Genomic DNA, 52,705 nt, shown 5'->3' on the forward strand with positions numbered 1-52,705 from the left:
ACCGTGACGGTCGCGCCTTCGCCAGCAGCAGCTGAGCCAGCGGCTTCCCGACGACGTTGGAGCGGCCGACGACCGCGACATGACGACCGGCGAGCTGGATCCGGTGATGTTCCAGCAGTTCGACCACGGCTTCGGAGGTGGCCGGAACGAAACCGTCCAGCCCCGCCGCGAGCAGGCCGAGCGACAGCGGGCTCACACCGTCGACGTCCTTGGCGGCGACGATCGCCGAACTCACGTCGTCGAGCGTGATACCCGCCGGGAGCGGGGTTTGCAGCATGATCGCGTCGGTCGCGGCATCCGCGCCGCGCGCGGTCAGCTCGGCGCGGATCTCCGCGACACCGGCTTCCGGTCCTAGATCGACCGTGTCGCAAGCGATTCCGAGCCGTTCGGCCGCCTTGCGCAGCGAGTTGACGTACCAGGCGCTCGCCGGGTCGTCGTTCGCCACGATCAGGGCAAGGCGCGGGGCGGCGCCGCCCTCGGTGAGCGCGGCGGCGCGGGCCTTGGTATCGGCATTGACGGCGGCGGCGAGTTCCTTGCCGGACAGCGAAACGGTATCCACGTTGACACAGCCTAACGGGCGCGGCCGGACGAATCCCCCCGCCGCCGGGGTCACAGATAGCAAAGTTTTAGCAACTAGCGAAGTGCGGATCGACGCCGCCCTCACAATTGCCGGAGCGCGGGGCAATTCGCCCGTATGGTGATCCATGCTTGCCCCAGCTAACTGCTAGCACGTACCAACCGTTCATCAGCGGAAAGGTGACGACTGTAGTGACGATCTCGAGGCATCGGAAATTTCTCGCCGTGGCGGCGTTCGCCGCGTTCTCGCTCATCGGTCCGGCCGGCGTCCCCGCGCACGCCGCACCGGACACCAGCGCCCTGTACAACTCCGCCCAGCGCCACTTCGCCAACGGCGACGACGCCGCGGGCCGCGCCGACCTGCGCGATCTGATCGGCGCCGATCCCGCGGACGCCGAAGCGCTGGCCCTGCAGGCGATCTGGTCCGACTACGCCGGTGACCTGCCCGCGCTGCTGGACGCCATGGCCCGGCTGCACGCGGTGGATCCCGGGCTGGCGCGGGGCACCGACAATGTGCTCGGCGCCATCCGCGCGGCGGTGGGCACCCTGCCGAATCCGCTGCCCGCGCTGGCGGGACCGCAGACCGGCATCGTCGTGCTCGGCTACGGTCTGCTGCCGGACGGGGCGCTGCGCCCCGAACTCGTCAGCCGGCTCACCGCGGCGTGGTTGCAGTCGATCGCCGCACCGCTCTCGCCGATCGTGGTCACCGGCGGGAATCCGCAGAACGGCATCACCGAGGCCGAGGCCATGCGCCACTGGCTGGTCGGCCACGGCGTGCCGCCCGCGCGTATCCACGTGGAGGGCAGGGCGGGATCGACCGTGCAGAACGCCCTGTTCAGCACCAGGATGCTGCGCGACGTGGGTGCGACGAGCGCGATCGTGGTCACCTCGCCCAACCACATCCGCCGTGCCGTCGCCGATTTCATCGTCGCCGGCACCCGGGTTGTCGGGGCGACGACCTCGCTCGAACAGCTGGTCTCGCAGCTACCCCCGCCCGGCCGACCGGCTCAGCGCGGCATCTATCTCGACGCCACCCGCACCTTCCAGCTCAGCACGGCACGCTGAACTGTCCGGCGATCGGGACTCCCGCCTGCGGCCGCGGGTCCCGATCGCCTGGAAATCCGTTGGCGGGATCAGCCCTGCGCGCGGCAGGATGGCCGGGTGAGGTCAGCCGGAAGCAGCGACGTGGTGGCCCGGCTCCGGGCCGCGGGCTGTGTGTTCGCCGAAGACGAGGCGCGGCTGCTCACGGCCGCCGCCGAGGAGACGGGTGTGGCGCTCGAATCGCTCGTCGCCCAGCGCGTCGCCGGCAGTCCGCTCGAGCACCTGCTCGGCTGGGCGGAGTTCCGTGGCCTGCGGGTCGGGGTCTGTTCCGGCGTCTTCGTGCCGCGGCAGCGCACCGCGTTCCTCGTCGACCTGGCGGTGGAGCTGATCCACGCCCGGCCGGGGCATCCGGTGGTGGTCGACCTGTGCTGCGGCTCCGGGGCGCTCGGCCTCGCGACGGCGACGACCGCGGCCGCCGAGGGCCGTCCGGTCACGCTGGCCGCCGCCGACATCGATCCGGTCGCGGTCGAGTGCGCCCGCGGAAACCTCACGCCGATCGGCGCGCCGGTCTACCGAGGCGATCTCTTCGAGCCGCTGCCGGAGGAATTGCGCGGTTGCGTCGACATCCTGCTCTGCAACACCCCGTACGTCCCGTCGGACTCGATCGCGCGGATGCCACCCGAAGCCCGCGACCACGAACCGCGCACCGCCCTCGACGGCGGCCCGGACGGCTTGGACGTGTTCCGCAGGGTCGCGGCGGAGGCCGCCGACTGGCTGTCCCCGGGCGGGCAGCTGCTCGTGGAGTCCAGCGAGCAGCAGGCGCCGATCGCCCTCGCCGTGCTGGCCGAACACGACCTCGACGGACGCGTCGCGCAGTCACGAGAGCTGTACGCGACCGTCGTCATCGGCGCCAAGCCCCGTTGACGGCGACGGCAGCTGTCGCCTCTGCGCTCGATCATGGATCAGGGTTCCGTGCTCGGCCCGGGAGGCGCGAGCACCATGCGGTGGCGGACGCGGTGCCTCGGGGATGGCACGACGACGCCGCCTCTCGTTCCGACGTCCATTACGGGTGGTAGCACTTCCAGGTGCGCCCGGGTGGCCGCCGGAGCACCGTGCCTAGTTCTTGCGGCCGGTGAACTCGTCCATCGAGTGGTAGACGCCGACCGTGTCCAGGAACAGGTCGCGCAGCTTGATCGGCAGCAAGCCGGAGATCGCCTTGTTCAGGCGCGAGGTCCACGGCAGCACGACCAGCGGCGTGCCGTTCTTCATCTCGCGCCACGCGGTGTCGACCACCTTGTGCTGTTCCAGGATCGGGGTGAACAGGAAGCCTCTGGCGCCCTCGAACATTCCCGTGTTGATGTAGGTCGGGCAGATCGTGGTGACCTTCACGTGGTCGTGGCCGGCCTGTTCCAGTTCGATGCGCACCGAGTCCGACCAGCCCAGGGCCGCCCACTTGGACGCGGCGTACACGCTCATGCGCGGATTGGACACCAGACCCGCCGAGGACGCGATGGTGAGCACCCGCGCGTCGGTGGCGCCGGCCACCATGGCGGGCAGGAACTCCAGCGTGACGTACATCGGGGCGAGCGAGTTGATCGCCATCGTCTTGTCGATGTCGGCGCGGTCGCCGGTCTCCCAGAAGTAGGTGTTGCCGCGCACGATGCCCGCGTTGTTGACCAGGACGTCGATGCCGCCGACCTGCTCGCGAACGGTCGCCGCCGCCTCGGTGATCGCCTCGGGCGAGGCCACGTCGACCACGTGGTGGTGAATCGCGCTGCCGCGGCCGCTCAACTCGGCGGCGGTGTCCTTCAGCACGGCCTCGTTGATGTCCCACAGCACCACCGCCGCGGCGCCTTCGCGCACCGCGCGCTCGGCGAACAGCTTGCCCAAGCCCATCGCGGCTCCCGTCACCAGGACCCTCTTGCCCGCGACCGTGTCCAGTTTCATCCGTACTGCTTTCTGATCCGTGAGTCGTCCGAGTTACTTCTGCCGAAGCGTTTTCATGACGCCGAAGTACAGCGTCATCGTCTTGGCCCATACCGCTTCGGACATGCCGGGCAGCGGCGCGATCGGCAGCATGCGCTGCACCGCGATGGTCTGCGTGTCGATGTACTTGAGCAGGCCCTCGGGACCGTGCCTGCGGCCGGTGCCGGAGATGCCGAGCCCGCCCGAGGGCGCGTCGGCGCTGCCCCACGCGGCGATGAAGCCCTCGTTGACGTTCACCGAGCCCGCGTTGATCCGCGCCGCCACCGCGCGGCCGCGGCCGATGTCCTTGGTCCAGACGCTGGCGTTGAGGCCGTAGGCGGTGTCGTTGGCCTGTTCGACTGCTTCGTCGTCACTGCTCACGCGGTAGATCGAGACCACGGGGCCGAAGGTCTCCTCCCGGTGGACCGTCATTCCCGGCCCCACCCCGGCCAGCACGGTCGGCTCGTAGAAGTACGGGCCGAGGTCGGGGCGCGCCCGGCCGCCCGCCAGCACCGTGGCGCCCTTGGACACCGCGTCGTTCACGTGCGCGACCACCGTGTCGAGCTGGCGCTGGAAGGTCAGCGAGCCCATGTCGCTGTCGTAGTCCAGACCGCCGCCGAGCCGGATGGCCTCGACGTGCCCGACGAACTCGGCGACGAAACGGTCGTAGACGCTGTCGTGTACGTAGATCCGTTCCATCGACTCGCACAGCTGCCCGGCCGAGGCGAAGCAGGCCCGGATGGCGATTTTGGCGGCGCGCGAGACGTCCGCGTCGGCGAGCACCAGCAGCGGGTTCTTGCCGCCGAGCTCGAGCGAGTACCCGATCAAACGCTCGCCCGCCTGCTGGGCGATCGTCCGTCCGGTCGCGCTGGAGCCGGTGTAGTCGACGTAGTCGGCGCGGGCGATCACCTCGCCGCCGATCACCGAGCCGCGACCGAGCACCGCCTGCCACAGCCCGCGCGGCAGTCCGGCGCGGACGGCGGCGTCGATGGCCCACAGCGCGGTGAGCGCGGTCTGGTTGTCCGGGCGCGCCACCACGGCGTTGCCCGCGATCAGGGCAGGCAGCGCATCGGAGGCGGCCAGCGCCAGCGGGTAGTTCCACGGTGAGATGACCGCGACCACGCCCTTGGGCCGGTGCCGCACGTCGACCTGGGTGAGCACGGGAAGCACTCCGCGCGGCTTGCGGGTGGCCAGCAACCGGGCGGCCACCGACGCGTAGTACCTGGCGTTCACGGCCACGTCGCCGACCTCGTCGAAGGCGTGCGCCCGCGCCTTGCCCGTCTCGGTCTGCACGATGTCCAGGATCGCGTCCTGCTCGGCGAGCACGATGTCGTGGAACCGGCGCAGCACCGCGACCCGCTCCCGGACCGAGCGCCCCGCCCACTCGCGCTGCGCTCGCCGGGCGGTGGCGAAGGCGGTCTCGATGTCCTCGGTGGAGGACTGCGGCAGGTCGGCGATCTTCGCGCCGGTCGCGGGAGCGAACACCTCGACGGCGGGCGCGCCGCCCGCGACGGCGTGCGCCAGCAACGGCTGCACCAGCGACGAGGGCAGCGCGTCGGCGGCGGCCGGCTGCGAGGTGGTCGTCATGGGCGGTCCTCTCGAGGACGGTGGGCCGCGCCGCAGGCGCGCCTCATTAAATGAACAGTGGTGTTAGATTAATGTTCATGTCACACCTCGTGTCAAGCTGTTCGTCGTGGCGCACAGGAATCTCAGGGTCCGCGTTGTGAGGCGGCACGATGTCCGGTGAGTCCACGACCACGCGGCGCGGCCGGCCGCCGCAGACGCAGGAGCAAGCCGAATCGGTCCGCGCCCGGATCGTGCTCGCGACCGCGGAAGTGTTCACCCGAACCGGATCGCGCGGGCTGAGCGTCGCGCAGATCATCGAGCAGGCGGGGTTGGCCCGGCCGACTTTCTACCGCTATTTCGGCAACGCGCAAGAACCGTTGCTCGCCGTGCTCGACACCTCGAACGAGGGGTTGGTCGGCGGCATCCGCACCGCGCTGACCGGCACCGACGAGCCGGTCGAGCTGGGGATCCGGCTGATCGACGCCTATCTGGACTGGGCGCGCGGGCACGGCCCCATGCTGCGGCCGCTGTTCGCGGAGCTGCACGATCCGGGCTCGCCGGTCTCGGCGTACCGGGAGCGCGCGCTCGACGACATCCGCGGCCTGGTGCGCGAGACGTTCGCTGAGCTGGGCCGCCCGGTGCCGAGCCCGCTCGACCTGGACGCCGCGCTGCACTTGTGCGAGTACGTGGTCTACCGGATCTCCGCGGGCACCGCTCCCGGCGCCGAACCGGACGCGGAAACCGTCGCGGCGGCACGCCTGACGATGATCCGGGTGCTGCTCACGACGCTCGGTACGCGGGTCGACGTGGAGTACGCGTTGACGTTGCCCACGATCTTCCCCGCCGAACCGTAGCGCCGCACGTGCGTCAGCGCGGTAGCGGCGTCGCGGGGTGACTGTCGACGACGCGCCGTTCGACCCGATGGATCAGATCGTGCACGCGCGGGTCACGCGCGAGCCTGCTGTCCAGCACCACGTTGATCACGCCGCGCAGCAGCGCGTAGGGCTCCCACTGCGGCGGCGCGATGGTGCGCGCCGCGCGGCGGGCGATGCCGTCGGCGATGGATTCCGCCGCGTCACCCACCGTGATGCGCACGTTGAGCGGCCACGGCAGCAACGCGCCGAGAGCGGCGCCCAGCTCGTCCTTGTCGAGGGTGCCGTGGGTCATCGCGGTGTCGACGATGCCGAAGTACGCCACGCCCGCACTCGCCCCGACCGCGGCCAGCTCCACCCGCAGCGCCCGCCCGAACTGCTCGACCGCGGCTTTGCTCACCATGTAGGGCGAACCGCCCATGCCGGGCGCGAAGGCCGCGGCGGAGGAGACCACCACGACGTGTCCCTTCGCGGCGACGATGTCCTCCAGCGCCGGGTGCACGGTGTTGAACACGCCGGTCACGTTGATTCCGATGACGCGATCGAAGTCCCCGGGATTCATCGTCCGGATGGTCGCGGGCTCGGGCACCACTCCGGCGTTGGCCACGACGACATCGATCCGGCCGAACCGCTCACGCACCCGAGCGACGGCCTCACGCATCCCGATTCGGTCGGAGACGTCCGCGCGCACGACCAGCGCGCGGTCCCCCATGGAACGCCCGACGGCCGCGGCGGCGGCCTCATCGATATCGATCAGCGCCACCGAAGCGCCGGAAGCGTAGAGCTTCTCGGCCAGCGCCCGGCCGATGCCGGTGCCCGCCCCGGTGATCACCACGATCCGGTCACGGACGTCCAACCGGTGTTCGGCGGGCGGGGACAGCAGTTGACGCAGCAGGTCGGCGACCACGGCGCTCACCCGGCCCGCAGCCGGTAGGACTCCGGATCGAACCGTCTTGTGCGCCGCTGATATTCGAAACTCCAGTTCGGGTACAGGCCCGCGTTGCCACCATCGGCGGTCTGGTAGTAGCTGCGGCAACCGCCGGTCAGCCATGCGGTGTCGCGGCTGCGCTCGGTCACCTCGTCCAGGAAGGCCCGCTGCACCTCCTCGCGCACATCGATCCGCCGAATGTTCCGCGCACGCAGGGTGGTCACGGCATCGACGATATAGCGCACCTGCGCCTCGATCATATAGATCGCGGACTGATTGCCCGCCGCACCGAACGGTCCCAGGGTGCAGAAGAAGTTCGGGAAGCCCGCCATGGTCGTGCCGAGGTAGCTGCTCGGCCGCTCGCGGTACCGATCGCCGATCGACTGTCCGCCGATTCCGTGCACCCGGTCGAAAATCGCGGGAGGCACACCGAATCCGGTGCCCCAGATGATCGTGTCCACCGGGTGTTCGGCGCCGTCGGCGGTGACGATGGACCCGGCGCGGATCTCCTGGATGCCTTCGGTCACGACCTCGACGTTCGGTCGGGTCAGTGCCGGATAGTAGGCGTCGGAGAAGATGGCCCGCTTGCACCCGATCACGTAGTCGGGGGTCAGTTTGCGGCGCAGCGCCGGATCGCGCACCTGGCGCAGCAGCTGCAGCCTGCCGAGCGCCTCGTACGGATGCCGGAACCGCTTGTCCACGAAACCGACCAGGCCGAATCCTTCGATGCCGGTGTAGCACAGACCGCGGATCGCCTTGCCCAGGACGGGCATCCGGCGCAGCAGCGCGCGTTCGGCGGGCAGCGTGCGGCGATCCAGCCGCGACACGATCCAGGGCGCCGAGCGCTGGAACACCGTCAGCGTGCCGACCACGGGCTGGATCTCGGGGATGAACTGCACGGCGGAGGCGCCCGTCCCGATCACCGCGACCCGCTCCCCGGCGAGATCGTGCTCGTGATCCCAGTGCAGCGAGTGGAATTGCGTCCCTGCGAAGGTCTCCGCACCCGGCAACCGCGGGATCCGCGCCTCGCTGAACGGCCCGACGGCGGAGACCAGCACATCCGCGGTGAGGTCGCCGCGACTGGTGCGCAACCGCCACCGTGTGGCCGCCTCGTCCCAGCGAGCCTCGGCCACCTCGACGTCGAACCGCATGTGCCGCACCACGTCGCGGCGCGTCGCGACCGACCGAAGGTAATCGAGGATTTCCTGCTGGGTCCCGTAGGTGCGCGACCAGTCGGGATTGGGCGCCCAGGAATACGAGTACAAATGCGAGGGCACGTCGCAAGCACAGCCCGGATAGGTGTTGGCCCGCCAGGTGCCGCCGAGATCACCCGCGCGCTCGAGCAGCACGAAATCGTCGATGCCCGCTTCGCGCAGCGAGACCGCCAGGCCGATCCCGGCTATCCCGGCCCCGATGACCGCGATCGGGACGTGCTCCGGCTTCGCCGCCACTGCCATGTCTTCCTCCCACCGGCGGGCGCCGTTGCCCGCCCAGCTCACAGATCCAGTTCGAGTTCACCGCCACGCGCCCGGGAGACGCAGGTCAGCAAGGCTTCCGCACGCTCGGAATCCAGCAGCGTCCGGTCCCGGTGGTCCACCGCGCCCGCGAGCACCCGCGTCTTGCAGGTGCCGCAGAATCCCTGCTGACAGGAGTAGGCCACGCCGGGCAGCACCCGCCGGATCGCGCTGAGCGCGGACTCGTCGGCAGCGACCTCGACGTCGAAACCACTGCGGTGCAGCCGGATCCGGAACGGCTCGCCGTCGCGCACGGGCAGCGGGGAGAACCGCTCGGTGTGCAGCGAGGCCGTCGGGTCGTGCAGGGCGAGCACCGCACGCGCGGCCTCGGCCAGCGGCGGCGGCCCGCAGACGTACACCGCCGCGCCGGGCGGCGTCTGCTCGAAGATCATCCGCGCGTCGGGTGCGCCGAACTCGTCGTCGGGGCGCACCACGACGTCGCCGCCGGTGTAGCGGGCCAAGTCGTACAGGAACGGCATGCGCGATCTGGCCCGGCCCAGATACATCAGCCGCCAGGGCACTCCGGCACGCTCGGCCGCGGCGACCATCGGCAGGATCGGGGTGATCCCGATGCCGCCCGCGACGAACAGATAGCACGGCGCCGCGACGAAGGGGAACGCGTTGCGCGGACCGCGTACGCACAGCCGGTCACCTACCCGCAGGTCCCGATGGATCTCCGCCGATCCGCCTTCGCCGTCGGGGATGAGGCGCACCGCGATGCGATAGAAGCCGCGATCGGCGGGATCGTTGGTCAGCGAATACTGTCGCTGGCGACCGGACGGCAACAAGACGTCCAGATGCGCGCCCGGCGTCCACGCGGGCAGCGGACCACCCTCCGGATGGCGCAGCCACAAGCTGACCACGCCGTCGGCCTCGTGCCCGATCCGGTCGATCACCACCTCGAAGTCGTAACCGCTGTGCCGCACCGGCCGGGGCGGCGAAAGCAGCCGCGCGGCAGAGCCCTCGGTGAACAGCCGCTTGTAGGCGTCGGCCGCCGAGCCGATCAACCGCAGCGCGGGGCCGGGCTGGAACCGTTCCCCGACGGCGGTCACGCGCCCGCCGCCCTCGCCGCGGGCGACTGCGCGAGGTAGCGCAGCGCGTTGTCCATCGGGCCGAGCTGCGACGGGTGGAAACCCGGCCGCAGATAGCGCGGGATCTCGGTGAAGAACGTGGTGAAGCTCGGCACCACACCCCGCACCGAGGCGCTGGCCAACTGGAGCGGCCAGAACCGTCCTTTGTGCTTCGACGGGTCCTTTTGGAACAGATAACCGCTGGAGACGACGAACAGGACCAGCAAGCCCGCACTCGCGAGGAACGCCTGCCGCGCCTTGCGGGAGTATCCGCCGTCGATATGCATGTACGCGTCGTAGACGACGCTGCGGTGCTCGACCTCCTCGGCGCCGTGCCAGCGGATCAGGTCGAGCATCGCCGGGTGCATGCCCTTGGCTTCGAGCTTGTCGTTGGTCAGCAGCCATTCGCCGATCACCGCGGTGTAGTGCTCCATGCCCGCGAACAGCGCCAGCCGCTCGCACAGCCACTCCCGCTTGGCCCGCCCGCTCAGGCCGTGGTCGCCGAGCACCCGGTCGACCAGCCAGCTCACCCGGTCGACCATCGGGCCGACTTCGAGGCCGAGCCGTTCCAGCTGCTCACGTGCCTTCTCGTGGGAACTGGCGTGCATGGATTCCTGGCCGATGAAGCCGCGGACCTCCTCGCGTAACCGCTCGTCCTCGATCAGCGGCAACGCCTCGGCCAGCGCCTGCGCCATCGCGCGCTCGCCTTCGGGGAGCACCAGGTGCATGACGTTGATGATGTGGGTGGCCATCGCCTCGCCGGGGATGTAGTGCAGCGGCACCGTGGCGAAGTCGAACTCCACGGCTCGCGCGTTGATGGCGTGAGTCTGGTCGGCATATACGGCAGAGCCCATCTCGCACCCCTCGTCGTCGATCGGTGTCTTCGCAATGTATTACTGACATCAGATGCTGTCAACATCACATGATGTCAAATCGGTCGCTATGAGAGGATGACGCCATGGACCAAGCCGACGGAGCGATCCCGGGCATGCGCCGCTGGCGCGGGCAATCCCCCGCCGATCGCGTCGCCGCGCGCCGGGAACAGCTGATCGAGGCGTGCACCGAGCTGATGGCGACCATAGGCGCCGCCGAGACGTCCATGCGGGGAGTCTGCCGCCAGGCCGGGCTGACCGAACGCTACTTCTACGAGAGCTTCCAGAATCTGGACACGCTGCTGACGACGGTGCTGGACAGCGTAGTGCTCGGCGCGCGCGACCGCCTGCTCGACGAGTTGCCCAACGCGCCCATCGAACGTGACGCGATGTTCCGCCACATGGTGGCCGTCTTCACCGACTATTTACTGGAGGACCGCCGCCGCGGGCGGATCATGTTCATCGAATCCCAGGCCACTCCGGTGCTGATGCCGCGCGCCAACGAGCTCATCGGCTTGTTCACCGCGCCGATCGCGCTGACCATCAGCGCGGGCGACTACACCCAGCCCGTCCCCGACGAACACGACTACGCGCTCAACGCCAGCGCCATCTTCGGCGCGCTGGCCTATCTCTATCGCCCCTGGCTGGACGGTGAGATCCCGGTTTCGCGGGAGCGTTTCGACGCGCACGCCGCCGACGTCATCGAGCGGATCGCCACGGCGCGCTCGTCGCTGAGCACCGAGGCCTAGCCGCGGGCGCCCGGCGCCTGCGCCCGCTCGAACCGCATGGCCCGGTCCGCGATCCGGCCGTAACGCAGCGTGACCAGATCGCGCAGATAGTTCATGCGCAGACGCCACGGCGCCCGATCGCCCTGCACCGGAAACAGGTTCGCCGCGCGCCGCACGTACCCGGGAGTGAAGCCACCGAACAGCGACTCGGCGCGGACCGACGGGTCGCGAACCGGCACGCACCGCACGTATCCGTGTTCGTCCATGTATCCCAGCAGCCGCACGACGTACTCCGCGACCAGGTCCGCCTTCAGCGTCCATGAGGCGTTCGGATAGCCGACGACGAAGGCGAAATTCGGCACGTCCGACAGCATCATCGCCTTGTACGCCATACGCTGCGCGGGCGTCACCGGCGAGCCGTCCACGACGAGTTCGACGCCGCCGAAGGCCTGCAGTTGCAAACCCGTCGCGGTGACGACGATGTCGGCGTCCAGGCTCGCGCCGGAAGCCAACCGCAGACCGCGCTCGGTGAAGGTCTCGATCCGATCGGTGACCACCTCCAGCAGGCCGTGGCGGATGGCGCGGAAGAAGTCGCCGTCGGGTGCTAGGCACAACCGCTGATCCCACGGGTCGTACCGGGGCGTGAAATGGGTGTCGATGTCGTAGCCCGGGGGCAGCCAGCGCTGTTGCCAGCCGCGGATACGCTTGCGGGTGCCCGCGGGATCGCGCCTGCTGAGCTGGTACAGCGCGGTGGAGATGGCGATGTTCTCGGCACGGGCGAGCGCGTAGGCGGCACGCGGGGGCAGGAAACGGCGCGCGGTGAGCGCCAAGCGGTCGCGGGCGGGCGCGGAGACGATGTAGCTCGGACTGCGCTGCAGCATGGTCACCCGCGCGCCGGAGGCGGTGAGTGCGGGGGCGAGCGTGACGGCGGTGGCGCCACTGCCGATCACGACCACCCGCTTGCCGGCGAAGTCGAGCCCATCCGGCCAGAACTGCGGGTGCACGATGGGGCCGGCGAACCGCTCGGAGCCGGCGAAGCCGGGCGAGTGTCCCGTGTCGTAGCGGTAGTACCCGGCACAGGAGAACAGGAATCCCGCTGTGAACGTGACAGTTTCGCCGGTATCGCCGCGTTCCGCACGCACCGACCAGAGGTTGTCGGCGCTCGACCATTCGGCGCTCACCACGCGATGACGGAAGCGGATTCGGCGTTCGACGCCGTATTCGGCCGCGGTCTCGCGCAGGTAGGCGAGGATGTCACCGCCCCGGGCGATCGACTCCTCGCCCAGCCACGGCTTGAATCGGTAGCCGAGGGTGTACATGTCGGAGTCGGAGCGGATGCCGGGGTAGCGGAACAGGTCCCACGTCCCTCCCAGGTCCGCTCGGCTCTCCAGGAGCAGGTAGGTCCTCTGGGGAAACGCGCGGCGCAGATGACAGGCCGCGCCGATGCCGGAGAGACCGGCGCCCACGATGAGGACGTCGACATGCTCCACTCCGGTCGCCATAACCTCTTCCTTCGATCGCCCGCGCACGTCCGGGCGCACCGCGGCGACGCGCCCGCCCTGAGCCTATCGGGCCAGGTGGAGGGTTGGAGACACACACCGGGCACAACTCGGCCGAGGTCGGTGATCCCCTGCGCCGCAACGATGTTCGGCCCGCGCGCGAGGGAAACACAGGTCGCGATACCGACCGGTCACGAGGTCCGCGATTCGCAGTGAACTCACTCACATCCACCGAGGGAGCCGCCCTGGCGGCCACTCACGAATTGCCGCCATTCGGCAATAGCCGATAGGTTGCCATTCCCGGAGCGTCGCAATCGCCCCCACCGGGCACCACATCGCATCCGGAACCCGAAAAGCAACGACAACCCGAAACGGGGGGTCACATCGCAATACTGCGAACGCCATAGCCAGCCGATCACCGGTTGGTGATACCTCACGAAACAGATACTTCGCCGAGTGATTTCCGTCTCAGACGCCGCGCTCGCAAGGGATATAGCCATTTGTTGTTACTGTCGGGTAGTGTTCACCGCACCGACGATCAGAGTCGATCCGGAACCGTATATCTCGACGATTTCAGGAGCGCTCGTGTCTCCCCATTCTCGCTTCGAATCCATCGGCGCCTATCTGCCCTCGAATATCCTCACCACCGAGGAGCTGCTGTCCCGGCTCAAAGAACCGCCTTCGTTCGATCTGGAGAAAATCACCGGCGTCCGCGAGCGCCGGGTACGCGACACCCGGCCGGAAAGCCACGAGGACTCGTTCACACTGGCGATGAAGGCCGTCGAAGACTGTCTTTCCAGGTCACAGTATGCACCGGAAGATATCGACGTCGTCATCTCCGCCTCGATCACGAGGAGCAAACAGGCGACCAGGGTATACATGGAGCCGTCGTTCGCCGGTTCGATAAGCCGTCTTATCGGTGCTAAGAACGCAATCACGTTCGATATCGCGAACGCCTGCGCCGGAATGCTCACCGGAACCTACATCCTCGATCGCATGATTCGATCCGGGGCCGTTCGCAACGGGCTCGTCGTCAGCGGCGAGGCAATTACTCCGATCGCCGAAACCGCAGTGGCCGAGATTTCCCAGAAATACGATCCGCAATTCGCCTCGCTGTCCGTCGGCGACTCCGGCTGCGCGATCGTCCTGGACCAGGCCGTCGACGAAAACGACATGATCCACTACATCGAGATGATGACCGCCGCGGAATACGCGCAACTGTGCCTGGGCATGCCGAGCAGTAAAACGCAGGGCATCGCGATGTACACCGACAACCGCAAGATGCACAACGAGGACCGATTCCTGCTCGGCACCAATACCCAGCGGAAATTCCTCGAGGCGCAGGGCAAGACCTTCGCCGACGAGGCGTTCGACTACGTCATCCACCATCAGTTCGGCGCCGCGGCCATACCGTGGATGAACGCCATCGCCGAGCGGGAGTTCGGCAGCCCGATGCCGCCGGACCTGCGCGTCATCGAGAAGTACGGAAACACCTCCACCACTTCGCATTTCATCGTGCTGCACGATCAGCTCAGCGAGCAGAACATCCCCGCCGGATCGAAGTTGCTGCTGGTGCCCGCGGCCTCCGGCATCGTCACCGGATTCCTGTCCACCACCATCTCGTCGCTGAAGGTCTGAGGTCGGTCATGAGCGTACGTATCAAGTCCACCGGCGTCAGCCGGGGCGGCGACACCAACAGCATCGTGGAGCACACCGCTCGCGCGGCCAAGCGCAGTCTCGAACGAGCCTCCGTCCGGCCCGACCAGGTGGGCCTGCTGATCAACGCGGGCATCTTCCGCGATTCGAACACCGTCGAACCGGCCGTGTCGGCGCTGGTGCAGAAAGCGGCGGGCATCGGGCTCGAATACGCCAAGGACGACCCGCGGACCTTCTCGTTCGACCTGATGAACGGTGCGGTCAGCGTGCTCAACGCGATTCAGGTCGCCACCTCGGTGCTGGAGACCGGCAGCGCCGAGCATGTGCTCGTGGTCTCCGGCGACACCCACCCCTCGTTGCTGCGTTCCGTGGGCGACGCCGAGTTCCCGTACGCCACCTGCGGCGCGGCGCTGCTGCTGGAGCACACCGACGAGCCGACCGGCTTCGGCCGGGTGTACACCGCCGCGGGCGAGGGCACACCCGCCGTGGAGGCCTACGTCGACGTCGCCACGATGGGCAACACCGGCCGCGGCGCCATGACGGTGGAGCGTGAGCCCGGCTTCGAGAACCGCCTGCTGGAGGTCGCCGTGGACGCCGCGCGGCAGGCGCTGGCCGACTCCGAACACGCCTCGCTCGACGAGATCGCCCTGATCGCCTCGACGCCGAGTCCGGAGTTCCCGAAGCGGCTGGCCGATGCCCTCGGCATCGACCGGCGATCGGTCCGCGTCCCGGATCTGCGCGATGGCGACCCGCACACCGCGGCGCTCACCGCGGCCTACGACCTGGCCGTGGCGGACGACGCGTTCGCCGAGCACCGCCGGGTGCTGTTCGTCGCGGCGGGCGCCGGGCCCGCGGCGGCGGCGGTGCTCTACCGGTTGCCCGTCTTCGCCGGGGCGCCTGCGTGACGACGGGAACCTACTGGCAGGCCATCGATCGGTTTCGTGCGGTCGTCCGCACCGACCCCAACCGGGTGGCCGTGCGCTACGCGGACGGGGTCGGCCCCGATGGCCTGCCGGCCTACCGGCACCTGACCTACCGCGAGCTGGATGCGTGGTCGGACACGATCGCCCAGCGGCTCGCCGCGTCGGGTGTCGGCACCGGGACGCGGACCATCGTGCTGGTGCTGCCGAGCCCGGAACTGTACGCGATCATGTTCGGATTGCTGAAGCTCGGCGCGGTGGCCGTGGTCATCGACCCCGGCATGGGCGTGCGAAAGATGCTGCGCTGCCTGCGTGCCGTGGACGCCGAGGCGTTCGTCGGCATTCCGCAGGCGCACGCGCTGCGCGTGCTGTTCCGGCGCGGCTTCCGCGGCGTGCGCACGACGGTCACGGTCGGCAGACGCTGGTTCTGGCGCGGCGAGTCGCTGCGGGCATGGGGGCGCGTGCCCACCGGCACGGTCACCCCCGGCCGCCCCTCCACCGAGGACGACCTGCTGTTCATCGCGTTCACCACCGGCAGTACCGGGCCGGCCAAAGCCGTGCGGATGACGCACGGCAACCTGGCCGCGATGGTGGAGCAGGTGCACATGGCCCGCGACGAAGTGGCTCCGGAGGTCTCGCTGATCACCCTTCCGCTGGTCGGCGTGCTGGATCTGCTGCTCGGGTCGCGATGCGTGCTGCCGCCGCTGATCCCGAGCAAGGTCGGGGCGACCGATCCCGCGCACGTGGTGGACGCGATCCAGCGGTTCGGGGTGCGAACCATGTTCGCCTCCCCTGCCGTGCTGATCCCGCTGCTCGACCATCTGCGCCGCCGACCGGCCGAGCTGACCTCGCTGGACAGCGTCTATTCCGGCGGCGCGCCGGTGCCGGACTGGTGCATCGCCGGACTGCGGGACGTGCTCGGCGACGACGCGAAGGTCGTCGCCGGGTACGGGTCCACCGAGGCGCTGCCGATGTCCACCATCGAGTCCAGGGAGCTGCTGGACGGCTTGGTCGAGCGCGCGCACCGGGGGGCGGGAACCTGTGTCGGCCGGCCCTCGTACCAGGTGCGGGCACGGATCGTCGCCATCACCGACGACCCGATACCGACGTGGGCGCGGGCCGAGGAACTCGCGGGCGATCTGGAGCGCACGCGCGGGATCGGTGAACTCGTGGTCGCCGGGCCGAACGTCAGCACCGGGTACTACTGGCCGGAGCGAGCGAACACGCTGGGCAAGATCATCGACGGTGACCGGATCTGGCACCGCACCGGCGATCTCGCGTGGATCGACGACCAGGATCGGATCTGGTTCTGCGGACGCAAGAGTCAGCGCGTGGTCACCGCGCACGGACCGATGTTCACCGTGCAGGTGGAACAGGTCTTCAACACCGTCGCCGGGGTGGCCAGGACGGCGCTGGTCGGGATCGGGGCGCGCGGAGCGCAACGACCGGTGCTCTGCGTCGAGCTGGAACCCGGCGCGACCCCGGAGGGCGTCGAGACCGCACTGCGCGACCGCGGCGCGCGGTTCGACCTCACCAGGACGATCGCCGACTTCCTGGTGCACCCGTCGTTCCCGGTGGACATCCGGCACAACGCCAAGATCGGGCGCGAGCAGCTGGCCGCGTGGGCGGCCACCCGGCTCGGAACGGACAACCGACGATGAAAACGACTGCATTACGGGCGATTCCCGTACTGGGATGGCTGTATCTGGCCTGCGGCGTGCTCGCCGCGGCGACCGGCCGGATTCCGGACAACCGGATCCTGCGCACCGTCTGGTGGACCGACGCGTTCCTCAGCGTCGTCGTGCACGCGGCCCAGATCCCGGCGGCCCTGCGCGCCGCCGAGGGCTCCGGGCGCGGCAGGCTCGAGACGGCGGTCCTGACCCAGATCTTCGGCCTGACCTGGTGGCGAACCCCGCCCGGCAAGGAGGAACGGCAATGAGCAAAGTTCTGGTGACCGGCGCGTCCGGATTCCTGGGCGGCGCGCTGGTGCGCAGGCTGGTGCGCGACGGAGAGCACGACGTATCGATCCTGGTGCGACGCACCAGCGATTTGAGCGACCTCGGCGCGGACGTCGACAAGGTCGAGCTGATCTACGGCGACCTGACCGATCCCGCCTCGCTCGAGCGAGCCACCCGCGGGGTCGGCGTCGTCTTCCACAGCGCGGCACGGGTGGACGAGCGCGGCACCCGGGAACAGTTCTGGAACGAGAACGTCCGGGCCACCGAGCGGCTGCTCGAGGCAGCTCGGCGCGCCGGGGCCGCCCGGTTCGTGTTCATCTCCAGCCCCAGCGCGCTGATGGACTACTACGGCGGCGACCAGCTCGACGTCGACGAATCGGTGCCTTACCCACGGCGCTACCTGAACCTGTACGCCGAGACCAAAGCCGCTGCCGAGCGGGCGGTCCTGGCGGCCGACACCGAGGGATTCCGCACCTGCGCACTGCGCCCGCGCGCGATCTGGGGCGCGGGCGACCGGTCCGGACCCATCGTGCGGCTGCTCGGGCGGGCCGGGGCGGGGACGCTGCCTGACCTGTCGTTCGGTCGCACCGTGTACGCCTCGCTGTGCCACGTGGACAATATCGTCGACGCCTGTGTGAAGGCGGCCGCGTCGGACGCGGTGGGCGGCAGAGCGTATTTCATCGCCGACGCCGAGAAGACCGACGTCTGGGGATTTCTGGGTGAGGTGGCCACTCGGCTGGGGTACCGGCCACCCACCAGGAAACCTCATCCCCGAGTGATCAATGCGGCAGTGCGTGTGATCGAGACGATCTGGCGCATCCCGGCCGTGGCGACCCGCTGGTCGCCGCCGCTGTCGCGCTACGCCGTCGCGCTGATGACCCGCAGCGCCACCTATGACACCGGCGCCGCCGCCCGCGATTTCGGCTATCGGCCGGTCGTGGACCGCGACAGCGGCCTGGCCGACTTCCTCGCCTGGCTGCAAACCCAGGGTGGAGCGGTCGAGCTCACCCGGAATCTGCGCTGAGCGCCGCACCGATACCGGAGACCAGCATGAGCAACTCCCCCGTCTTCCGCAGGAAGATCACGCCCACCGAACGCCTCTATTTCCGCACCCGGGAGGTCACGCCGCCGTTCGTCATGCACCTCGCCGTCCACGGCGACGGCGGCCTCGACCCGGCCGCTGTGCAGCGCGCGGTCGACGTGGCATCGGCGGCCGTACCTGGCGCTCGGCTGATCCGCGACGGCCACGAGTGGGTCGACAGCGGCCTGGCCGCCACCGTGCGCGTCGTGCCGGGATGGTCGCTGGACTATGCCGCATTGGAGCACGACGCGGTGCTCAACAGCCCGATCGGGCCGACACCGGACCGGACCACCGAGGTGCTGCTGCTCACCGGCGAGCAGACCACCGTTCTGTTCCGCGCCTTCCACGGCGTGATGGACGGCATGGGTCTGCGGATGTGGGTGGACGACGTCTTCCGTGCCCTGCGCGGACAGCCGCCCCTCGGCGCGCCCGATCCGATCGCCGACGCCGAACTGGTGGCGCGGGTCGGCGCGCCGGGCAAGCCGACGCGGGTGCTGCCCACATACGCGGCGCCGACCGGCCGGGGCCGCCAGGATCCGGCGGCTCCGCGCTGGCTGCTGCGCCACCGCACCATCGAGGCCACCGGCAAGGCGATCGTCGCGCGCGTCGCGGCGGTCCTGGCCGCCGAGTCGGAAACGAAGTCGCGGTTCATGATTCCGGTCGACCTGCGCAGGCACGACCCCGCGCTGCGCTCCACCGCAAACCTGGCGCTGCCGCTGTTCCTCGACGTTGCTCCCGGTGAGGACTGGCAGACGATCAGCGCGCGGATGCGCACCGGGCTGCGGGAGAAGCGGGAACTGAATCAATTGGACAACGGCAAGTTGTCGCGGTTCCCCGCCGCCGTCGTCCACGGGGTGCTGCGCGGGAGCAACCGGCTCGGCGCGCGGTCGAACCGGAACATGGTATCGGCCACCGTCTCCCACATGGGCACAGTCGATCTCGACGAGCTGGCTGTCCCCGGCTGGACGCCGACCGCCCTGCGGGTGCTGCCCCAGCACAGCGGCGCGATGCCGCTGCTGTTCGCCATGGTCGAGTCACGCGGGAAACTGGAGCTGACCGTCTCCTGCCGCAATGGCGCGGGTATCGAACAGCGCCTGGAGGCGCTGCTGGACAAGATCGCCGCGCGGCTGGAAGCCGAGCTGGCGCCGCACGATGCGGCCGTGCGATGACCGCCCTCGCCCACGTCGTCTCGACCCGGCCACGGCTGGTGCTCGCGGTGGTGACCGCGGTGATGCTGCTGTCCGGCCTGCTGGGCATCGGCGCGTCCGAGAAGGTCACGGCGGCCGGGTTCATCGATCCCGGCAGCGAGTCGTCGCACGTGGATCAGCTGGTGAGCGACCACTTCGGACCCCAGAATCCCGACGTGATCGTGCGCTATACCGCGCCGGAGGGGCAGACGCTCGACGACATCGGCGCCCAGGTGCGGGAATCGCTCACGCGAATCGACCCGGCGATGCTGCAACGACCCATCGAGACCTATTGGAACGCCGGATTCGCACGCAAGCAGTTCCTGCGCTCGGCGGACAACCGGCACGCACTGGCCCTGGTGTATCTCGCCGGGGACGCCGACCAGCGCGTCAGCGCGTACCCGGATATCGAGCCGCGCCTGCGGGTTCCGGGCGTCGCCACCGATCTGTCCGGCTACAGCGCGATCTCCACCGAGATCAACGCGCAGTCCCAGCACGATCTGCTGCGCGCGGAATCGCTCTCGCTCCCGCTCACGCTGCTCATCCTGGTGCTCGTCTTCGGCGGTCTCGTCGCCGCGTCCTTCCCGGTCGTGGTCGGCGCCCTGACGGTGCTCGGCGCGCTGGGCGCGATCCGGGTGCTCGCCGAGTTCACCGAGGTGAGCACCTTCGCGATGAACATCGCCTCGCTGCTCGGCTTGGGGATGGCCATCGACTACGGACTGTTCCTGGTCACCCGGTTCCGCGAGGAGGTCGCCGACGGGCACGCGGTGCACTCCGCGATCGCACGCACCTACGCCACGGCCGGCCGCACGGTCGCGTTCTCGGCGGTGCTGCTGGTCTGCGCGTTCGCGGGAACCTTCGTCTTCCCGCAGGCGGTGCTGCGGTCGCTGGGGATCGGCGCGATCACCGCCGTCGCGCTGGCGGCCGGACTGTCGCTCACCGTGCTGCCCGCGCTGCTGGCCCTGTTCGGCGCGCGCATCGGCAGCGCACGGGTGATCGATCGCACCGAGCGCTTCTGGGGTGGGCTGGTCGATCGGGTGTTGCGGCGACCCGGTCTGGTCACCGTGGTCGTCGGCGCCGTCCTGCTGGTCTTCGCGGCGCCGCTGGCCGGGCTGCGGCTCGGCGACATCGACCACCGTGCGTTGCCCGCGGACAACGCGATGCGCGTCACGGTCGAGGAACTCACCGCGCAGTTTCCCGCGGCAGGCAGCGGAGTCACCGCCGTGCTGCGCGGCACCGACGGGCCGCCGCAATCGGCCGCCGTCGACGCGGCCGCGACGGCACTGGGCGAGGCCGACGGAGTGCGGCAGGTCCTCCAAGTGGGCCGCGCGGAGGACTTCGTGGTCTTCCACGCGTTCCTGCGCGACACCGACCGCACCGAGGCGGCGAGCGCGGCCGTCCGTGGCATGCGGGAGCTGACGCCCCCCGACGGCACGGTCCTGTTGATCGGCGGTGACACCGCGGCCACGGTCGACAGCGTGCGCTCGATCGTGGCCGCCATGCCGTGGATGGTTCTCGTCATGGTCACCGCGACGATGGTTTTGCTGGCTGCGGCGTTCCGCTCGATCGTGTTGCCGCTCAAAGCCGTCGCCCTCGCCTTCCTCAGCCTCGCCGCCACATTCGGCGTGCTCACCTGGATCTTCTGCGGCGGGCATCTGGCCGGCCCGCTCGGCGTGAGCACCGGCCCGATCACCGCCGGCATGCTGGTGCTGATCATCGCGGTGGTGTTCGGGCTCTCCACCGACTACGAGGTGTTCCTGTTGTCGCGCATGGTCGAGGCGCACGACGCGGGCGCCGACACCGCCGGGTCGGTGCGGGCGGGCACGGTCAAGACCGCCCGCGTGATCACCGCCGCCGCGACCCTGCTGGTGATCGTCACCGGAGCGTTCACCCTGTCCCCTCTGACGCCCATGCGCTTCCTCGGCCTCGGCATGATCATCGCCCTCGTCGTGGACGCCACCCTCGTCCGCATGCTCCTGGTCCCTGCCCTGGTCCAACTGATGGGCCCCGCCAACTGGTGGTCGCCGCGCGGCCGCCGGATCATCCCCACCACTGTCCAGGAACGCACGCCCACTCCCACCTGACAGCCGAGTGCACATGTCCGCGAGGTGTCCGCGGACATGTGCACTCGCCGGTATCGAGTCAGGCGACCAGTTCGAGCAGGCCGCGGGGGTCCCATGGCATCGGGCCGGTCGGAAAGCTGAGGCGGACCAGGCGGTGGGGCGGGGTCGCGTCGAAATGCGCCACGGCGGGTGGCAGGAATCCGCCGAGCACCTTCTCCAGCATCGTGTTCAGCCCGGACAGCCGCGGTCGCAACCGGACCTGCCAGCTGGTGATTCGCCCGGCCGGAACCTCGACGACGGTGCGCTGTTCCACTTTGGCGCCGAGCGGGAGGTGCACCGAGAAGGCCAGCCACAGATCCACGCACTCCTCGGCGCCCTCGGCGAAGTCCAGGCCGCGCAGCAGCGTCAAGCCGCCGGCCAGCGGCATCACGTTCGCCGGGAAGGGCGCGATCCCGCCGCCGAACTGCAGATGGACGGTGCCGAGGAAGTTCGCTTCCTCGCGGGAGACCACCGTGGTGCCCGAACGTGTCTCCGCGCGGTAGTGCTCGGCCTGCAGCCGATCTCCGTAGCGCCGGAACCGCTGCTCGATGCTCATCGCGAAATGCCGTTGTCCCAGGCCGGCCTCGAGAATCGAGCGGTAGCCGTCACCGTCGTGGGTGACCACACTGATCAGGTCGAGCTTCGGCGGCCGATCGGCGACGGTCACGGTGTAGACGGACTTCTCTCCGTCGGGGATGCCCGGGTCACGAAACGCGGTGTGCACAAGCCCTCCTCACAGGCCGTCCTCGGCCGCCGCCGCGAACACCGCTCGGAGCGTGGCCACATAGCGTTCGACGGAGCCGTGCGCCACCGGTGTGTCCGGGTAGATGACGCTCAGCGTGGTCTCCGACGCGAACCGGTTGATCCAGATCAGGACCTGTTCGGATGCGGCGCGATTGGCGTACAGCCCGCACGACCCCAAGTCGAACAGTTCGTTGCCGAGCAGCTCTCGGGTGTCCACGTACGAGATCATCGGCGTGGACCAGCCGGGTTCCAGGTCGAGGTCGGAGTCGGCGGGCAGCAGTTCCACCACGCGCTGGAACGAGGTGGGGGCCAGGCGGAGACCGTTCTCGTAGGCGCGCTGCGCGAGGGCGGCGGCTCGCGCGAAGGTGGTGGCGGCGCCGATCGGGAAAGCCACCGGCAGCAGCGTCGCGTACCAGCCCACCGACGCGCGTTCGGCGGCCGTGCTGCGGGTGCTGACGGGCGTCATGCCGAAGTAGTAGTCGCTATCGATGAGCCGGCGCTCGGTCAGCGCCGCCGCGGCGAAGATGCCACCGACGAAATCCGCGCCGTTGGCTCGGCAGACCCGCTCGAACCGCAGGGCGGTGTGCTCGTCGAAAAGGGTGACCGTACGGTGTGCGCTGCGGTTGTAGACATCGGTGCGCCTGCCCAGATCCAGCGGGAAGGACGGTAGTTCGCCGTCGTTCCCGCGGATGAGTTCCAGCCACTTCCGCACGCCGGGCGAGGCGAGGGTCATCCGGCCCGTGTACGCCCGCTCGGCGGCGCAGTAGTCGAGGTAGCTGGCCGCCGGGGTGAGCATGCCGACGTCTTCCCACACTTCCCGCAGATACAACAGCGCGAGGTCGAATCCGGACAGGTACTGCCCGAATCCGTCGGTGTGCAGATGATCGACCGCCAGATAGACCGTGGTCGAATCCTCGCGTTCGATCGCCCCGAAGGTGAAGCAGTCCCAGTCGAAGGGTCCCGGCGTCGTCTTCTGGACGTGATCGCGGATCGCCCTGGCGTGGTCGACGTGGCCGTAATCGATCGGCACGAATTCGACGTCCTCCGCGGGCACGAGGTGCCGCTCGATCGCGCCCGCGGCATCGACTCGGAACCAGGTCCGGAACGTGTCGTGGCGCAACAGGAACGCGTTGACCGCGCGCGTCATCGCGGCCAGGTCGAGGCCGCCGGTCGGGATCTCCGCGGTCACCAGGCACAGGCCCGAGTACCGGAAGTCCGCCTGGGCGTGCCGATCGGCGAGCCGGAGATACTGCTCCTGCTGGTGGGAGGGCGGGGCCGGATGCACCGGCGCCCGCCGAGCGCGCGCCACCGAATCCGGTGACGCCGCCCAGCTGACCAGTCGGCCGGGCCCCGGCTCCCATTCCTCGATCAGTCCGAAACTGACCACGGCGCTACCTCGTTTCGACGACGACGGTCGGTCACGGCCTGGCCTCCGCCAGCACCGGAACCGGTTCGGCCGCGGCGCCGTTCGAGGCCACCGGCTCGACCGCCGACGTGGCCGGGTCCGGAGCCGACTGGCCCTTGCCGGAATCCGCGGCCAGGATCAGCTCCGCCACCTTCGGTCCCGCCTGCTCCAGGCTGAACGACCGGCCCATCTGCAGCGACATCAGGTCGATGCCGAGGGTTTTGGTGACCCGCGCGCCGAGCTCCACCGCCATCAGCGAATCCAGCCCGAGTTCGGGCACCGGAACGGTCATGTCGATGGACTCGACCGGCACACCCATGACCACGGCGAGTTCCTCGGCCATCTTGCGGGCGACGAAGGCGCCGCGCTTGCCCTCCTCGATTGCGGCCACCTCGGCGCGCAGCCGGGCCAGTTCTGAGGTGTCCTTGGCGGAGGCCTGCGCGAGCGCGATCGTGCGGCCCGTGCGGGTCAGCTGCGGGAAGGTACCGGTCAGCTTGGCCCAGTCGGTCGGGATGATCGCCGCGCGAGCGACGCCCAGGCGCAGCGTCTGCTCCAGGTACGCGGTGGCGTCGGCCATGTCGATCGGGTCGAAGCCGACCAGGTCGAGGTACTTGCGGGCGGTCTCGTCGGCGGCCATGCCGCCCGTCGCGCCCGACAGGTGACCCCAGCCGACGCACAGCGCCCGTTCGCCCGCCCGGGACCATTCCTCGGCCAGCGCCTCCACCGCCACGTTGGCCGCGCAGTAGTTGTACTGACCGTAGATGCCGTACATCGAACCGCCCGAGGAGCACAGCACGAACATGTCCAGCCGGATTCCGGCGTCGGCCACGGCTCGGCGCAGCACGCGGGCGCCGTGCACCTTCGGGCGGTACACCTTGTCCAATTCCGCGAATTCCATCGCCGCCAGGCGGTTGTCGGCCACCGTGCCCGCCGCGTGGAACACCCCGCGCAGCGGGTGCTCGCCGCTGTGGGACCGCGCGACGATCGCGGCGACGGCCTCCGGGTCGGTCACGTCGGCACGTTCCTCGACCACCTCGACGCCGACGGTGCGCCACGCCTCGAGCTGTCTGCGCGCCTCCTCGGTGCCCGCGCCGCCCCGGCTGAGCAGCACCAGCCGTCGCGCCCCGCGCAGCACCAGCCAACGCCCGATGGCCATTCCGAGGCCGCCGAATCCGCCGGTGACGAGATAGGTCGCGCAGCTGTCGATCTCGATCTCGGGCAGGTACGGCCGCACCTCGGGCGTGGGCGAATCCATACGCAGCGCGATCCGGGCCAGCCCGGTCGAGCGGATGGTCTCCTCGAAAGCTCTGGCCACCTCGCCGGTCTCGAACAGCTTGTAAGGCAGCGGCTGGTAGGTGCCCGCGAGCACCTTCTCGTAGACCCGCTGCAGCAGTCGGGCCAGTCGCTGCGCGTCGACGGCGACCAGGCGGTCCAGGTCCATCGAGAAGTACGCCAGGTTCTTGTCGAAGTAGGCCAGCTCGAGCAGTCCGCCGGTGTAGATGTCGGCCTTGCCCACCTCGACGATGCGCCCGAATTCCGCGACCGCGTTGAAGTTCTGACGCAGGATCTCCCCCGGCGCGCTGCTGAGCACGACCTCGACGCCTTTGCCGCCGGTCAGCTCCAGCACGTCGTCGACGAAGTTGAGCGAGCGGGAGTCGATCGCGTGATCCGCGCCGAGGCCGAGCACGTGGGCGCGCCGTTCGTCGGTGCTCGCCGTGCCGATGATACGGGCCCCACGGTCCTTGGCCACCTGGATCGCGGCCGTGCCGACGCCGCCCGCGGCGCCGTGGATCAGCACCGTCTCGCCCGGTTCCAGCCGGGCCAGATCCAGCAGGGCGTATTCGGCCGTGCCGAAGGCGATGGTGCTGGTGCAGTACGCGGGATCGGCGTCGGCGGGCAGCGGGATCGTCAGCTGCCGGTCGACGACGACGTAGCGCTGCATCATGCCCTTGGCGGCGACCGCGACCAGCTCGCCCACCGCGAGGTCGGTGATCCCCTCGCCGACGCGCACCACCTCGCCGACGCCCTCCATCCCGGGCACGGTGCCGAAATAGGTGGGCGCGAGTTCGCGCTCGCCGAGCAGGCCGATGACCTTCAGCGGATCCTTGTAGTTGAGGCCGATGATCTTCATCCGCACCTCCACCTGGCCCGGTCCCGGCTCGGGCCGCGGGCACCGCCGCCACGCCAGCGCCGACAGCATCCGTGTCCTCGGCAGCTCCAGCGTGAAGTTGACCTCCTGATCGCGCAGCGGTTCGGCGGTGTCGAGGGCGTCGAGGCGCTCCTGCAGCGGTTTGGTCACCAGCGGCACCCAGCGCTTGCCCGCGCGCAGCACGACCTCGTCGAGGTTGTCGTTCCAGAACGCGCCCGGCACGGCCAGTTCCGTGAGCAGACCGTCGATCTCGGTGTCGGGGTCCACATCGATCAGCCGCCAGCGCAGCGCCGACTGCTCGTTGAGCAGCACCCGGCGCGCGCCGGCCAGCGCGGCGTGATTCGAGTTCGGCGGGACGGGACTGTCCGGCAGCGCGAACGCGTGCTCGGTCACCAGGGTGGCATGACACCACCCGTCACCGAAGACGCTCTTGGGCCCCTGTTCGGTGGTGTCGGGATGGACGAACTCGTCGAGGGCCACCGCGATCCGCTCCAGGGTCCACAGATCGGCGACGTCGTCTTCGACGCTCCCCGCGACCACGCAGACGTGCAGCCGGTCGGGGCCCTCGGCCTTGGCGGCCGCCAATGTCGCGGCCAGGTCGGCGGCGAGTTCGCGGCCGGCCGCTCCGGCCAGGTAGAGCCGGGAGCCCGGGATGGCGGCGGCCAGTTGTCCCGCGCGGCGGCAGTCGCCGCCCAGCGCGACGATCACGGTGGCCACCGAATCCCGTGGCAGCGACTCGGGATCGATGGGATCGCGTTGTTCCAGCGTTTCGGCGTAGTAGAAGTCGACCATTCGATGCAGCGGATCCTGGCCCGGCGCGAGCGCGCCGATCTGCAGGCCGCTCAACCGCATGACGAGGTTGTGGTCGTCGTCGAGCAGGTCCACGTCGGCACGCAGCCGGGCCCGGGGATCGCGCCGCGCGACCACGGTGATCCGCTCGGGCAACGGTGCGACCAGGCGCACCGCCGCGACACCGACCGGCACCAGCGTGCCCTCGTCGATCCGGGCGTCGGCGAACAGCAGGGCCGCGGACTGCATCGCGGCGTCGACCACCGCCGGGTGGGCGAGGTGTCCGGAGCCCGCGGCGATGGACCCGTCGACCGTGGCGACGACCGCCTCGGCGCCGACACGCACGGAGGTGACGCGGCGGAAGGCCGGGCCGTACTGCAGCCCCGCCGCGGCCAGGCCGGTGTAGAACAGCTGCGGGTCGACGTCGAGACCGACGTCCAGGGTGGGGACCGTGACCTTCGTGGGCTTGTGGCTGCCGGTCAGCGTGCGGCCGAACGCGTGCACCGTCCAGGCCGTTCCCGTCGCCGAGCGCGAACGGAGCAGGAAGCGGCCGCTGGCCTCCTCGACGGTCAGCGCGACCAGCGGCACGTCCGGCGCGCCCATGATCAGCGGCGCCACGAACCGAACCTGTTCCAGGGCGACGCGTTCGACGCCGAGCCGGGCGGCCGTGGCGCTCAGCGCGGCGTCCAGGTACGCCGCGCCGGGCATGATCTTGACGCCGTTGACGACATGGTCGGCCAGCCACGGCAGCAGTTCGGTGCCGACCTGCAGCAGCCAGTCCGGCCTGCCCTCGACGTCGGGGTCGCCGAGCATGGCGTAGGTGCCGGGGGTCCCCAGCCGCGCCTGCTCGAACAGTGGCAACGCCGAATGCAGCCGGGTCCGCTGCCACGGATAGCGCGGCAGTGGCACGTGCGGGGTGGCGGGCCGCCGCGCCGGGAACAGCTCGCCGAGGTCGAGCACGCCCGCGGCGTAGAGGCCGATGAGCGTGCGGCGGATGCTCTCCGAGTCCGGCTGCTTGCGATCCAGCGTCGCCACCGTGGTGCCGTTGACGTCCGCGCTCAGCAGAGCCTCGCGGATATTGCCCGACAGCACCGGGTGCGGGCCGACCTCCAGGAACACCCGGCTGTCCGCGCCGATCAGCTTCGTGACCGCGTCGGCGAACCGGACGGGCTCGCGCACGTTCGCGCACCAGTACTCGGCGTCCCAGTCGGGGCCGAGCACCGGCTCGCCGGTGACCGAGGAGTACAGCGGCACGGTCGGCGCCATCGGCCGCAGCCCGGCCAGCGCCTCGCGCAGCTCGTCCAGGATGGGGTCCATCAACCGGCTGTGATACGGCACCTCGACACGCAGTCGGCGCGCGAAAACGCCGTCCTCGGTGAGCTTTTCGGCGATCTCGTCCAGACGGTCGACATCGCCGGACAAGGTCAGCGAACTCGCGCTGTTGATCGCGGCGACATCCACCCGCGGGTCGCCGCCGACCAGCTCACGGGCCTGCTCGGCCGACATCCCGACCGCGAGCATGCCACCGGAACCGGCGGTCGTCGCCTGCAACCGCGCCCGGTGATGGGCCACGAGCACCGCGTCGGATAGTGACAGCATGCCGCTCACGTAGGCCGCCGACACCTCGCCGACACTGTGCCCCAGCACGGCCGCGGGCCGGATGCCGTACTCGGCCAGTTCCCGCACCAGCGCCACCTGCACGAGGAAGTTGGCCGGTTGCGCCACCTCGGTGCTGGTCACCCGGGACTCTTCCTCCGGCCGCAGCAGCTCCTCGATGATCGACCAGCCCGCGAGCGCGCTGAACTCCGCGTCGATCTTCGCGGCCGTGTCGGCGAAAACGCTCTGTGCCCGCAACAACTCGCGGGCCATTCCCCACCACTGCGGACCCATGCCCGAGAACACGAACACCGGTTCCGCCGTGCGCGCCACGATCGTCCGCGCGGCGTCGCGGCCCTCCCCCGCGGCGAACAGCCGCAGATCCCGGACCAGGTCGGCGGTGTCGCCGACGAGCATGCCCGTGCGGTACTGGTGGTGCGCCATGCGGGTCCAGGCGGCCTCGGCCAGCCGGTGCGGGTCGGCTCCCGCGCTGATCAGATCACCGAACCGGGCGGCCAGCGCACGGGCCGCGCCGGTGCTGCGCGCCGAGATCGGCAGGATGCCGAAATGCCGTGGCGGCGCGTCCGTCCGGGCGGGGACCTGCCGGAACTCCTGCAGGATGGTGTGGGCGTTGGTACCGCCGTAGCCGAAGCCGTTGACCGCGATCGTCATCGGCTCGGCGTCCTCGGGCAGCGCCTCCGCCTCGAGTTGCACGTGCAGTCCCAGCTCGTCGAATGGGATGTCGGGATTGGGTTTGTCCAGCCAGCCCTGCGGCGGGATGGTGCGATGGTGGATCGCCAGCGCCGACTTGATCACGCTCGCGATACCGGCAGCGGCTTCGGTGTGGCCGAGCGTGGATTTCACCGAGCCGACGCCCAGCGAGCGCGTGCGCCCCGCCGGCGCGCCGAACACCCGCCCGAGCGCACGCAACTCGACCGGATCGCCGACCAGCGTGCCGGTGCCGTGCGCCTCGACGTAGGTGATCGCGTCCGGCGCGAGGCCCGAGCGCTCGCACACCGCACGGGCCAGAGCTTCCTGGGAATCGGCGTTGGGCACAGTGATCGCTGTGGTGCGGCCGTCCTGATTCGAGCCGGTCGCCTTGACCACCGCGTAGATCCGGTCGCCGTCGCGGACCGCGTCGTCGAGTTTCTTCAGCGCCACCATGCCCGCGCCCTCACCGCGCCCGTACCCGTCGGCCGAGGCGTCGAAGGACTTGCAGCGCCCGTCCGCCGCCAGGAAGCCGCCCTTGCACATCAGGACGAAGGTCTCCGGCTGCAGCATCACGTTCACGCCGCCCGCGAGCGCCACCTCGCAGTCGCCGTTCGCCAGGGCCTGACAGGCGAGATGGAAGGCGACCAGCGACGACGAGCACGCGGTGTCGACCGTGAGAGCGGGGCCGACCAGGTTGAGCGCGTATGCGATCCGATTGGACAGCATGGTGTAGGACGCACTGGCCGGTGTGTGCATGTCGGTGTGGAACAGGGCCGGGCCGACCACGCCGATCACCGACTGGTCCACCACGAACCCGCCGACGTACACACCGATCGACGCGCCCGCCGCGTGCCGGGCGATCCCGGCGTCGTCGAGCGCCTCCCAGGTCACCTCGAGCATCAGGCGCTGCTGCGGATCCAGCACGGTCGCCTCGCGGGCGGAGATGCCGAAGAAGTCCGGGTCGAACTCCCACGGATCGATCGTCATGAAGGCCGCGTGCTTGGTGTAGCTGCGCCCCGGCGTGCGTGGTTCCGGATCGTAGTAGCGGCGGTAATCCCAGCGATCGGCCGGCATCTCGACAACGCCGTCGCGTTTGTCCAGAACGAATTCCCAAAAGGTGTCGGGCGAGTCGATTCCGCCTGCGAATCTGCACCCGATGCCGACAATTGCGATATCCGACATGCACATCCTCCGGGTCGGATCCAGGTGATCGCCACTCTTTTCGGGCGATTCACGAATTAGCGAGTGCGCAGCTGGCAACGGCCCCAGCGTAACGGCCGCCACACCAACCGTCGCGGGCTCAGGGAGAGTTCACAATCCGCCTGCCCGCCCATTTGTCACATATCGAGATTCTGGGCTGCGCCCTGGTGAAAACCGTTGTGATTGCTAGGTTTTCATCGTTCGGGATCTCGCCGGAATACGATGTCATCGATTAGGAGGCGGCATTGTTCGCCGAGTTCACGCGCTGGATCGATACGCTTGTCCGGCGGCGATTCACCGTCATCGGACTGACCGTCGCCGTACTGCTCGCGCTCGGCGTCTACGGCCTCGGGCTGGGCGATCATCTCAGCGTCAGCGGATGGGACGACCCGACTTCGGAATCGGCACGGGCGGCGCGGCTCAAAGACGAGACATTCGGCCACGACCACATCGCCGACGTGCTCTTGTTGTTTTCCGCCCCGGCGGGCGGGACGATCGATGATCCCGCCTTCGCCGCCACGATCGTCGGCCACTTGAACAGCCTGCCGCAACGCTTTCCGGACCGGATCACCAAGATCAACGCCAGCTATTGGCCCACCGAGACCGGGCTCGCCCTACCGGATGTCTTCGGCTCCGCGGACCGTGACTACGCCTTCGCCTCCGTGGCCGTCCGCGGCAACGACGACACGGAGGTGATGCGCAACTACCGGGCCGTCGCCGACGAGCTCCGGATACCGGGCATAGAGATGGAGGTCGCCGGCGGCCAGCCGGTCGCGGCCGCTCTCAACGACACCATGGCGCACGATCAGCGACGCATGGAACTGTTCGCGGTTCCAGCGGTGGCGGTGCTGCTGTTCTTCCTGTTCGGCGGCGTCGTGGCCGCCGCGCTCCCGCTCATCGTCGGCGGGCTCACCGTGCTGGGAGCATGGGGGATGATCCGTGCCCTGACCACCGTCACCGAGGTGAACTCTTTCGTCTCGCCGGTGGTCTCGATGATCGGTCTCGGGCTGGCCATCGACTACGGCCTGTTCATCGTGAGCCGGTTCCGCGAGGAGCTGGCCGACGGCAGCGAGGTGCCCGACGCGGTCCGACGCGCGGTCGCGACCGCCGGACGGACCGTCGTGTTCTCCGCGACCATCGTGGTTGTCGCCGCGGGCGCCATTCTGCTGTTCCCACAGGGCTTCTTACGCTCGTTCGCCTTCGGCGCGATGGTGACGGTGACACTGGCCGCACTGATCTCGATCACGTTGCTGCCCGCCATGCTGGCCGTGCTCGGCAGGCGCGTGGACTGGCTGGGGTTCAACCGGTTCCACGCGCGCCGGGCCGGCGACCGCGAGCGAGACAATTCGTGGGGCCGCGTCGCCGGGTGGGTCATGCGAAGGCCGCTGGCCGTGGCGATTCCGCTGCTGGCCGTCCTGATCGCGCTCATCGCCCCGGTACGCGACGTGGCCTTCGGCGGGATCACCGAGCGTTTCCTGCCGCCGCAGCATCCCGCCCGCACGGCGCAGCAGCATTTCGACCAGATCTTCCCGCTGCGTCAGATCAATCCGGTCGACCTGGTGCTGATCACCCTCGACACCCGTGACGTCGACGGAGTGGTGGCGCAGGCGGGCCGAGCCCCCGGACTCGCCGCGCCGTTCCCGCCCGCGGTGCAGGGGCCGGCGAATCCGAACGTCTTCACCACCTCGACGGTGCTGCGCGACGCGCACGACGCGAACGCGACCATCGACTATCTGCGTTCCATGCCGGTGCCCAAGGGCACGACCGTACTGGTCGGCGGGCAGCCCGCGATTCAGCGCGACAGCGTCGACGCGCTGCTGGAGCGGATGCCGCTGCTGATCGCGCTGGTCTTCCTCGCCACCACCGTGCTCATGGGACTGGCCTTCGGCTCATTGGTGCTGCCGCTCAAGGCCGCGGTGCTGAACCTGCTCGGGCTCGGCTCCACCCTCGGCATCCTCACCTGGATCTTCGTCGAGGGCCACGGCGCGGGTCTGCTGGAATTCACCCCGCAGCCGATCATGGCCCTGGTGCTGGTGCTGATCATCGCCGTGATCTACGGCCTGTCGACCGACTACGAGATATTCCTGCTCGCCCGGATCGTGGAGGCGCGCGCGGCGGGTGCCACGACCACCGAGGCGGTGCGCACCGGCATCGCCCGCACGGGCTGGATCATCACCGCCGCCGCTACGGTCCTGTTGGTGGTGACGGGGGCGTTCGCGCTGTCGGAGCTGGTGATGATGCAGTACATCGCCTTCGGCATGGTCGCGGCGCTGTTCATCGACGCGACGATCCTGCGCATGCTGCTGGTGCCGGCGACCATGCGCCTGCTCGGCGACGCCTGCTGGTGGGCCCCGTCCTGGCTGCGGCGCGGGAGACGGGACCGCTCCGCTCCCGACGCGGAGGAGCCCCGCACCGAAGCCGTTCACGGCTCCGAACGCCGCTAGGCCCGACCGCGAGAGCGTCCCCCAGCCGGACTCGTCGCAGCCCGCGCGCGGTCCGGCAGCGCCAGCGTGAGCGCGGCGAGGCCGAAGGCCACGGCGGCGACGGCCGAGAGCATGATCATGCTGCCCGACAGCGTGTGCGCGCGGAAGAACAGCGCGCTCAGCACCGCCAGTCCGACCGAATTGCCGATCTGCTCGATGGTGGGGAGCAAACCCGACGCCTCACCCATGGCCCGATCGTCCAAATCCGCCAGCATCAGCGGCTGCAACGGCACCCCGAACACCCCGACACCGAAGCCCGCGAGGAACACCGGACCGGCCACCAGCGGCAGGTTCACCGCGCCAGATCCCACGTACAGGTATCCCACCCCCACCACGACGCATCCGCCGAAGACGGCGATCCCGGCAGCCAGCGCCCGAATTCCCCAGCGGCGCACCAGTATCGGCGACAAAACCGCGCCCGCGCCCGCCCCGAGGGCGAACGGCGTCATCGCGACGCCGGTGCGCAGCGCGGAGAACCGCAGCACGTCCTGCAGCAGGATCGACACGGTGAACACGAATGCGGTGAACACTCCGAAGAAGATCGTCACCAGCGCCGATCCGACCGCGAACCGCCGGTCGGCGAACAAGTCCAGCCGCACCAGCGCGCGGCCGCCCCGGCGGCGCGTCGCGCGCTCGTGGGCCACGAACACCGCGCCCGATACCACCGCGGCCGCGGCGTACAGCCCGTGCAGCGGACGCCAGCCCGCCTGTTGGCTGTCCGACAGCGCGAACAGCAGCAGAAACAGCGCCGAGGTGGCCAGCACGGTCCCGCGCGGGTCCAGCGGGTCCCGGTCCGTCACCGGGCCCGACTTCAGGTAACGCGCGGCCAGTGCGATGGCCACCGCGCCCAGCGGCAGGTTCATCAGGAAGATCGCCTGCCAGCCGAGCCCGAACGGATCCAGGGTGATCAGACCGCCGCCCAGGATCGGGCCGAGCATTCCGGCGAAGCCCGCCGTAGCGCCGTACACGGCGAACGCGTACTGATGGTGCTCGCGCCGGAAGGCCGCGGTGATGATGGCGATGGTCTGCGCCGCCATACCCGCACCCGCCACGCCCTGCGTGATCCGGGCGATGACCAGTTCCATCGCGGTGGACGACAGCCCACACCACACCGAGGCCGCCGTGAAAGCCGCTGCCGACCACAGGAACATCCGGCGGCGGCCGACCATCGCGCCGACGCGAGCCGCGGTGAGCAGTACGCAGGCGAAGGCCAGCGAGTAGCCGGCCACCACCCACAACTGCTCGGACCGCGAGGCCCCCAGCTCGGCGGTCACCACCGGGAGAGCGGTGTTGACGATCGTCACATCGATCATCTGCATGAAGACCGAGATCAGGCACGCCCCGAACGACCCGAGCGCCACTGCCGCCTCTTTGCGGGTCATCGCATCGCCGCTTCGGTCGTCGGACAGGGATTGCCCGCGCTCTCCGCGCACAGTTCGGCGATTCGCGACGCGCCTGCCGTCACGACGGCCGGGCACGGATCGGCATGGAACGGCCGGGCGCTGGTAGTCGTGCGGATCGAGGTGCGGACGGTGGCGAGTACCGTGCCGGTCGGCTGCGGATATTCGGGCATGTCGACTCCTGGCCCCCGGGTAGGAGGGCGGGAATTCGCAGTCAACAACACTGTGCGGTGGTATCGCCAGGTATTCCAGTCATTCTGTGCTACATACCAATTCGCTTATGGCGAGCGTTGCCGGGTTTCCCAACCGGCCGTGAGAGGATTCGGCTGCCACGATGACGCACTCCCGACGCCGCCTACCGAATACGACCCTGCCGGAAATCATCGCCATGGCGGCGGGCCGGTACACAAATCCCGGTCCGCGAAGCCGACGGCCGATACCGGCGAGAACACTTGGCGGTTTGCCGACAGCGGCCGCCGGGCCGATCCGTACGAAACCGTTTCGCGGGTCACACCTTTGGCTAGCTTCCTACTATGAATTTCCGTAACTTCGCGGCACCGGCGGTCTTGGCGGCTGCCCTATCGTTGGCAGGCACCGCGGTAGCGGGCGCGGCCCCGGCACAGACCGTGGACGACGACACCGTGTACTTCCGCTATGCCAGCTCGAACTGCGCCATCCATTCCAACGGCGACGTCGGCTGCGACATCCCCTACGGCACAAACCTGTTCGGATTCACGATCTACGACCTTGCGATCGATCTGCCGTTCCTGCCTGCCCACCCGACCTTCGGCCGCACCGGTCCGCACGGCCGCGTGGACAGCCCGCCGATCGCGGGCACCCTCACCAACGGCGGCGCCAGTTGCACCGGAGGCGGTCGGGGCGCCCTGACGTGCACCTCGAAGGGCCACAGCTTCAGCTTCGGCTGGTCGGGCACCCAGATCAGCTGATATCCAGGGCCGCCCCGCTCGCGCGCAATGCGAGCCGGGCGGCTCTTTCCGCCGCCCGGGGGCAGAGACATCCTGATTGCTTCGATTCGCGATCGGCCGTATCGCCGCTGGGCCGGACCGGCCAGGTCAGGTCACCGACGCTGTTTCCAAGCCGCGTAGGGCCCGGGCAGGCAGACCGCGCAGGGACGATAGCCCGCGGCGACCGCGTCGTACTCGGTCGCGAAGAAGACGCGATGACGGCGGTAGGCGCCCCGCGCCAGGGCACGCAGGGCGGAGGGACAGTCGAGGCGACCGTAGAGGCGGCCGCGGCGATGGCCGCCGTAACGGCCCGGCACCCCGCTGCGATACGGCACGCCGTCCGCGCCCAGCAACGTGTACATCGGCGGGCTATTCGGCGTCGTGCAGCGCGAGGCCCAGCGTATGGCGCAGGCCGCCGCGCACGCGGCTCACGCCGTGGCGGATCGGAGCGCGGGACCAACCGCGGCTGGAGCGCGTCGGCCGGTCGCGGGTGGTGAAGATCAGCGCGTGGCCCTGGTCGAGCACGGAGACCGTCGCTTTCGACTGGGCTCTGAGCCGTTGCTCCACGATCAGGAATTCGCCGCCCGTGTAGTCGGCCCCCGGCCGATCCAGACCGATGACCACCTGGAGCGGGAACACCAGCTCGCCGTAGAGGTCCCGGTGTAAGGCGTTCCAGTCACCGGTGCCGTAGCGCAACAGGATCGGAGTGGGCTTGGTTTGTCCCGCGGCGTGGCAGGCGTCGAGCCAGTCCGCGAACTCACCCGGCCACGGAGCCGGGTCGCCGAGTCGCTCGGCCCAGGACCGTGCCAACGGCAACAACTTTCGATAGAACGCCGACCGCAGCCGCATGATCGGCTCGGGTACCGGATCAGCGAAGTACCGATAGGTGCCTTCGCCGAATCGGTAACGCGCCATGTCGACGGTAGACCGGAAACGCGGGAGGTCGCTCCACATGGCGGTGAACTCGGCGCATTCCCGCGGCGTGAGGATCGGCCCGGTCGCCGCGCAGCCGTGGGCGTCGACCTCCTCCAGCAGCGCCGGCCACGGCTGGGCGTCGACGCGATCCGTCGGGGAAGCCGAGGCTTTCGCGGCCTCCGGAGTCTGCCCGGCCGGGCGCCCGCGCCGATGATCCTTCTCGACCGCGTCGATATTTCGCCCGCTCACGCCGCCGCCTCCAAGCTCAACAGCGCCTGCTTCGCGACGACGCCGCCGACGTACTGTCCGATGGCGCCGTCACCGCGGACGACTCGGTGGCACGGGATCACCACCGGCAGCGGGTTGCGCGCGCAGGCGGAGCCGACCGCGCGCACCGCGCGCGGATTGCCGACGGCGGCCGCCACCGCGCCGTAACTCGCGCGCTGTCCGTAACCGATTGCGGGCAGGTGCTCGATCACCTGGCGGCGGAACCCCACGGCCAAGCGCAGATCCAGCGGCAGGTCGAAACGCGTTCGGCGACCCGCGAAGTAGTCCTCGATCTGCCGCGCCGCCGCGTCCAGCCGGGCGGGCGCCGCGAGGACGCGAGGGCTGACCCGGGCGGCCAGCGTGGCGAGCACCGCGTCGTGATCTTCGCTGGGGTAGGCGACGCGCACCAGGCCGGTGGGCGTCGCGGCCAGCAGCAGTGTCCCGACCGGGGTGTCGAGGGTCCGGTAGGCGACGTCGAGCAGGCCCGCGGCTTCCGCCTCGACCGCCAGCCGCGCGTGCAGGGCGGCGAGCAGGGCAGCGTCGGGTGTCAATGCGTGCGACAGTCCGTTCAGGTCGTCGCGATCGAGGGTGGCCATCACACGTCCTCCTTCGGGTAGAGCTTGCGCAGGGTCTTCAGGCCGTCCGCGGCGGCGCGGCGGGCGGCGTCCGGAGAGTTGCCCAGCAGTTCGGCGATCTCCGTGTGGGGAAGCCCGGCCAGATAGCGGTAGGCGACCGCTTGGCGCTGCTTGGTCGGCAGCGCCCGCAGGGCGGCCCAGAGGTCGGGGTCGTAATCGGCGGGGCCGGGGTCCGCGGTGGGACGCTCCGGCAGCGTCTCCGCCGGGACCGGCGCGCGCGTGAGCGCCCGGCCCACATCGATCGCGCGGCGATGCGCGACGGTCACCAACCACGCTTCGAGGTTCGTGTCCTCGGAAAGCTCGGGATACGCGCGCAGCGCCGAGAGAAATGTCTCCGACCAGGCATCCGCCGCGTCGGCCTGGCCGAGCACCGCCCGGCACACGCGCAACACCATCGGGCCGTACTCGGCCACTACTTCCTCGAACGGGGGCAGGCTCACACCGGGTAGACGACGCGGGCGCCGGGAACGTGAGATTCCGTCATCGACTCCCCGGTTCGCCGTCGCGGCGGGACAACCCGCTGGCGCGCAGCACCCGCCGCGCGATGCCCGCGCGGATGGACTCGTCGGTTCCGACGATCCGGACGTGGCGGCGCGCCCTGGTGATCGCGGTGTACAGCAATTCCCTGGTCAGCAGGGTCGATTCGGGTTCGGGGAGCACGACCGAGACGGTGTCGTACTGGCTGCCCTGGCTGCGGTGGATGGTCATCGCGAAGACCGTGACCACGGCCGGGAACTGGGTGGGATGCACCAGGTACGGTTCGCTGCCGCGTTGCAGCGCCGCGCGCAGCGAACCGTCGGGCATGCGCACTACGACACCGGTGTCGCCGTTGTAGATCCGCGCCTCGTGATCGTTCGCCGTGACCAGCAGGGGTTGCCCGGCATACCACGGCGCCTGGTAGGAGTCGGGGCCCGCGCCCCCGGCGGCGGCCCATTCGGCGGCCATCCGGTCCCAGCGCTCGACGCCGAACGGTCCCTGCCGGTGCGCGCACAGCAAGCGGTGCGATTCGAGCGCGCCCAGCGCGCGCGCCGCGTCGCCGTCGAGCGCGGCGGCGGTCACCGCGTTCGCGGCCCGCACCACGTCGGCGCGCACCGCGGTCAGCTCCTCGGGTGCGCACAGGGACAGTTCGTCGCCGCCACCGCGCAGCAGCTCGAGTGCGGCGTCCGCGTCTCCGGCGCGCACCGCGACGGCCAGGTCGGCGATCCGGCCGCCGAACCTGCGGCCGCGGGTCAGCCGGACGATGCCGCCGCGCAGGCGAGTGCGCTCCAGCGCGGTCAGGGCCTCGGCGTGCTCGCCGGTCGGCTCCGGGCCGAGGATCTCGTCGAGAACGGGGTTGGGGGTGGCGGCGACCGGTCCGGCGACCAGGTCGGCGAGCACCGCGCCCGCGTCCACCGAGGCGAGCTGGTCCGGGTCGCCGACCAGCACCAGCCGGGTGTCCGGGCGCACGGCGGCCAGCAACCTGCTCATCATGGTCAACGACACCATGGAGGTCTCGTCCACCACGATCACGTCGTAGGGCAGCCGGTTGAACTCGTGGTACCTGAACCGGGTGCTGCGGCCGCGCTGCCAGCCGAGCAGCCGGTGCAGGGTGGCGGCGGTGAGTTCGGGCAGTCCGAGCGGAACGGCCTGTTCGCGAACGGCTTCTTGCAGGCGCGCCGCCGCTTTGCCGGTCGGTGCGGCCAGCGCGATACGCAATGTGGGCAGCTTCGGCTCGGCCGCGCGGTGCGCGGCAAGCAAGGCGATGATCCGTGCGATGGTGTGCGTCTTGCCGGTGCCCGGCCCGCCCGCGACCACGGTGGTCCAGTGCGTCGCGGCCAGCGCAGCGGCCAAGCGCTGGCGGTCCGGGGCGGTACCGGCCGACGCTTCGAACAACCGGTCCAGCTCGCGCCGCACCACCCCTGGATCGACCACCGGATGGTGCGCGGATCGCTCGGTCAGCACCCGCCGGATCGTCTGTTCCTGCCGGTAGTACCGATCGAGATAGAGCAAGGGACCGGAATCAGCCGGGCCTTGCGATTCGACCAGCCGCAACGGCCGCAACGGCCCCGCGGGGCCGCCGAGCACCAGCGGGCTCACCCGCAGCGCGGCCACCACCGCCGCGATGTCCGGCCACGGCAGCGTCGCCGGATCGATTCCCGCGTCCCAGGTTTCGTCGGCGTCGACGCCGATCTCCCGCATCCGGTGCAGTTCCAGGCACACCGAGCCGGAGCGCACCGCGCGCACGGCCAGCGCCGCGGCGAACAGCACCGCCTCCGACGATTCCCGGCCGAGCCTGCCCAGCCGCAGCGCCACGTGCACGTCGGCGGCCGACAGCACACCCGCCTCGTTGAACGTGCGCAGCAGCCCGGTTCCCCGCTGCGCCACCTGGATCGAGGTCATCGCGCGGCCTCCCCCGCCAGCAGCGCCGAGAGCGCGACCACCAGATCGGCGGGCGGATGCCAGTCGAAGACACCGCACCCCGCCGGGGTCCGCGGTCCGATCATGCCGCGCACGAACAGGTACCGGACCCCGCCCAGGTGTCTGGCGGGGTCGTAACCGGGCAGCCGCCAGCGCAGATACCGGTGCAGCGCAACCGAATACAGCAGCGCTTGCAGCGGATAGTGGGACCGCAGCATCTCGGCGGCCATGCGGTCGCGGGTGTAGTGCGCGACGGTGAGATCGCCGGCGCCGAGCCGGTTGGTCTTGTAGTCGACGACGACGAATCGCGGGCCCGCGCCGCTGTCGACGCGCAGCACGGCGTCGATGCTGCCGGTCAGGTATCCGCGCAGCGGCATGTCCTCCAGCGCCGCCAACTGGTCGGCATACCCGGACAGATCGTCGTCCGCCGGCAGGTGCCCGCGCAGCAAGTCCGCGACGCATCGCAACGTCGCCGCGGTGGCGCCGACGCGTTCCCCGCCCGCCAGCGGCAACTCGAACTCGAGTTCGCTGAGGCGGTCGCGGGGGGCGATGTCGGCCAGACAGCCGCCATCGAGCGGCGTTCGCAGCACCGCGAGCAGCGCGGTGGCCAGCAGGTCCGGGTCGAGCTCGGCCATCAGCTCGCCCACCGCCACCCGGCACCGGTCGTGCACCTCGGCCGCCAGATCCGCACGGCCGGTATCGATCCGCTCCAGGACGCCGTGCACCAGCGTGCCGAACTCCGCGCCGTAAGGCAGTGCGTTCATCAGCGAGGGCGCACCGGTCTGCTCGGGTTCCGCCGCGCCGATCAGCGAGGTACCGACGGGCTCGTCGCCCGGCCCCGGCGCCTGCTCCGGTTCGCTGCCGGACTCGGGCGTGACCGGTTCGTGCGCCGACGCGGTCAAGGCCGAGTACGACGTGCGCCGCCACTGCTGATCCAGCACCCGGTCGAATCGAGCGGCGGCCAGTTCGCCCTGCGCGGGCGCGGTGCGCACCCGCCGGACCGCGACGTCGTCGGTCCCGGCCACCGCCGTCACCGAGATCGCCGCGGCCGCGTCCTGCGCCCACGCCGAAAGGGACTGAGCGGCAAAGGTATCGGCGGGCACAGGGGCGCGGGTGGCGACGACGGCGCCGCGATCGGCACGCCCGAAGACCATCCGGTGCAGCGGCGAGGCCGCGGTGGTGATCGCGGGCGCCCACCATGCGACGATCTGGCACATCGCCCGGGTCAGCGCCACGTACAGCAGGCGCAGCTCCTCCCCCGCTTCCTCGGCTTCGCTGCGAGTCCTGCGTTCGGCGTATCCCGGGGCGTCCGGGCCGCCGACGTCCAGCACGCGCGCACCGTCGTCGTCGTGGAACAGCAACGTCGCCGGATAGGGGTTCTTCGCGCTGTCCCAGGCGAACGGCAGGTAGACGATGGGGAATTCGAGTCCCTTACTGGCATGCACGGTGGCGACCTGCACGGCGGCGGCGTCTCGGTCCAGCCTGCGGCTGCGATCGGCGACTGCGCCGGAGGCGGGATCGCGCACCCGGTCGGCCAGCCACCGGGTCAGCGCGGTCAGCCCCAGACCATCGGTGAGGGCGACCTGGTCGAGCAGCTGCGCGATGTGCCGCAGGTCGGTGAGCTGCCGCTCCCCGTTCTCCACGGCGAGCAGCCGCTGCGCCAGTCCCGTTTCGGCGGAGAGCTGTTCGAAGACAGCCGCGAAACCGGCGCGCGAGAACAGCCGTGCCGCCTCGCGCAACTGGGCGCTGATCTGCCCGACCAGATCGGCGCCCCCGCTGTCGATCTCGGCCGCGGTGACACCCAGCAGCGGTGTGCATGCGGCCAGCCGCACCCGATCGCCGCGGTGCGGCTGTTCCAGCGCGCGCAGCACCCACAGCCAGTCGGTGGCGCTGCTGGTCGCGAAGACGCTGATGCCGCCGGCGAGCACGGAGGCGACGCCGACGCGATCCAGCGCGGCGCGTACCACGTCGATCTGCGAGCGGGTTCGCACCAGCACCGCGATGTCGCCGGGGCCGATCGGCCTGCGTGCCGCGTCCACCGGCCGGTCGGGCGTCGAATCGCCCTCGGTGGAGACGGTTTCGACCTTGCCGTCCAGCGACATCCCGGATTCGAGCAAGCGGACGATGTCGGCGGCGAGATCGTCGGCGACCTTGGCCCGTATGCGTCCGACGGCCGGGAAGCCGGATTTGTTCAGCGGCCCGGCCCCGGTGCGCGGCAGGCAGCGGACACGCATCGCGGTGGTGAGTTCGGCGGGGCCCGACAGCCGCGACCACGGCCTCGTCGGGGCGACCGGGTGGACGCGAATCTCCTGGTGCCCCAGCGCCGCGCCGCCGTGCAGATGATCCAGCGCGGCGAGCAGACCGGCGTCGCTGCGCCAGTTCGTGGTGAGTTCCCTGCGGGTGTCGGCGTGCGCGACGGCGTCCAGGTAGCTGAGCACCTCCGCGCCGCGGAAGGCGTAGATCGCCTGTTTGGGATCACCGACCAGCACCAGCGTGGCGTGCCCGTGGAAGGACCTGCGCAGAATGTCCCATTGCAGCGGGTCGGTGTCCTGGAACTCGTCGACCAGGGCGACACGGTAGCGCGCGCGGATGCGCAGGCACGCGCGCGGGCCGTGCTCCGGATCGGCGAGCACCTCGTGCAGCAGCACCAGCAGGTCGTCGAAGTCGCGCAGCCCGGCCAGCCTTTTGCGCCGCTCGGTCTCCGCGCGGACCGCGGACGCGAACGCCACCCGCTCGCCGGTCTCGCCGTCGGGCACCAGTGCCGCGTGCCGGTCTCGCACCGCGGCGAGCGCGAGCGTACGCGCCTCTTTCATCGACATCGGCGGCTCGGCGCGGGCATAGCGGTGCAGGTACAGGTCGTCGACCACGGTGCCGACCAGGTCGTCGACGGTCTCCACCAGCCGGGTGCCGGGGTCGTGTTCACCCGCGAGCCCGAGTTCGTCCAGCATGCGCTGACAGAAGCTGTGCGTGGTGGCGATGGTGCCCGCGTCGAAATCCGACAGCGCCGTCAGCAGCCGCCGCTGCCGCAGCCGGATTTCGCTCTCGTCCACCCGCGCGAGATACCGCACCAGTTCGTCGGCGTGCGCCCGTGCCGCGTCCGGATCGGACAATCCGGCGGCGACGGCGACGAATCGGTCGCGGGTACGTTCCCGCAGTTCCTGGGTGGCCGCGCGGCTGAACGTCACCAGCAGCAGCTCGGAGACATCGATACCGGCCTCGGCGACGTAGCGCACGGCCAGGCCCACGATGGCGTGCGTCTTTCCGGTTCCCGCGCTGGCTTCGAGCACGGTCGTGCCGGTGGGCAACGGCCCGTACGGCTCGAAAGCGGCGGCGTCGAAAGCGTTCGCGGCGAGGGAGGTTTCCTGTACGGTCATGCGCGCCTCCCTCGTGCGCGGCCGGAGGTCACGCGATCCACGGACGTCGCGAGCGGGCGGGTGACCGGCCACGCCGCGCGGACCTGCTCCCGATGCGACCGTCCGAGCAGCCATTCTGCCGCGCGCCCGGTCGCCGACCGGCCACCGACACGCGCCCCGGCGATGTCTCCCGGGTCTGCCGAGTCTTCCGGCATGCCACGCCGGATCGCGCCGGAGCCCCCGCGGCCGGCCGCCGGGTGACCGCTCACGGCTGCCCCTGGCTTTCCGCGGCCAGCAGCGGAGCCCACATCCGCCGGGCCAGCGCGCCGAAGCGGGTGCTCTCGCCGGGCTCGCCCGCCGGAGCGGGCGCGGCCATGAGGTGCTCGAGCCGGGGCGCGGGACCCCAGACGTAGCGCAGGTGACGGTCGGTGTGATCGCCGAACGCGCCAGGACCGTTGGGCCCGCCGTTGAATTCGCGCTCGGCCGCGGCGATCGCGTCGTCGGCGCCCGCGCCGCGGATACGGCGCTCGGCGTAGATCGCGCTGGCGGTGGGCGCGACCGGCAGCGGTTCGGTCAGGCCCGCGTCGCGCAGGGCGACGAGTTCGCGCAGTATCTCCCCCGCCCTCGGCACGTCGGGCGCGGTGAGTTCGCAACGCCAGGTGGGACGTCCGAATTGGCCGCGCCCGGTACTCACCGCGCGCCAGGACCGGTCCTCGGTGACGGTCAGCGCCAGCAGCGAAACCCAGGCTCCCATGCGGTGTTTCGGAGCCAGCCGGGAAAAGGTGGTGCGAACCAGGGTTTCGCCGTGGACCTCCGGCACGGTGCCGGTGAGGCGACGTCCGTTCCCCAGATCGACCGCGATGTCCACCGCGCGGACCGGGCCCGCGTAATCCGCCTGGGCGGCGCGCACCAACCGGTCCACGGTGTGCTCGACCTCGTCGAGCACGGCGGCGCCGAAACCGAACGGCGGCAACGTGCCCCGCCGCCACTCCGCGGCCCGCAGCGCTGCCGGGTCCGCGCCGTTCAAGCGGGCGGTGAGCATGCGTTCGCCCAGCTCCCACTTGGCCAGGCCGTCGAGTTCGATGGGCAGCCGGTCGGCGATGTCCTCGTCGTGCTCGGGCACGCGCAGGCCCAGCCGCTGCCACAGGAACGCGCGCACCGGATGCTCCACGAAGGCGATCAGGTCGGCCAGCGCGACATCCGCCGGTTCCGCGGCGGGCAGCGGCGCGGCCAGGAAACCGGGGCGCGGGCGCGCCTGCCCGTCGGCGGCGCGGGCGCCTGCCAGGGCCACCGTGTCGAAACTGAACGGCCGCTCGGCGTGGAAATTGCGGCGGTCGAAGGACTGCAGCGGATGCCGCGTCACCACCGCGCGCATCGCCGCGGCGCCGACGTGCGCCCGCAGCGCGTCCAGCAACTCGGCGACCGGGACGGCGGGCGGCCGGTGCGCCCCGCTCACCGGATCGGCGCCGGTGTGCAGCACCAGCAGCGCGTCGCGGGCCGCGAGGATCGCGTCCAGCAGCAGTTGCCGGTCCTCGCTGCGCGGATCACGTTCGCCCAGCAGGGGTTCGCGCGCCAGCACGTCGTCGCCGTCCGCGGCGCTCGCGCGCGGGAACACGTCGTCGTCCAGCCCGAGCAGCACCACGACCCGGTGCGGCACCGACCGCATCGGCACCATCGTGCAGACGGTCAGCTCACCGGTGCGGAAGTTGGCCCTGGTCGGGCGCGCCGCCAGCCGCGAGCGCAACAGCACGCCCACATCGGCCAGCCGCAACGGCACCTCTTCCGCGTGACCGGTGGCGGCGGCGAGTTCCTGTCTGGCCTCGGTGCGCACCCAGGCCTGCGCGTCCGGTACGTCGGTGAGCAGATCCAGCGCGCGACCGAGCGCCACCGCCCATTCCCGCGCGGGCCGGGGTCCGCGCAGGTCGCGCAGGCAGACCGCGAGCCGGTCGACGAACTCCGCGAAGCGCCCGGCCAGGTCGACGTCGTTGCTGTCCACGTCGTCCAAGGGCAGCGCGAGGTCCAGCCAGTCGTCGGAGGTCTCCCCCGCGGTGACGCCGAGCAGGATCCGGTCCACCGCGCTGTTGAGCGTGTTCTGCGCGAAATCGGCCAGCCCGAACGCTTGGCGCTGGCGCTGCCCGATGCCCCACCGCGCACCCGACTCGGCGGCCCACTCGCGCAGCCGCTCGATGTCGTCGTCGTCGAATCCGCAACGGCGACGGACGGTTTCGGCGGCGGCGAGATCGAGCACCTGGGTCACCGTGACCCGTCCGTCGGCCAGCTCGAGCAGTACCCCGATCACCGCGAGCAGTGGATTGGTCACCCCGCGGCCGCGGTCGGCCAGGCGCACTCGCAACCGGTGCGCCGGATGCTCCGCATCGGCCTGCGACTCGGGCGATCCCGACGCGCGCTGCCCGAACGCCGCGCGTACCAGCGGCGCGTACGCCTCCACCTCCGGGCACATGATCAGCACGTCGCGCGGCTCCAGCGTCGGGTCTTCCGCGAACAGTCCGAGCAGGCATTCCCGCAGCACCTCGACCTGCCGCGCCGGGCCGTGACACGCGTGCACCTGGACCGTGCCGTCGGCGGCGGCCTCCCCCGGCACGGGCGGCCACCGATCGTCCCGGATGCCCGCCTGCAGCGCGCGCAGCAACGACAGAGGTCTGTCACCTTCCGGCGCAACGTCTTCGGATGTACCGGCGGTGATCGGATGATAGGTGTCGGAGCCGTCGGCGGCGGGTGCCGCGAGCCGCTGCTGCAGTTCCCGGACGTCGCGGGCCAGTCCCGCCAGGAGCGGGTGCGCGACCACGGTGGCGGCGGCGTCCTCCGCGCGCGTGCGCGGCGGGGGCAGCCCGCGCAGGGCCGACCAGAGGACCGGGCTCGGATGGACCAGCCACAGGTGCACGTCACGGGCGGCGGCCAGCGCCGACAGTACGGCGAGCTGATCGCTGGGCAGTCTGGTCACGCCGAACAGCGACAGCCGCGGCGGCAGCGCGACCAGCTCCGGCCGTGCGCGCAGCCGCGCGCACGCGGCGTCGAGCCGCTCTGCCGGGCTCGGCTCCCCGATCTCGGCGCGCAACCTGCGCCACAGCGTCGGTTGCCAGAGCAGGTCCTCGGGTATGGCGGACCCGGCGCCGTCGGTGTCCGAGCCCGCCGCCCACTCGGCGATCAGCGCGGGCCGCTGCGCGGCGTAACTGTCGAACAGCGCGGCGATCTGGGCCGCGGTCGCATAGCGCCGGCCGACGCGATACGCACCGCCCTGGGTCGCGCCCGCGCCGAGGTGCCTGGCCAGCACCGCACACCACGGCTCCGACAGCGACGCATCGATCACCCGCAGCAGCGTCCACACCGCCCGCTCCTGCGCCCACGGGTCCTGCTCGGGCGACACTCCGCTCGCCGCGGCCAGCGCTTCGGCGACCAGCGCGGCGGGCGAGGGGAAGGCGACATTCGCGCACACGCCGTCGGCCGAGCCGTCCGCGCCGAGCACACCGGAGAGCGTCTGCGTCAGCCAGCGCTCCACGCCTTTCGCGGGCACCGCGACCACCTCGGCCGCGAACGGATCCTCCTGCGGACGCGCCAGCACCTCCGCCAGCGCCCGGGCCAGTACGTCGGCGCGCTCGGCACGGTGGATGTGCAGCGGCATCTGCGCCCTCTCGATCGATGGTGTCCGGCTGCGCTGGCCTCGGACTTCGTGCACGTTTATACGCGCAGCGACCGACGCGCAACTGCACCGCCCCATCCGGACGCCAGTGAAATAGACCACACGCGAACGGATTACTCCGCCGTGTCACGCCGGGACCGAAGCGGCCGTGTGCGACAGTGCTGCACCGGGGAGGTAAGAGTTTGCACCGGGGCGGAACGAGAGAGCTGCACCGAAAGGCTGGTTCGCGTTCATGGATGCGATGGTGATTCCCCTGGTCCCGAAAGGCGGATTCACGGTCCGCCGGGTCGGTGATCGCTGGGAGCTCGTCAACTCCCGCCACTACGGCCGCACCGTCGTCCTGCAATCCTGGCCGCGGGATCGGCACACCGAGGCGTTCGAGCACTGCTACCGGCTCAACGGGCGCACCGTCGAGGAACTGCGCGCCGCCTTCCGCTGACCTGCGGCGTCGACCGAAATCCGGTGCGCCGCAAGCGCCCGAAACGGGCATAGCACACCCCGCAGCCGAGCTCAAGACGTGCGTCCGGACCCGCGATGTGCGATCGTGATCCCTCGTGCGTTATCCGTCCTCCGCCACCCGAGCCGTTCCCCGCGTGGCCGCCTCCGCCTGTGTCCTCGCCGCCGCGGCGATCATCGCCCCGAGCCTGCCCGCCGCGCTACCGAGCGCGACCGCCGCGCCGCTCGCGCACACCCAGGGGTGCCTGCCCGGTTTCGACTGCGATATGAGCAGCCGCATCGCGAAGGCCGACGCCTACCTGAACAGTCGCCCCGGGGTCACCGGCTATGTCCTGCGCGACCGGGTCTCCGGCGGGGTATACGCCAACGCCAACGCCGAGAACGCGGTCTGGACCGCGTCCACGATCAAGCTCGCGATCGCCGCCGACCTGCTCAACCGGGCGCGGGTGGGCGCCATCGCGCTGTCCCCGGAGGACCGCGGCCTGCTGGAGGGCATGCTCGCGACCTCGAACGACGGCGCCGCCGACCTGCTCTGGACCAAGTACTCGGGCATCGACCGGATGGCATTCAACAACGCCTTCCGCGCCAACGGGATGAGTTCGCTGGTTCCGCAGCCCACCAACACCGCGCTGTTCCCGGACTGGTCGTTCCAGAAGTGCACCGCCGCCGACCTCGACCGGCTGATGGACCACATCCTCAACCACATGCACCCCGACGACCGCAACTACCTGGTCGACCGGATGCGCGCGGTGGACTCCAACCAGCACTGGGGCGTGTGGGGCGCCGGCGCGAGCATGCGGCCCGGCCTGAAGAACGGCTGGTCGGCCGAGCAGGGCGGCTGGGTCGTCAACTCGGTCGGCTTCGCGGGCCCGGGCGAGCGCTACACCCTGGCCATCATGAGTTCGCTGGGTGACGCGGGCGGCTACACCGAGGGCGCCGACACCGACACCAAGCTGGCGGAGATCCTGCTCGCCGGACGCTGAGGCGTCCGCGTCCCTCAGGCGCCCACGCGCCTGCGCAACGTCATCGGCGCACCGTCCCTGGGGAAAGGAATCGTGGTGAATCCCCAGGGCATCCGGTAGTTCTCGGGGATTCGCCACTCGTATTCGCGCACCAGGGCGGCGGTCACCGTCTTCACCTCGAACGTGCCGAAGTGCATCCCGATGCACTTGTGCGCGCCCGCCCCGAACGGCATCCAGGCCAGGCGGTGCGATTTGTCCTCGCGCCGCCGCTCGCCGAACCGCTCCGGATCGAAGCGCTCGGGATGGGTCCACAGTTCCGGTAGCAGGTGATTGACCTGGTAGGCGAGGTCGACGGGGGCGCCCGCCGGAATGTAGTGGCCCGCGATCTCGGTGTCGCGCACCGCGCGGCGCGACAGTCCCGGAACCGGCGGCATCAGCCGAAGACTCTCCCGGACCACCAGATCCAGATCGCGCAGCGCCTCCAAGTCCGCGATGGCCGGGGGCGCGTCGCCGAGCCGTGCGTCCAAGTCGAGCACCTCGGCACGCACCCGCTGCTGCCAGTCCGGATGTTTGCCCAGGTAGTAAGCGACGGCGGTGGCGGTCGTCGTCGTGGTGTCGTGCGCGGCCATGATCAGGAAGATCATGTGGTTCACCACGTCCGCGTCACCGAAGACGCCGCCGTCCTCGCTGCGGGCGTGACACAGGCCGGAGAAGAAGTCCGCCGATTCGGCGCGGCGCTTCTCCGGAAGCATCGCGGTGAAGTAGTCCTCGAGCACCTTCCGGCCGCGCAGCCCGGCCCGCCAGTGCCCGCCCGGCACCGGGTGCCGGATGATCGCCAGCCCCGCGTGGGTGCAGTCGACGAAAGCGTCGATCAGTTGCTTGCGCCGCGGGCCGACGTCCGCGGCCATGAAACTCTCCCCCGCGATGTCGAGGGTGAGTTCTTTGATCGTCGGATACAGCCGCACCGTGCGTTCGGCGTCGCGCTCGCTCGGCACCCAGCGTGCGACGCTCGCCCGCACCACCGGCGTCAGCGCGGCCAGGTGTGCTTCCAGCCGGTCCCTGGTGAACGCCTGCTGCATGATCTTGCGGTGGAACTTGTGCTCGTCGAACTCCAGCAGCAGCAGACCGCGCCGGAAGAACGGGCCGATGAAGTAGTCCCAGCCCTGGCCGAAGTCGCGACGCCGGTGACCGAGCACTTCGTCGAGCGCTTCCGGCCCCGAGACCAGCACCCGATCGACACCGAGGGAGGTGTTCAGCGAGACCGGTCCGTACCGGCGGTAACGCTCCATCATCTCGGCCGGGCCCCAGCGCATGTAGTGCAGCGCCCGGCCCAGGTAGGGCAGTCCCGCGTCGCCGCGCACCGGAACCGTGGCGCTGCCTCGAGGCGGGGTGGCCAGCACTTGACGCCGTTCCGGCAGCAGCCCCAGCGCCCGGTCGATCAGATGGCCGTGCGGTACCTCGATCAGCGCGACGTTCTCCGAATCGGCCTGCACGCTGGGCTTCCGGCCGATCGCACGGTCACCGGCGACCATGGCAATCCTCCCTGAGCGACAGCCTCCATCGTAGGCTGTCGGCCGCGTTCGCTCAGGCGGTTCGGTCGCGGAGATCCTCGCCGCCAGGGCTCCTCGGCGGTGAGACATCGCACCGCAACACGCCAGGAACGGGGATCTCGTCGTGACGGTGCCCGGCTCGGCGGCTACGGTTTAGCGTGTCAGGAACCGACGCCGGGGCGACCCCCCAAGGTCCATCGAGGAGCAGGACGATGAGTACTCAGACTGTCGAGAACGGCCGGCACCGGGTGGTGGTGATCGGTTCGGGCTTCGGCGGCCTGTTCGGCACCAAGCACCTCAAGCGTGCCGACGTCGACGTCACGCTGATCTCCAAGACCTCGACCCACCTGTTCCAGCCGCTGCTCTACCAGGTCGCGACCGGCATCCTGTCGGTCGGCGAGATCGCGCCCGCGACCCGGCTGGTGCTGCGCAAGCAGAAGAACGCGCAGGTGCTGCTGGGTGAGGTCACCGATATCGACCTGACCGCCAAGACGGTGACCTCGCGCCTGCTCGACCAGGACACCGTCACCCCGTTCGACAGCCTCATCGTCGCGACCGGCGCGCAACAGTCCTACTTCGGCAACGACCGGTTCGCCACCTACGCGCCCGGCATGAAGACGATCGATGACGCGCTCGAGTTGCGCGGCCGCATCCTCGGCGCCTTCGAGCAGGCCGAGCTGGCGACCACTCAGGAGGACCGCGACCGGCTGCTCACCTTCGTCGTCGTCGGCGCGGGGCCGACCGGCGTCGAGCTGGCCGGTCAGATCGCGGAGTTGTCCGACCGGACCCTGGAGGGCACCTTCCACAACATCGATCCGCGCGACGCGCGAGTGGTGCTGATCGAGGGCGCGGGCGCGGTGCTCGGGCCGATGGGGCCCAAGCTCGGCGGCAAAGCCGAACGCCGGCTCGAGAAGATGGGCGTGGAGATCCAGCTCAACGCCATGGTGATCGACGTCGACGCGTTCGGCGTGACGGTGAAGGACTCCGACGGCACGGTGCGCCGCATCGAGTCGGCGTGCAAGGTCTGGTCGGCGGGCGTGCAGGCCAGCCCGCTGGGCAAGATGATCGCCGACCAGTCCGACGGCACCGAGGTCGACCGCGCGGGCCGGGTAGTGGTCGAACCGGACCTGACCGTCAAGGGCCACCCGAACGTCTTCGTCGTCGGCGACCTGATGTCGGTGCCCAACGTGCCCGGGCAGGCCCAGGGCGCCATCCAGGGCGCGACCTACGCCGCCAAGCAGATCAAGGCCGGGCTCAACGGCCAGGCGCCGCAGGAGCGCAAGCCGTTCAAGTACTTCAACAAGGGCAGTATGGCCACCATCTCGCGGTTCAGCGCCGTGTGCCAGGTGGGCAAGCTGGAGTTCGGCGGGTTCATCGCGTGGCTGGCCTGGCTCGCACTGCACCTGTACTACCTGGTGGGCTACCGGAGCCGGATCGTCACCGTCATCCAGTGGTTCGTCACCTTCCTCGGCCGCAGCCGGGGGCAGATGGCGGCCACCGAGCAGTGGGTGTTCGCCCGACTAGCCCTGGAGGCCATCAGCAACGGCGACGACGAAGACGCCGAACAACTGGCCGCCGCTCTCGGCACCGCCACCAACAGCCGGGTCGCGGTGGACAAGGCGCATACCGACGCCAAAGCGGGCTGACACGAGTGGCAAATACTCGGTTATTGCAATCCGAGGTGTTATAGCGGGCCCGACCAATCCAGGTCGCCAGCAGATCCGAATGTGGGGCGTCGACGTCTCCTTCCGGATGAAAGGCGATCTATGGGCACAGGCAAGCACCGAGCACCCACACCGCACCGACCGAAGATCGGGTCGATCGTCGCGGCGGGGACGGTTCCGCTGATTCTCGCTCTCGCGGGAACCGGTACCGCGAACGCCGAACCCGATCGGTTCGTGCCGGTGACCCGGACCGACCCCGTCCCGGGCGATCAGGGTGCCCAATGGCCGGGCGCCGAGGCGCCGAACGTGCGTCCGTACGAGGGTCTGCGGATTCCGGACGATGTTCTGAGTTCGTTGCAGTGGGCGCGTCAGTTGCCGGACCCCCCGTACCTGGCTCCGGTGGAAGGGCTGCACCTGCCCGGCCCGGTCGCCCCGGTTCCGCCGATCGCACCGCCTTCCGGCAAATTGCGCTTCGGTGACGTGCAGGTCGACGCCCCGGAGTGGCTGTATCGGGAGCAGGCGATCCAGATCAACGACACCGCCGCGATGGCCGAGGCCAATATGGCGACATTCCTCGACTCGGTCGGGATGGAGCGCACCAGGTCCGATCGCGTCGCCGGCCAGACCATGGGCGCCGCCGCGATCGGCGCTGCCGCGGGCTTCGTGTTCGCGAGCCCGTTCGCGCTGTTCGGGGCGGCTGTCGGCGGAGGGCTCGGCCTGGCCATCGGACTGCCGTTCGCGCCGATCGGCCTCGCCGCGGGCCCGATCGGGGCCGCCTACGGCGCGGCGCTGATGGCCGCCCCGCTGTCGGCCATCGGCGCGGGCATCGGCGCCGGGCTCGGTGCGGTGCACGCCCTCAGCGCTCCGCCGCGGGCGCTCAGCGCGCCGGAGCCGGCCGACCCGGGCCACGATGCCGGCGAACCGGCCCCCGAGGCAGCCGACGGCTGATCGGATGACACATCCCAGAAGCGAGCCGGAAAGGTGGGAACCCGACGACGCTGTCGGATTCCCACCTTTTCTATCTCCAGGTCCCGACCCGATTACACCTCTATGGGACCAAGTCGACATGCGGCACGTTCGGTGCATCGCTCCCGTAGCCGGTCACGGCGTGCCGCGCGCTCCGCGCCTTGATCGCGGTCCATCCCATCCCGGAACACTCAGCAGCGCCCCGGTGCGGGTGAACAAACTGCCGCCGACCGCCAGGGGCAGCCGGGTTTGCGTCAATCCCGTTGTCGCCGCGACGCACTCGTCCGGATAGACGAGTTCGCTTTCCAGCGCCCGCGAGGCGGCCAGTGCGTCGTCGGCCGGGGCGCCCGCGCCCAGTGCCAGCCGATGGCGCAGCAGGGGCATGTCGTCGACGTCGGCGATCAGGTCTCCCCGCCACTCGCCGCCGTCCTCACCCGAGCGACCGATCTGGACGCGCTCGCGCATGCGCAGCCGGGCCTCGGAGGCCAGCCGGACAGTGGTGACCGTGTGGTGCCGAGCGCCGCCCGCCACGACCATCGGTTCGGGATCGAAATCCAGCGTCGCCCCGCTACCGACCTCGAGATGCCAGCGCCCGGACGACAATGGCGTCGCCGCGCCCGGCAGGGCGAGCGTCGCCGCGACCGAGCGCACCACCAGTTCGGCCCCTGCGGCGACCTCGATCACGATATCGAGCTCGTCACCCCCCAAGGGCGTCGCCGCGGTGCCGATCAGGTGCACCGCGTTCGGACCGGTGCGACGGGCCGTCATCGCGCCCGTCGCGTGGATCTCCGGGAGCGCCGCGGCGGTCGCGACTATGCGTAACTCCGTGCGCAACAGCGGATCTCAGCGCGAGGCAGTGGAGCGGTCGGCGTTCGCGCGGTCCTGTTCGGCGACCGTGCGCAACT

39 protein-coding genes are annotated in these 52,705 nt (G+C 70.4%); 17 read left to right on the top strand and 22 right to left on the bottom strand.

The features are described from left to right. Positions 1-559: bifunctional 5,10-methylenetetrahydrofolate dehydrogenase/5,10-methenyltetrahydrofolate cyclohydrolase (locus tag ON27_RS15620; RefSeq protein ID WP_043726805.1), on the bottom strand; the 559-nt coding region annotated here is incomplete at its 3' end. Between the two features lie 209 nt (positions 560-768). On the opposite strand from ON27_RS15620, the gene ON27_RS15625 reads away from it, so the two are divergent. Both ON27_RS15625 and ON27_RS15630 read left to right on the top strand, forming a co-directional pair. Continuing rightward, on the top strand, positions 769-1,641 hold the full coding sequence (locus tag ON27_RS15625) for a YdcF family protein (RefSeq protein WP_083887603.1): 873 nt from the start codon (positions 769-771) through the stop codon (positions 1,639-1,641). A 96-nt stretch (positions 1,642-1,737) separates the two neighbouring features. Next, complete coding sequence (locus ON27_RS15630) at positions 1,738-2,541, top strand: putative protein N(5)-glutamine methyltransferase (RefSeq protein ID WP_043726807.1); 804 nt, start codon at positions 1,738-1,740, stop codon at positions 2,539-2,541. Between the two features lie 192 nt (positions 2,542-2,733). Here the strand turns inward: ON27_RS15630 and ON27_RS15635 are convergent, their stop codons facing one another. Together ON27_RS15635 and ON27_RS15640 are read right to left on the bottom strand one after the other, a co-directional pair. After that, complete coding sequence (locus tag ON27_RS15635; protein WP_043726809.1) at positions 2,734-3,564, bottom strand: SDR family NAD(P)-dependent oxidoreductase; 831 nt, start codon at positions 3,562-3,564, stop codon at positions 2,734-2,736. A 33-nt stretch (positions 3,565-3,597) separates the two neighbouring features. Then, positions 3,598-5,169: a succinic semialdehyde dehydrogenase gene (locus tag ON27_RS15640; protein ID WP_043726813.1), complete on the bottom strand. Its 1,572-nt coding sequence runs from the start codon at positions 5,167-5,169 to the stop codon at positions 3,598-3,600. Between the two features lie 149 nt (positions 5,170-5,318). Between ON27_RS15640 and ON27_RS15645 the strand changes: the two genes are divergently transcribed. Further along, the gene (locus ON27_RS15645) at positions 5,319-6,002 is read left to right on the top strand and encodes a TetR/AcrR family transcriptional regulator (RefSeq protein ID WP_043726816.1); all 684 of its coding nucleotides are present in this window, start codon (positions 5,319-5,321) and stop codon (positions 6,000-6,002) included. A gap of 13 nt (positions 6,003-6,015) precedes the next feature. Here ON27_RS15645 and ON27_RS15650 read toward each other — a convergent pair whose 3' ends face one another. Genes ON27_RS15650 through ON27_RS15665 form a run of 4 tightly spaced genes read right to left on the bottom strand, consistent with a single transcriptional unit; the run spans position 6,016 to position 10,386 of the window. Further along, a complete protein-coding gene (locus tag ON27_RS15650) occupies positions 6,016-6,927 on the bottom strand; it encodes a short-chain dehydrogenase/reductase (protein ID WP_245559968.1) in 912 nt (303 codons plus the stop codon). Positions 6,928-6,932: 5 nt separating this feature from the next. Continuing rightward, positions 6,933-8,405 (bottom strand): flavin-containing monooxygenase, encoded by a 1,473-nt coding sequence (locus tag ON27_RS15655; RefSeq protein ID WP_043726878.1) that lies wholly within the window; start codon positions 8,403-8,405, stop codon positions 6,933-6,935. Between the two features lie 38 nt (positions 8,406-8,443). After that, positions 8,444-9,514 carry a PDR/VanB family oxidoreductase gene (locus ON27_RS15660; RefSeq protein WP_043726819.1) on the bottom strand — a complete coding sequence of 357 codons (1,071 nt, stop codon included), beginning with the start codon at positions 9,512-9,514 and terminating at the stop codon, positions 8,444-8,446. Beyond that, the gene (locus tag ON27_RS15665; protein WP_051046645.1) at positions 9,511-10,386 is read right to left on the bottom strand and encodes a metal-dependent hydrolase; all 876 of its coding nucleotides are present in this window, start codon (positions 10,384-10,386) and stop codon (positions 9,511-9,513) included. Before ON27_RS15665 ends, ON27_RS15660 begins: the two co-directional genes overlap by 4 nt. A gap of 104 nt (positions 10,387-10,490) precedes the next feature. On the opposite strand from ON27_RS15665, the gene ON27_RS15670 reads away from it, so the two are divergent. Further along, complete coding sequence (locus tag ON27_RS15670; protein WP_043726824.1) at positions 10,491-11,153, top strand: TetR/AcrR family transcriptional regulator; 663 nt, start codon at positions 10,491-10,493, stop codon at positions 11,151-11,153. Here the strand turns inward: ON27_RS15670 and ON27_RS15675 are convergent. Then, entirely contained in the window at positions 11,150-12,634 is a 1,485-nt protein-coding gene (locus ON27_RS15675) for a flavin-containing monooxygenase (protein ID WP_043726827.1), read from the bottom strand. The two genes, ON27_RS15670 and ON27_RS15675, sit on opposite strands and share 4 nt — an antisense overlap. Before the next feature lie 582 nt (positions 12,635-13,216). Between ON27_RS15675 and ON27_RS15680 the strand changes: the two genes are divergently transcribed. From ON27_RS15680 to ON27_RS15710, 7 genes are read left to right on the top strand one after another with little or no spacing between them, the layout of a single operon-like run. Then, positions 13,217-14,269: a 3-oxoacyl-ACP synthase III family protein gene (locus ON27_RS15680; protein WP_043726880.1), complete on the top strand. Its 1,053-nt coding sequence runs from the start codon at positions 13,217-13,219 to the stop codon at positions 14,267-14,269. An 8-nt stretch (positions 14,270-14,277) separates the two neighbouring features. Then, positions 14,278-15,192 carry a beta-ketoacyl-[acyl-carrier-protein] synthase family protein gene (locus tag ON27_RS15685; protein ID WP_043726830.1) on the top strand — a complete coding sequence of 305 codons (915 nt, stop codon included), beginning with the start codon at positions 14,278-14,280 and terminating at the stop codon, positions 15,190-15,192. Continuing rightward, the gene (locus tag ON27_RS15690) at positions 15,189-16,868 is read left to right on the top strand and encodes a fatty acid CoA ligase family protein (protein WP_051046646.1); all 1,680 of its coding nucleotides are present in this window, start codon (positions 15,189-15,191) and stop codon (positions 16,866-16,868) included. The genes ON27_RS15685 and ON27_RS15690 overlap by 4 nt, the downstream gene beginning before the upstream one ends. After that, entirely contained in the window at positions 16,865-17,146 is a 282-nt protein-coding gene (locus ON27_RS15695) for a hypothetical protein (RefSeq protein ID WP_043726833.1), read from the top strand. The genes ON27_RS15690 and ON27_RS15695 overlap by 4 nt, the downstream gene beginning before the upstream one ends. Beyond that, positions 17,143-18,189, top strand: coding sequence for an NAD-dependent epimerase/dehydratase family protein (locus ON27_RS15700; RefSeq protein WP_051046647.1), 1,047 nt, complete (start codon positions 17,143-17,145; stop codon positions 18,187-18,189). The genes ON27_RS15695 and ON27_RS15700 overlap by 4 nt, the downstream gene beginning before the upstream one ends. A 26-nt stretch (positions 18,190-18,215) precedes the next feature. Then, positions 18,216-19,415, top strand: coding sequence for a hypothetical protein (locus ON27_RS15705; RefSeq protein ID WP_043726835.1), 1,200 nt, complete (start codon positions 18,216-18,218; stop codon positions 19,413-19,415). Then, complete coding sequence (locus ON27_RS15710) at positions 19,412-21,517, top strand: MMPL family transporter (protein WP_043726839.1); 2,106 nt, start codon at positions 19,412-19,414, stop codon at positions 21,515-21,517. The genes ON27_RS15705 and ON27_RS15710 overlap by 4 nt, the downstream gene beginning before the upstream one ends. Positions 21,518-21,575: 58 nt before the next feature. On the opposite strand, the gene ON27_RS15715 is transcribed toward ON27_RS15710, so the two are convergent. From ON27_RS15715 to ON27_RS15725, 3 genes are read right to left on the bottom strand one after another with little or no spacing between them, the layout of a single operon-like run. Continuing rightward, positions 21,576-22,259: a hypothetical protein gene (locus tag ON27_RS15715; RefSeq protein WP_043726841.1), complete on the bottom strand. Its 684-nt coding sequence runs from the start codon at positions 22,257-22,259 to the stop codon at positions 21,576-21,578. A gap of 9 nt (positions 22,260-22,268) precedes the next feature. Further along, complete coding sequence (locus tag ON27_RS15720) at positions 22,269-23,666, bottom strand: condensation domain-containing protein (RefSeq protein ID WP_043726844.1); 1,398 nt, start codon at positions 23,664-23,666, stop codon at positions 22,269-22,271. A gap of 31 nt (positions 23,667-23,697) precedes the next feature. After that, positions 23,698-30,111: a type I polyketide synthase gene (locus ON27_RS15725; RefSeq protein WP_043726846.1), complete on the bottom strand. Its 6,414-nt coding sequence runs from the start codon at positions 30,109-30,111 to the stop codon at positions 23,698-23,700. 263 nt (positions 30,112-30,374) lie between these two features. On the opposite strand from ON27_RS15725, the gene ON27_RS15730 reads away from it, so the two are divergent. Then, a complete protein-coding gene (locus ON27_RS15730; RefSeq protein WP_051046648.1) occupies positions 30,375-32,573 on the top strand; it encodes an MMPL family transporter in 2,199 nt (732 codons plus the stop codon). On the opposite strand, the gene ON27_RS15735 is transcribed toward ON27_RS15730, so the two are convergent. Both ON27_RS15735 and ON27_RS15740 read right to left on the bottom strand, forming a co-directional pair. Next, positions 32,570-33,994, bottom strand: a complete 1,425-nt coding sequence (locus tag ON27_RS15735) for an MFS transporter (protein WP_051046649.1) — start codon at positions 33,992-33,994, stop codon at positions 32,570-32,572. The two genes, ON27_RS15730 and ON27_RS15735, sit on opposite strands and share 4 nt — an antisense overlap. Beyond that, complete coding sequence (locus ON27_RS15740) at positions 33,991-34,185, bottom strand: hypothetical protein (RefSeq protein WP_043726848.1); 195 nt, start codon at positions 34,183-34,185, stop codon at positions 33,991-33,993. Before ON27_RS15740 ends, ON27_RS15735 begins: the two co-directional genes overlap by 4 nt. A 453-nt stretch (positions 34,186-34,638) precedes the next feature. Here ON27_RS15740 and ON27_RS15745 point away from each other — a divergent pair, with 453 nt between their 5' ends. After that, entirely contained in the window at positions 34,639-34,959 is a 321-nt protein-coding gene (locus tag ON27_RS15745) for a hypothetical protein (RefSeq protein WP_157227207.1), read from the top strand. A gap of 131 nt (positions 34,960-35,090) precedes the next feature. On the opposite strand, the gene ON27_RS15750 is transcribed toward ON27_RS15745, so the two are convergent. The 7 genes from ON27_RS15750 to recC form a co-directional block, all read right to left on the bottom strand. Continuing rightward, entirely contained in the window at positions 35,091-35,339 is a 249-nt protein-coding gene (locus ON27_RS15750; protein WP_043726853.1) for an Ada metal-binding domain-containing protein, read from the bottom strand. A gap of 7 nt (positions 35,340-35,346) precedes the next feature. Continuing rightward, positions 35,347-36,012, bottom strand: a complete 666-nt coding sequence (locus tag ON27_RS15755) for a 2OG-Fe(II) oxygenase (RefSeq protein ID WP_051046655.1) — start codon at positions 36,010-36,012, stop codon at positions 35,347-35,349. A 125-nt stretch (positions 36,013-36,137) separates the two neighbouring features. Next, the gene (locus ON27_RS15760; RefSeq protein WP_051046650.1) at positions 36,138-36,755 is read right to left on the bottom strand and encodes a methylated-DNA--[protein]-cysteine S-methyltransferase; all 618 of its coding nucleotides are present in this window, start codon (positions 36,753-36,755) and stop codon (positions 36,138-36,140) included. Next, positions 36,755-37,228, bottom strand: coding sequence for an RNA polymerase sigma factor (locus tag ON27_RS15765; protein WP_043726898.1), 474 nt, complete (start codon positions 37,226-37,228; stop codon positions 36,755-36,757). Before ON27_RS15765 ends, ON27_RS15760 begins: the two co-directional genes overlap by 1 nt. Before the next feature lie 46 nt (positions 37,229-37,274). Then, entirely contained in the window at positions 37,275-39,173 is a 1,899-nt protein-coding gene (recD, locus tag ON27_RS15770) for an exodeoxyribonuclease V subunit alpha (protein WP_043726856.1), read from the bottom strand. Further along, on the bottom strand, positions 39,170-42,565 hold the full coding sequence (locus tag ON27_RS15775) for a UvrD-helicase domain-containing protein (RefSeq protein ID WP_043726859.1): 3,396 nt from the start codon (positions 42,563-42,565) through the stop codon (positions 39,170-39,172). The genes recD and ON27_RS15775 overlap by 4 nt, the downstream gene beginning before the upstream one ends. A gap of 244 nt (positions 42,566-42,809) precedes the next feature. After that, positions 42,810-46,184 (bottom strand): exodeoxyribonuclease V subunit gamma, encoded by a 3,375-nt coding sequence (gene recC / locus ON27_RS15780; protein ID WP_043726862.1) that lies wholly within the window; start codon positions 46,182-46,184, stop codon positions 42,810-42,812. Between the two features lie 259 nt (positions 46,185-46,443). Between recC and ON27_RS15785 the strand changes: the two genes are divergently transcribed. Both ON27_RS15785 and ON27_RS15790 read left to right on the top strand, forming a co-directional pair. Continuing rightward, positions 46,444-46,641, top strand: coding sequence for a hypothetical protein (locus tag ON27_RS15785; protein ID WP_245559966.1), 198 nt, complete (start codon positions 46,444-46,446; stop codon positions 46,639-46,641). A gap of 115 nt (positions 46,642-46,756) precedes the next feature. After that, the gene (locus tag ON27_RS15790) at positions 46,757-47,641 is read left to right on the top strand and encodes a serine hydrolase (RefSeq protein ID WP_245559967.1); all 885 of its coding nucleotides are present in this window, start codon (positions 46,757-46,759) and stop codon (positions 47,639-47,641) included. Positions 47,642-47,655: 14 nt separating this feature from the next. Here ON27_RS15790 and ON27_RS15795 read toward each other — a convergent pair whose 3' ends face one another. Next, positions 47,656-49,152, bottom strand: a complete 1,497-nt coding sequence (locus ON27_RS15795) for a cytochrome P450 (RefSeq protein WP_051046651.1) — start codon at positions 49,150-49,152, stop codon at positions 47,656-47,658. Positions 49,153-49,382: 230 nt separating this feature from the next. Here ON27_RS15795 and ON27_RS15800 point away from each other — a divergent pair, with 230 nt between their 5' ends. Both ON27_RS15800 and ON27_RS15805 read left to right on the top strand, forming a co-directional pair. Continuing rightward, positions 49,383-50,816 (top strand): NAD(P)/FAD-dependent oxidoreductase, encoded by a 1,434-nt coding sequence (locus ON27_RS15800; protein WP_051046652.1) that lies wholly within the window; start codon positions 49,383-49,385, stop codon positions 50,814-50,816. Between the two features lie 120 nt (positions 50,817-50,936). Then, on the top strand, positions 50,937-51,782 hold the full coding sequence (locus tag ON27_RS15805; RefSeq protein ID WP_043726867.1) for a hypothetical protein: 846 nt from the start codon (positions 50,937-50,939) through the stop codon (positions 51,780-51,782). Positions 51,783-51,935: 153 nt separating this feature from the next. Here ON27_RS15805 and ON27_RS15810 read toward each other — a convergent pair whose 3' ends face one another. Then, positions 51,936-52,634, bottom strand: coding sequence for an urease accessory protein UreD (locus tag ON27_RS15810; RefSeq protein WP_043726870.1), 699 nt, complete (start codon positions 52,632-52,634; stop codon positions 51,936-51,938). Between the last annotated feature and the right edge of the window lie 71 nt (positions 52,635-52,705).

Source organism: Nocardia asiatica NBRC 100129, from assembly GCF_000308415.1.
In the GTDB taxonomy this organism is placed as follows: Bacteria; Actinomycetota; Actinomycetes; order Mycobacteriales; family Mycobacteriaceae; genus Nocardia; species Nocardia asiatica.

Bases quoted from the DNA above. Each gene is read 5' to 3' on its own strand.
- ON27_RS15640 (WP_043726813.1), bottom strand. From the start codon at position 5,169: ATGACGACCACCTCGCAGCCGGCCGCCGCCGACGCGCTGCCCTCGTCG.
- ON27_RS15795 (WP_051046651.1), bottom strand. From the start codon at position 49,152: ATGGTCGCCGGTGACCGTGCGATCGGCCGGAAGCCCAGCGTGCAGGCC.
- ON27_RS15775 (WP_043726859.1), bottom strand. From the start codon at position 42,565: ATGACCGTACAGGAAACCTCCCTCGCCGCGAACGCTTTCGACGCCGCC.
- ON27_RS15740 (WP_043726848.1), bottom strand. From the start codon at position 34,185: ATGCCCGAATATCCGCAGCCGACCGGCACGGTACTCGCCACCGTCCGC.
- ON27_RS15655 (WP_043726878.1), bottom strand. From the start codon at position 8,405: ATGGCAGTGGCGGCGAAGCCGGAGCACGTCCCGATCGCGGTCATCGGG.
- ON27_RS15665 (WP_051046645.1), bottom strand. From the start codon at position 10,386: ATGGGCTCTGCCGTATATGCCGACCAGACTCACGCCATCAACGCGCGA.
- recD (WP_043726856.1), bottom strand. From the start codon at position 39,173: ATGACCTCGATCCAGGTGGCGCAGCGGGGAACCGGGCTGCTGCGCACG.
- ON27_RS15750 (WP_043726853.1), bottom strand. From the start codon at position 35,339: ATGTACACGTTGCTGGGCGCGGACGGCGTGCCGTATCGCAGCGGGGTG.
- ON27_RS15735 (WP_051046649.1), bottom strand. From the start codon at position 33,994: ATGACCCGCAAAGAGGCGGCAGTGGCGCTCGGGTCGTTCGGGGCGTGC.
- ON27_RS15695 (WP_043726833.1), top strand. From the start codon at position 16,865: ATGAAAACGACTGCATTACGGGCGATTCCCGTACTGGGATGGCTGTAT.
- ON27_RS15710 (WP_043726839.1), top strand. From the start codon at position 19,412: ATGACCGCCCTCGCCCACGTCGTCTCGACCCGGCCACGGCTGGTGCTC.
- recC (WP_043726862.1), bottom strand. From the start codon at position 46,184: ATGCCGCTGCACATCCACCGTGCCGAGCGCGCCGACGTACTGGCCCGG.
- ON27_RS15700 (WP_051046647.1), top strand. From the start codon at position 17,143: ATGAGCAAAGTTCTGGTGACCGGCGCGTCCGGATTCCTGGGCGGCGCG.
- ON27_RS15805 (WP_043726867.1), top strand. From the start codon at position 50,937: ATGGGCACAGGCAAGCACCGAGCACCCACACCGCACCGACCGAAGATC.
- ON27_RS15645 (WP_043726816.1), top strand. From the start codon at position 5,319: ATGTCCGGTGAGTCCACGACCACGCGGCGCGGCCGGCCGCCGCAGACG.
- ON27_RS15685 (WP_043726830.1), top strand. From the start codon at position 14,278: ATGAGCGTACGTATCAAGTCCACCGGCGTCAGCCGGGGCGGCGACACC.
- ON27_RS15800 (WP_051046652.1), top strand. From the start codon at position 49,383: ATGAGTACTCAGACTGTCGAGAACGGCCGGCACCGGGTGGTGGTGATC.
- ON27_RS15635 (WP_043726809.1), bottom strand. From the start codon at position 3,564: ATGAAACTGGACACGGTCGCGGGCAAGAGGGTCCTGGTGACGGGAGCC.
- ON27_RS15670 (WP_043726824.1), top strand. From the start codon at position 10,491: ATGGACCAAGCCGACGGAGCGATCCCGGGCATGCGCCGCTGGCGCGGG.
- ON27_RS15705 (WP_043726835.1), top strand. From the start codon at position 18,216: ATGAGCAACTCCCCCGTCTTCCGCAGGAAGATCACGCCCACCGAACGC.
- ON27_RS15675 (WP_043726827.1), bottom strand. From the start codon at position 12,634: ATGGCGACCGGAGTGGAGCATGTCGACGTCCTCATCGTGGGCGCCGGT.
- ON27_RS15760 (WP_051046650.1), bottom strand. From the start codon at position 36,755: ATGGCCACCCTCGATCGCGACGACCTGAACGGACTGTCGCACGCATTG.
- ON27_RS15785 (WP_245559966.1), top strand. From the start codon at position 46,444: ATGGTGATTCCCCTGGTCCCGAAAGGCGGATTCACGGTCCGCCGGGTC.
- ON27_RS15725 (WP_043726846.1), bottom strand. From the start codon at position 30,111: ATGTCGGATATCGCAATTGTCGGCATCGGGTGCAGATTCGCAGGCGGA.